This window comes from Rhodospirillales bacterium (assembly GCA_016872535.1).
Lineage (GTDB): Bacteria > Pseudomonadota > Alphaproteobacteria > Rhodospirillales > 2-12-FULL-67-15 > 2-12-FULL-67-15.
The window spans coordinates 1-52734 of sequence record VGZQ01000007.1 but is presented as its reverse complement, the minus strand read 5'-3'; the positions used below and the strand labels follow the sequence as shown (position 1 = coordinate 52734).

The 52734-nt window shown below is 63.6% G+C and carries 63 protein-coding genes and 2 tRNA genes; 5 read left to right on the top strand and 60 right to left on the bottom strand.

The features are described from left to right. Window positions 1-24: 24 nt before the first annotated feature. Window positions 25-852, bottom strand: coding sequence for an aspartate dehydrogenase (locus FJ311_02890; protein ID MBM3950378.1), 828 nt, complete (start codon window positions 850-852; stop codon window positions 25-27). Continuing rightward, window positions 845-1243, bottom strand: coding sequence for a MerR family DNA-binding transcriptional regulator (locus FJ311_02885; protein MBM3950377.1), 399 nt, complete (start codon window positions 1241-1243; stop codon window positions 845-847). The genes FJ311_02890 and FJ311_02885 overlap by 8 nt, the downstream gene beginning before the upstream one ends. A gap of 69 nt (window positions 1244-1312) precedes the next feature. On the opposite strand from FJ311_02885, the gene FJ311_02880 reads away from it, so the two are divergent. Then, on the top strand, window positions 1313-2179 hold the full coding sequence (locus FJ311_02880) for an SGNH/GDSL hydrolase family protein (protein ID MBM3950376.1): 867 nt from the start codon (window positions 1313-1315) through the stop codon (window positions 2177-2179). Here the strand turns inward: FJ311_02880 and FJ311_02875 are convergent. The 4 genes from FJ311_02875 to FJ311_02860 all read right to left on the bottom strand — a co-directional run bounded on the left by FJ311_02875 (window position 2168) and on the right by FJ311_02860 (window position 5897). Next, a complete protein-coding gene (locus FJ311_02875) occupies window positions 2168-2827 on the bottom strand; it encodes an SGNH/GDSL hydrolase family protein (protein MBM3950375.1) in 660 nt (219 codons plus the stop codon). The genes FJ311_02880 and FJ311_02875 overlap by 12 nt on opposite strands. A gap of 137 nt (window positions 2828-2964) precedes the next feature. Beyond that, the gene (locus tag FJ311_02870) at window positions 2965-4146 is read right to left on the bottom strand and encodes an OpgC domain-containing protein (protein ID MBM3950374.1); all 1182 of its coding nucleotides are present in this window, start codon (window positions 4144-4146) and stop codon (window positions 2965-2967) included. Between the two features lie 100 nt (window positions 4147-4246). Beyond that, on the bottom strand, window positions 4247-5668 hold the full coding sequence (gene mgtE / locus FJ311_02865; protein ID MBM3950373.1) for a magnesium transporter: 1422 nt from the start codon (window positions 5666-5668) through the stop codon (window positions 4247-4249). Window positions 5669-5810: 142 nt separating this feature from the next. Beyond that, window positions 5811-5897 (bottom strand) — tRNA-Leu (locus tag FJ311_02860). A gap of 130 nt (window positions 5898-6027) precedes the next feature. Between FJ311_02860 and lipB the strand changes: the two genes are divergently transcribed. The 3 genes from lipB to FJ311_02845 are packed head-to-tail and all read left to right on the top strand — an operon-like array spanning window position 6028 to window position 7389. Continuing rightward, window positions 6028-6711: a lipoyl(octanoyl) transferase LipB gene (gene lipB / locus FJ311_02855; protein MBM3950372.1), complete on the top strand. Its 684-nt coding sequence runs from the start codon at window positions 6028-6030 to the stop codon at window positions 6709-6711. A gap of 22 nt (window positions 6712-6733) precedes the next feature. Beyond that, window positions 6734-7054 carry a type II toxin-antitoxin system RelE/ParE family toxin gene (locus tag FJ311_02850; GenBank protein MBM3950371.1) on the top strand — a complete coding sequence of 107 codons (321 nt, stop codon included), beginning with the start codon at window positions 6734-6736 and terminating at the stop codon, window positions 7052-7054. Continuing rightward, window positions 7051-7389, top strand: coding sequence for a helix-turn-helix transcriptional regulator (locus tag FJ311_02845; protein MBM3950370.1), 339 nt, complete (start codon window positions 7051-7053; stop codon window positions 7387-7389). Before FJ311_02850 ends, FJ311_02845 begins: the two co-directional genes overlap by 4 nt. 306 nt (window positions 7390-7695) lie before the next feature. On the opposite strand, the gene FJ311_02840 is transcribed toward FJ311_02845, so the two are convergent. From FJ311_02840 to FJ311_02820, 5 genes are read right to left on the bottom strand one after another with little or no spacing between them, the layout of a single operon-like run. After that, window positions 7696-8136 (bottom strand): hypothetical protein, encoded by a 441-nt coding sequence (locus FJ311_02840; GenBank protein ID MBM3950369.1) that lies wholly within the window; start codon window positions 8134-8136, stop codon window positions 7696-7698. Window positions 8137-8138: 2 nt separating this feature from the next. Next, entirely contained in the window at window positions 8139-8435 is a 297-nt protein-coding gene (locus tag FJ311_02835; protein MBM3950368.1) for an acylphosphatase, read from the bottom strand. 7 nt (window positions 8436-8442) lie between these two features. Continuing rightward, on the bottom strand, window positions 8443-10428 hold the full coding sequence (locus FJ311_02830; protein ID MBM3950367.1) for an acetyl/propionyl/methylcrotonyl-CoA carboxylase subunit alpha: 1986 nt from the start codon (window positions 10426-10428) through the stop codon (window positions 8443-8445). A 6-nt stretch (window positions 10429-10434) separates the two neighbouring features. Beyond that, window positions 10435-10686 (bottom strand): 2TM domain-containing protein, encoded by a 252-nt coding sequence (locus tag FJ311_02825; GenBank protein ID MBM3950366.1) that lies wholly within the window; start codon window positions 10684-10686, stop codon window positions 10435-10437. Between the two features lie 7 nt (window positions 10687-10693). After that, entirely contained in the window at window positions 10694-12226 is a 1533-nt protein-coding gene (locus FJ311_02820) for an acyl-CoA carboxylase subunit beta (GenBank protein MBM3950365.1), read from the bottom strand. Between the two features lie 402 nt (window positions 12227-12628). Between FJ311_02820 and FJ311_02815 the strand changes: the two genes are divergently transcribed. Beyond that, window positions 12629-13222, top strand: a complete 594-nt coding sequence (locus tag FJ311_02815) for a response regulator (GenBank protein ID MBM3950364.1) — start codon at window positions 12629-12631, stop codon at window positions 13220-13222. Here the strand turns inward: FJ311_02815 and FJ311_02810 are convergent. The 49 genes from FJ311_02810 to FJ311_02570 form a co-directional block, all read right to left on the bottom strand. Continuing rightward, entirely contained in the window at window positions 13219-13932 is a 714-nt protein-coding gene (locus tag FJ311_02810; protein ID MBM3950363.1) for an ATPase, read from the bottom strand. The two genes, FJ311_02815 and FJ311_02810, sit on opposite strands and share 4 nt — an antisense overlap. An 8-nt stretch (window positions 13933-13940) precedes the next feature. Then, complete coding sequence (locus FJ311_02805) at window positions 13941-16019, bottom strand: AsmA family protein (protein MBM3950362.1); 2079 nt, start codon at window positions 16017-16019, stop codon at window positions 13941-13943. Further along, complete coding sequence (locus FJ311_02800) at window positions 16016-16708, bottom strand: HAD-IA family hydrolase (protein ID MBM3950361.1); 693 nt, start codon at window positions 16706-16708, stop codon at window positions 16016-16018. The genes FJ311_02805 and FJ311_02800 overlap by 4 nt, the downstream gene beginning before the upstream one ends. A gap of 40 nt (window positions 16709-16748) precedes the next feature. Next, complete coding sequence (locus FJ311_02795; GenBank protein ID MBM3950360.1) at window positions 16749-17108, bottom strand: hypothetical protein; 360 nt, start codon at window positions 17106-17108, stop codon at window positions 16749-16751. Window positions 17109-17170: 62 nt separating this feature from the next. Further along, the gene (locus FJ311_02790) at window positions 17171-18220 is read right to left on the bottom strand and encodes an RluA family pseudouridine synthase (protein ID MBM3950359.1); all 1050 of its coding nucleotides are present in this window, start codon (window positions 18218-18220) and stop codon (window positions 17171-17173) included. After that, entirely contained in the window at window positions 18217-18609 is a 393-nt protein-coding gene (gene crcB / locus FJ311_02785) for a fluoride efflux transporter CrcB (protein ID MBM3950358.1), read from the bottom strand. The genes FJ311_02790 and crcB overlap by 4 nt, the downstream gene beginning before the upstream one ends. Then, window positions 18609-19907 carry a replication-associated recombination protein A gene (locus FJ311_02780; GenBank protein ID MBM3950357.1) on the bottom strand — a complete coding sequence of 433 codons (1299 nt, stop codon included), beginning with the start codon at window positions 19905-19907 and terminating at the stop codon, window positions 18609-18611. Before FJ311_02780 ends, crcB begins: the two co-directional genes overlap by 1 nt. Then, entirely contained in the window at window positions 19904-21367 is a 1464-nt protein-coding gene (locus FJ311_02775; GenBank protein ID MBM3950356.1) for a Do family serine endopeptidase, read from the bottom strand. The genes FJ311_02780 and FJ311_02775 overlap by 4 nt, the downstream gene beginning before the upstream one ends. Before the next feature lie 173 nt (window positions 21368-21540). After that, window positions 21541-21984 carry a 50S ribosomal protein L17 gene (locus FJ311_02770; GenBank protein MBM3950355.1) on the bottom strand — a complete coding sequence of 148 codons (444 nt, stop codon included), beginning with the start codon at window positions 21982-21984 and terminating at the stop codon, window positions 21541-21543. 24 nt (window positions 21985-22008) lie between these two features. Continuing rightward, window positions 22009-23025 carry a DNA-directed RNA polymerase subunit alpha gene (locus FJ311_02765; GenBank protein ID MBM3950354.1) on the bottom strand — a complete coding sequence of 339 codons (1017 nt, stop codon included), beginning with the start codon at window positions 23023-23025 and terminating at the stop codon, window positions 22009-22011. Window positions 23026-23104: 79 nt separating this feature from the next. After that, on the bottom strand, window positions 23105-23533 hold the full coding sequence (gene rpsK, locus FJ311_02760) for a 30S ribosomal protein S11 (GenBank protein ID MBM3950353.1): 429 nt from the start codon (window positions 23531-23533) through the stop codon (window positions 23105-23107). A gap of 63 nt (window positions 23534-23596) precedes the next feature. Further along, on the bottom strand, window positions 23597-23980 hold the full coding sequence (gene rpsM / locus FJ311_02755; protein ID MBM3950352.1) for a 30S ribosomal protein S13: 384 nt from the start codon (window positions 23978-23980) through the stop codon (window positions 23597-23599). Window positions 23981-24105: 125 nt separating this feature from the next. After that, entirely contained in the window at window positions 24106-24753 is a 648-nt protein-coding gene (locus FJ311_02750; protein MBM3950351.1) for an adenylate kinase, read from the bottom strand. Window positions 24754-24755: 2 nt separating this feature from the next. Beyond that, window positions 24756-26096 (bottom strand): preprotein translocase subunit SecY, encoded by a 1341-nt coding sequence (gene secY / locus FJ311_02745; GenBank protein ID MBM3950350.1) that lies wholly within the window; start codon window positions 26094-26096, stop codon window positions 24756-24758. Between the two features lie 43 nt (window positions 26097-26139). Continuing rightward, entirely contained in the window at window positions 26140-26799 is a 660-nt protein-coding gene (locus FJ311_02740) for a 50S ribosomal protein L15 (GenBank protein MBM3950349.1), read from the bottom strand. Between the two features lie 12 nt (window positions 26800-26811). After that, on the bottom strand, window positions 26812-27009 hold the full coding sequence (gene rpmD, locus FJ311_02735; protein ID MBM3950348.1) for a 50S ribosomal protein L30: 198 nt from the start codon (window positions 27007-27009) through the stop codon (window positions 26812-26814). 30 nt (window positions 27010-27039) lie between these two features. Further along, window positions 27040-27717 (bottom strand): 30S ribosomal protein S5, encoded by a 678-nt coding sequence (locus FJ311_02730; GenBank protein ID MBM3950347.1) that lies wholly within the window; start codon window positions 27715-27717, stop codon window positions 27040-27042. A gap of 31 nt (window positions 27718-27748) precedes the next feature. Beyond that, complete coding sequence (locus FJ311_02725) at window positions 27749-28111, bottom strand: 50S ribosomal protein L18 (GenBank protein ID MBM3950346.1); 363 nt, start codon at window positions 28109-28111, stop codon at window positions 27749-27751. Window positions 28112-28113: 2 nt separating this feature from the next. Further along, window positions 28114-28647 carry a 50S ribosomal protein L6 gene (locus FJ311_02720; GenBank protein MBM3950345.1) on the bottom strand — a complete coding sequence of 178 codons (534 nt, stop codon included), beginning with the start codon at window positions 28645-28647 and terminating at the stop codon, window positions 28114-28116. A 21-nt stretch (window positions 28648-28668) separates the two neighbouring features. After that, a complete protein-coding gene (rpsH, locus tag FJ311_02715; GenBank protein ID MBM3950344.1) occupies window positions 28669-29067 on the bottom strand; it encodes a 30S ribosomal protein S8 in 399 nt (132 codons plus the stop codon). A gap of 14 nt (window positions 29068-29081) precedes the next feature. Beyond that, window positions 29082-29387 carry a 30S ribosomal protein S14 gene (gene rpsN / locus FJ311_02710; GenBank protein MBM3950343.1) on the bottom strand — a complete coding sequence of 102 codons (306 nt, stop codon included), beginning with the start codon at window positions 29385-29387 and terminating at the stop codon, window positions 29082-29084. Between the two features lie 34 nt (window positions 29388-29421). Beyond that, window positions 29422-29964, bottom strand: coding sequence for a 50S ribosomal protein L5 (gene rplE / locus FJ311_02705; GenBank protein ID MBM3950342.1), 543 nt, complete (start codon window positions 29962-29964; stop codon window positions 29422-29424). A 10-nt stretch (window positions 29965-29974) separates the two neighbouring features. Further along, window positions 29975-30289 carry a 50S ribosomal protein L24 gene (locus FJ311_02700; GenBank protein ID MBM3950341.1) on the bottom strand — a complete coding sequence of 105 codons (315 nt, stop codon included), beginning with the start codon at window positions 30287-30289 and terminating at the stop codon, window positions 29975-29977. 29 nt (window positions 30290-30318) lie between these two features. Further along, complete coding sequence (rplN, locus tag FJ311_02695) at window positions 30319-30687, bottom strand: 50S ribosomal protein L14 (protein MBM3950340.1); 369 nt, start codon at window positions 30685-30687, stop codon at window positions 30319-30321. Window positions 30688-30721: 34 nt separating this feature from the next. Next, window positions 30722-30952 (bottom strand): 30S ribosomal protein S17, encoded by a 231-nt coding sequence (gene rpsQ, locus FJ311_02690; GenBank protein ID MBM3950339.1) that lies wholly within the window; start codon window positions 30950-30952, stop codon window positions 30722-30724. 22 nt (window positions 30953-30974) lie between these two features. After that, the gene (locus FJ311_02685; GenBank protein ID MBM3950338.1) at window positions 30975-31226 is read right to left on the bottom strand and encodes a 50S ribosomal protein L29; all 252 of its coding nucleotides are present in this window, start codon (window positions 31224-31226) and stop codon (window positions 30975-30977) included. 4 nt (window positions 31227-31230) lie between these two features. Next, entirely contained in the window at window positions 31231-31650 is a 420-nt protein-coding gene (gene rplP, locus FJ311_02680) for a 50S ribosomal protein L16 (protein ID MBM3950337.1), read from the bottom strand. A gap of 32 nt (window positions 31651-31682) precedes the next feature. Further along, window positions 31683-32360: a 30S ribosomal protein S3 gene (rpsC, locus tag FJ311_02675; GenBank protein MBM3950336.1), complete on the bottom strand. Its 678-nt coding sequence runs from the start codon at window positions 32358-32360 to the stop codon at window positions 31683-31685. A gap of 3 nt (window positions 32361-32363) precedes the next feature. After that, window positions 32364-32825, bottom strand: a complete 462-nt coding sequence (locus FJ311_02670; protein MBM3950335.1) for a 50S ribosomal protein L22 — start codon at window positions 32823-32825, stop codon at window positions 32364-32366. 11 nt (window positions 32826-32836) lie between these two features. Beyond that, window positions 32837-33202: a 30S ribosomal protein S19 gene (rpsS, locus tag FJ311_02665; protein MBM3950334.1), complete on the bottom strand. Its 366-nt coding sequence runs from the start codon at window positions 33200-33202 to the stop codon at window positions 32837-32839. 12 nt (window positions 33203-33214) lie between these two features. Continuing rightward, window positions 33215-34060, bottom strand: coding sequence for a 50S ribosomal protein L2 (gene rplB, locus FJ311_02660; GenBank protein ID MBM3950333.1), 846 nt, complete (start codon window positions 34058-34060; stop codon window positions 33215-33217). A gap of 4 nt (window positions 34061-34064) precedes the next feature. Beyond that, the gene (locus tag FJ311_02655; GenBank protein MBM3950332.1) at window positions 34065-34409 is read right to left on the bottom strand and encodes a 50S ribosomal protein L23; all 345 of its coding nucleotides are present in this window, start codon (window positions 34407-34409) and stop codon (window positions 34065-34067) included. Beyond that, window positions 34406-35026 carry a 50S ribosomal protein L4 gene (gene rplD, locus FJ311_02650; protein ID MBM3950331.1) on the bottom strand — a complete coding sequence of 207 codons (621 nt, stop codon included), beginning with the start codon at window positions 35024-35026 and terminating at the stop codon, window positions 34406-34408. The genes FJ311_02655 and rplD overlap by 4 nt, the downstream gene beginning before the upstream one ends. A gap of 18 nt (window positions 35027-35044) precedes the next feature. After that, the gene (locus tag FJ311_02645) at window positions 35045-35782 is read right to left on the bottom strand and encodes a 50S ribosomal protein L3 (protein ID MBM3950330.1); all 738 of its coding nucleotides are present in this window, start codon (window positions 35780-35782) and stop codon (window positions 35045-35047) included. A gap of 16 nt (window positions 35783-35798) precedes the next feature. Further along, window positions 35799-36107: a 30S ribosomal protein S10 gene (rpsJ, locus tag FJ311_02640; protein ID MBM3950329.1), complete on the bottom strand. Its 309-nt coding sequence runs from the start codon at window positions 36105-36107 to the stop codon at window positions 35799-35801. Window positions 36108-36116: 9 nt separating this feature from the next. After that, a complete protein-coding gene (gene tuf / locus FJ311_02635) occupies window positions 36117-37307 on the bottom strand; it encodes an elongation factor Tu (protein MBM3950328.1) in 1191 nt (396 codons plus the stop codon). A gap of 31 nt (window positions 37308-37338) precedes the next feature. Beyond that, window positions 37339-39420 carry an elongation factor G gene (gene fusA / locus FJ311_02630; GenBank protein ID MBM3950327.1) on the bottom strand — a complete coding sequence of 694 codons (2082 nt, stop codon included), beginning with the start codon at window positions 39418-39420 and terminating at the stop codon, window positions 37339-37341. A 21-nt stretch (window positions 39421-39441) separates the two neighbouring features. Further along, on the bottom strand, window positions 39442-39912 hold the full coding sequence (gene rpsG, locus FJ311_02625) for a 30S ribosomal protein S7 (protein MBM3950326.1): 471 nt from the start codon (window positions 39910-39912) through the stop codon (window positions 39442-39444). Window positions 39913-39923: 11 nt separating this feature from the next. Then, window positions 39924-40295, bottom strand: a complete 372-nt coding sequence (locus FJ311_02620) for a 30S ribosomal protein S12 (GenBank protein MBM3950325.1) — start codon at window positions 40293-40295, stop codon at window positions 39924-39926. A gap of 346 nt (window positions 40296-40641) precedes the next feature. Continuing rightward, entirely contained in the window at window positions 40642-44847 is a 4206-nt protein-coding gene (gene rpoC, locus FJ311_02615) for a DNA-directed RNA polymerase subunit beta' (GenBank protein ID MBM3950324.1), read from the bottom strand. Window positions 44848-44890: 43 nt separating this feature from the next. Beyond that, entirely contained in the window at window positions 44891-49051 is a 4161-nt protein-coding gene (gene rpoB, locus FJ311_02610) for a DNA-directed RNA polymerase subunit beta (GenBank protein ID MBM3950323.1), read from the bottom strand. A gap of 236 nt (window positions 49052-49287) precedes the next feature. Continuing rightward, entirely contained in the window at window positions 49288-49662 is a 375-nt protein-coding gene (locus tag FJ311_02605; protein ID MBM3950322.1) for a 50S ribosomal protein L7/L12, read from the bottom strand. A 45-nt stretch (window positions 49663-49707) separates the two neighbouring features. After that, window positions 49708-50226: a 50S ribosomal protein L10 gene (locus tag FJ311_02600; protein MBM3950321.1), complete on the bottom strand. Its 519-nt coding sequence runs from the start codon at window positions 50224-50226 to the stop codon at window positions 49708-49710. A 355-nt stretch (window positions 50227-50581) separates the two neighbouring features. Then, window positions 50582-51274, bottom strand: coding sequence for a 50S ribosomal protein L1 (locus FJ311_02595; GenBank protein ID MBM3950320.1), 693 nt, complete (start codon window positions 51272-51274; stop codon window positions 50582-50584). Window positions 51275-51278: 4 nt separating this feature from the next. Next, on the bottom strand, window positions 51279-51707 hold the full coding sequence (gene rplK / locus FJ311_02590; GenBank protein MBM3950319.1) for a 50S ribosomal protein L11: 429 nt from the start codon (window positions 51705-51707) through the stop codon (window positions 51279-51281). A gap of 26 nt (window positions 51708-51733) precedes the next feature. After that, window positions 51734-52264, bottom strand: a complete 531-nt coding sequence (gene nusG, locus FJ311_02585; GenBank protein ID MBM3950318.1) for a transcription termination/antitermination protein NusG — start codon at window positions 52262-52264, stop codon at window positions 51734-51736. A 5-nt stretch (window positions 52265-52269) separates the two neighbouring features. After that, window positions 52270-52467, bottom strand: coding sequence for a preprotein translocase subunit SecE (gene secE, locus FJ311_02580; protein MBM3950317.1), 198 nt, complete (start codon window positions 52465-52467; stop codon window positions 52270-52272). Window positions 52468-52526: 59 nt separating this feature from the next. Continuing rightward, window positions 52527-52602: transfer RNA gene (locus tag FJ311_02575), tRNA-Trp, on the bottom strand. A gap of 4 nt (window positions 52603-52606) precedes the next feature. Next, window positions 52607-52734: elongation factor Tu (locus FJ311_02570; GenBank protein MBM3950316.1), on the bottom strand; the 128-nt coding region annotated here is incomplete at its 5' end.

The following is a 52734-nucleotide window of genomic DNA, read 5'->3' as shown; positions in this document are numbered from 1 at the left end:
GCGGATTTGGATTTCATGAACGCCCTAGCTCCCCACCACCATGGGCGCGGTCAACCGGCGCAGCAGCGCGATCACGCTGAGCGCCGTATTCTTCCCGGTCGCGGGATTTTCCTCGGTCGGAATGTTGGCGATGCTCATTTCGAACCGCGTCGAATCGGAATCGACCTTGACCGTGTGGGTATTGCGGTCGATACCGGGATCGGCCCAGATTTCGTAGCGCGTGCGGTCGACCCCGATCCCGGCCAAGCCCAGGGCGACGGCGATATTGACATTGGCCGGAAACATGGCGGCGGCTTCGCGCACCGTTCCTTCGTAAAGCTTGATCGGCCCCGCGAGGCGATCGATATCGATCCCGCGCTCGACCACGAACTTGGCCGAACGCAGGCCCTTCGGCGGCTTGCGGGTGACCATGGTCACCGAATGCACGGTTCCTTCGGCGACCGCCCGCACCGCGTCCAATCCGAGCAGCGCGCCGGTCGGAATCATGATGCGGGCGCCGGTTTCCCTGGCCCGTTCCGCCAAGTCAAGATGACCGAGCAACGACGTGATCGACAGCGGCACGAATATCCGGCCCCGCTCGATCGCCGGCCGGGCGATTTCCAAGAACCGTTCGGGCGGCGCGCACTCGACAATCACGTCGGCCATATCGGCAAGGCGATCGAGCGGCACCACCGGAACCGACGACTTGAATCCGGCCACGGTTCGGCGGGCCTTGGTCTCGTCCCGCGCCGAAACGGCGGCGAGGACGAGTCCGTCGATGCCCCGGTCGAGCGAGCGCGCGACGACGCGGCCGACGGTGCCGAGCCCGGCGATCGCGACCGCGATCGGTGCCTGCGCGGACGGTTTAGCCAACACGGGTTTTTCTCTTGTCCTTTTCGGCCAGCAGGACGAGCGAACGTTGCTCGAAGCCGTCCAATTCCCTGAGCAGCGCGACGATATCCGCCCGCTGGCGCTCCAGAACCTTCTTGCGCTCGCGCAGCTTCTCCACGAACAGCTTGAGTTGCGCCACCTCGGTCGGATCGACGTCGTAGAGATCGAGGATCTGGCGGATATCGGACAGCGAAAATCCGAGCCTTTTCCCGCGCATGATCAGCTTGAGCCGAACCCGGTCGCGGGCGGCATAGACCCGCCGCTGCCCGGCGCGGTGCGGCGCGAGCAATCCGCGGTCCTCGTAAAAACGAATGGTGCGCGTGGTCACGCCGAATTCGCGGGCGAGATCGGCGATGCCGAAAGTATCCGTCATGGGGGGCCGAGTGTACTTGACGTTTACGTAAAGGAAAAGGAAACTTGTCCCTTGCCGACGGATGGATAGATGATAACCCGATCCCAGTGCATGAACAGCCGCGTCCCTGGCTTGCCTAAGTCCCCACCCATTGCCCTTATGGCCATCTCGCGCTTTTCATCCATGACGGCGGTGCTTGCCGCCCTGATTGCCCTAACCGTTGCGGTCGACCCTACGAACGCGACGCCATCGGAGCAAGGCGTATCGCCGCACTGCCGGATTCCCGGCGGCATGATCGACACGCGCCGGCTGCTACCCTTGACGACCGCGAGGCTGGCTACCGGCCAACCCCTCGTGATCGTCGCCGTGGGGTCGTCCTCGACCGCGGGCGCCGGCGCCAGCCACTCCGGCGCCAGCTATCCCGCGCGCTTGCGCGAAGAGCTTGTCCGGCGCTTTCCCGCCGTGCCGATCACCGTCATCAACCGGGGAATCGGCGGCGAAACATCGCGGCAGATGATTGCGCGCTTCGAAAAAGACGTGCTCGCGGCCGAGCCGCATCTCGTGATTTGGCAAACCGGTACCAACGCCGCCTTACGCGAGCAGGATCCGGCCCATTTCCGCCGCGATATCGCGGAGGGACTGAGGCTTCTGCGCCGCGCCGGCGCCGACGTGATCTTGATGGCGCCGCAGTTTGCCCCGCGTTTCAACGATATGCCCGACCGAATGGATTTCATCGACGCGATTCATACCGCCGCTACCGAAGAAGGCGTCGTCCTGTTCCCCCGCCATACGATTATGAAATATTGGATCGATAGCGGCCGTTTCGATTTCAAGACCATGCTGTCGCCGGACGGCTTGCACTTGAACGATCTCAGTTACGACTGCATCGCCCAATTGCTCGCCAATCAGATCGAAAATATCGTCCGGCCGTCCGATATCGCCCGCTCACCGCGGTGAAGTCTCTCCGGCGGCACCTGGGGCGCGGCGCGCGGCGCGTTCGACGATATCGGCCAGCAACTGTCCCAGGCAATCGTGCACTTGGTCGGCGTTGAGTCTCTGTAACGCGCGACTTGGATCGTCGAATTTGGCAATACCTTCCTCAACCCAGTACTTCATGATGTCATGGCGATTGAACAAAATGACATCCCAACTGTCGGCGATCCGCTGCATGTATTCGGCGTAGGGCTCGAAATTGATCATCGCCGCCGCGCGCGGATTGTACTGCGGCTCGATCAATATCACGTCGCTATGGCCCTCGCGAAGCTTGACAATACCCGCGCCGATGGCCTCGCCCATCAGATTGACGTCGAGACCTCGTACCGCTTCGACCGAACCGGTTTGCCAAATCACCACCGTCGGCTTGAGCGGAATCACCTTGGCTTCGATCGCCGCCGCCATGTCGACCGCCGTCCAGCCGCGCTGCGCCAAATTCACCAACGTAACCGGCATGTGTGAATATCGGCGGTTCAGCTCCTCGCGCAGTCTTTCGGGATAAGAACGAAAAGCGGCGGTAACCCCCGCCCCCATGCCGGTCGAAGACATGGTGCCGAGAACGACGATCTTGATCGGTTGGTTTTTCTCGATCGCTTCGGCCACGCGCGGCAAGGGCGAATCCGCGCGAACGAGGTTCTCCGGCACCCGGCACCAGTCGATGCCCGGATCGGATGCCGGCGCCCGATCCGCGGTTATCAAACCAACAAAACCAAGAGTCCAAATCGCAATGAATAGTCTCATAGCCGTCCTCATGTCGAAGAAGTCCTTGGCGCGGCAGTGCGCGCCGCCGCCTCCTGCTTGCGATACCAGGTCAACAGCCCGGCAAATAGAATCATAACCACGATGCCCGTGGCACTGACCGAAATCTGGGCAATCCAAGTGGAATTGAATTCGGTCAGGAAAAAGTGACCCAAAAAAGACAGCAGAGCGCCCAGGCAGAAGATTTGCAGCGAATGCTGTCCGCAAAGGATGACCGGCTTCGATACGGGCCAACGCAGAAACGGGGCGTCGATTCGAACCGCAATCACCACCAAATAAGCCAGACACAGAAAGTGGAACAGTCGCAAAAGGTCAAGATTCGTTTTGTCGATCGGGTAGATCACCTTGGCGAGACCGCGAGGAACCATCGCCGCGAGGGTGGGATTGGACCATGACGCGACCAAAAACAAACTGAACAGCAGGTAAACCGCCGCGAACGCGGCCGAAGGCCCGACCGGCAAGCGCTTGCTCGGACGAAAATCGCGCACACGGCACAAAAAGGCCCCGATCACGAACAGAAACTGCCAGGCGAACGGATTGAAGAACCACACGCCATCCGGATAGCCGGGCAGGTTGACGTTGAAATAATTGGCAAACGCATAAACCGCCGCCGATCCGGCCAGCGTCATCACCGGCCTATGTTTCAGGCTCCATAAGATCGCCGGAAAAATCGCCAGCAACACCACATAGAGCGGCAAGACATCGAGATTGACGGGCTTGAATTTCAGCAATAACGCCTGCATCAACGCCGTGTGCGGCTCGGCCACGAAGGCCGACAATCCCATCTCGTCGGCGAACATCGGGTTGTTGTAGCGCTGCCCGACATAGATCACGTGGCCGATGAACAATGTCACCAGAAAAACGTGCGCGATGTAGATTTGCCAGCACCGCCGGAGCACTTGGGCCGAAGCGAAAAGGAATCCCTTCCGTTCCATCGAGATGCCGTAAGCCAGCATCGCCGAATAGCCGGAAATGAAAATGAAAATTTCGGTCGCGTCGCTGAGGCCAAAATTGCGGACCGTCACCCAACTCGCGACGTTGTTCGGAATATGATCGACGAAAATGAAAAACAGCGCCAGCCCGCGAAAAAAATCGAGACGATAATCGCGCGGCGGCTTGCCGGCGGTCGTGAGCAGGGCCGGATTCGGTCCGGCGGCGGCAGTGGACGACATCGGCGTTGTCGCGTGAATCCTTCCCTTCCCCTCTCCCGCCAATGAATACCAGCCGTCTGGCGAAGCCTCTATGAGACTGGATTCCCCAACCCGCCTGGGTTCAGTTGCCGAGGAGAAGCCAAGCAGCGAGCCCGAGAAAAGCGAAAAAACCGACTACGTCGGTGACCGTGGTCAGGATCACGCCCGAGCCGACCGCCGGATCGATGCCGGCGCGCGCCAGCACCAGCGGAATCGTCGATCCGGCGAGTCCGGCAACCACTAGGTTGACGATCATCGCCATGCCGAGGACAGCACCCAAGGTGGCGCTGTCGAACCACATCCAGGCGACAATGCCGGTGATAACTGCGAACAACACGCCATTGAGGCTCCCGACGACGACTTCCTTGCCGATCACCCGCGCGGCGTTGACCGCCGTCAGCTCCTTGGTGGCCAATGCGCGCACCATCACCGTCAACGTCTGCGTGCCGGCATTGCCGCCCATGGAAGCGACAATCGGCATTAACACCGCCAACGCCACCATCTGCTCGATGGTGGCGTCGAACCAGCCGATGACGATCGAGGCGAGGATCGCGGTCGCCAGATTGACCAGCAGCCACGTAAAGCGCGACCGGGTCGTATCCACCGTGGCGCTGTAGAGATCGGCGCGCCCAACGCCGCCCAACCGGAGAAAATCTTCCTCGTTTTCCTCCTGGATCACGTCCACGACGTCGTCGACGGTAATCGCGCCCACCAGCTTTCCCGCCTCGTCGACCACCGGTGCCGAGACCAGGTCGCGCTGGCGAAACAGGAATGCGACTTCTTCCTGGTCCATGGCTGCCGGAATCAGCTGCATCTCGGTTTCCATGATCTCGGTTACCGGAACCTGCCGCCGTGTCCGCAACAATCGGCTGAGGGGAATGGCGCCGAGAGGTTTGCCTTCTCCGTCCACCACGAAGATGTCGTAGAATACTTCCGGCAAATCCCGTTGCTCGTCGTCAGCGGTGCGCCGGATAAAGTCGATGGTTTCGCCCACGGTCCAATGCGGCGGCACCTCGACCAGCTCGCGCTGCATCAGGCGTCCCGCGCTGTCCTCGGGATAGGCCAGGGCATCGCGGATGACGGCACGCTCTTCGGCGGGAATCGCGGCAAGAACTTTCTTCCGCTCGTCCTCGGGCAACTCCTCGACGACGTTGACGGCATCGTCGCTGTCGAGTTCGCGGACGGCCGCCGCGACATTCTCGAGGCCGAGCTTGGCGATGATGTCGTCGCGGACTTTCTCGTCCAGCTCGTGCAGAATTTCGGGGTCGAAATCGCGCTTGATAATTTCGACCAACGCGCCGCGATCTTCGATCGCAAGCCTTTCGAGCAGATCGGCGACGTCGGCGTAATGCAGCGGCTCGAGGATCCGTTTGACGCGCGGGATATCTTCGGCGGCGATCGCGTCGGCGATCTCCTCCGCGACCCGGTCGAGCGGATAGGCTTCCGGGCTCTCCGGTCCGGCGTCGCCGGGAGGCGCTTCCTGGTCGGGCTCCCGTTCGCTCATGGCCTAATCCTTCGATGAGCGCCTAGTAAAACGGCCCGGCGATAAATAATCGCGCGGGCGAATTGTCGTGCGAACGCGCGCCTAGCCGCGTGACGTGCGTATTAAATTAATGCGCCCCTATCGGGGCGCGGGCCTGGAAATATGGTGCGGTCGAGAAGACTCGAACTTCCACAGGGTTGCCCCCACAGCGACCTCAACGCTGCGCGTCTACCAGTTCCGCCACGACCGCGATATTTCCCCGCAGCGACGTCACACGAGCCTTTTGCTCTTGCGACGAGGCCGCAAATGACCGTTGATAACGCCCGGAAATAGCAAATCCCCTCTGTCCGCGCAAGGCAAGACCCCGGAAACGCCTGCCCATGTCCATGCCGCCTTCGGTCGAATGGCGCGTCTCCGATATTCCGGTCCCCTATCCGGAAGCGCTCGCCTTCATGGAGGCGCGGGTCGCCGACATCGGCCAAGGCCGGGCGCCCGAATGCGTTTGGTTGCTGGAACACCCGCCGCTCTATACCGCCGGCACCAGCGCCGACCCGGCCGAGCTGCTTCAGCCCGATCGCTTCCCCGTATTCCGCGCCGGCCGGGGCGGGCGCTACACCTATCATGGCCCCGGCCAACGGATCGCGTATCTGATGCTCGACCTTAATCGGCGGGGCCGGGACGTGCGCGCCTACGTCTGCCGCATCGAGGACTGGGTCATCGCCGCCCTCGCCCGGTTCGGGGTGCGCGGCTTCCGCCGCCCCGGCTACATCGGCATTTGGGTCGACCTGGCGGCCCACGGCGGCAGGCCGGGCGACGAGGCGAAGATCGCTGCCGTCGGCGTGCGGGTCCGCCGCTGGATCAGCTATCACGGCGTTTCGATCAATGTCGATCCCGACCTCGGCCATTTCGCGGGGATCGTACCGTGCGGCATCGCCGGCGGGCGCGTGACGTCGCTCCTCGATCTCGGCATCACCGCGAGTGCGGCCGACATGGATACCGCCCTGATGGCGACGTTCGCCGACGTGTTCGGAGAGAGCACCCAGTTGCCAGAGTTGCAAAAATAACACAAATGTTATATCAAGGATAATGGCCTGGACGGTCGAAACCCTGAGCGAGGCGGTGGACGACGAAATCGCCACCTTGCCGCCCAAGGTCCAGGCCAAGCTCTTGTGGATCATGGGGCAAATCGAGGCCCGCGGGCTACCGGCGCTTCGTCCGCCGCACATCGACCATCTCGGCGGCGGTCTTTACGAGTTGCGGGCCAAGGGCCAGGAGGGTGTTGGACGGGCACTATTCGTCACCCGGGGGGAACGGGTGGTCATCGTCCACGCCTTCCAGAAGAAAACGCAAAAGACGCCTGCGCGGAACCTCCGCCTGGCGGAACAACGAGCGAAGGAAGCGACATGACGACCTTAAAGCAATTGAAGCGGCGGCTTCTCCGAAACCCGGAAGTAAAAGCTGAATACGAGGCGTTGAAGCTGGAGGAAAAGCTGGCGGCGCGACTCATGCAAATTCGCCGCTCGGCGGGCCTCACCCAAAAGGAGTTGGCGACGCGGATCGGCGCGAAACAAGCCGCCATTGCCCGGATCGAATCAGGCCGGCATGTGCCGGAACTTGCGACCCTCGAAGGCTACGCCCTGGCGACCGGTCGCAAGCTGATCGTCGATTTCGTGCCGCTTAAGACTGAACCGAAAGGCACGGCTGGACGCACCGGGCGGAGAAAAACAGCAGCGGCCGCGTAATGGACGCCGTCCCCTTGCAATGCCGTCATTACCCTTCTCCACGCCGCGCCCAAATCTCAGGGCGCCGATGTTTCCCAGTTGCAAGATAATGACGGTAGTCTTCTATCAACTCTCTTGCCACGTCATCGAGCAATCCGAGCCTTTCCAGGAAAGCTTGAATCTCGTCCGGCCCTGGTCGATCAAAACTGGCAGAGAATTCTTCGATGAAATTATTCCATTCACGCCGTTTTTTAGAATCGAGTCGATTGGCCAACCGATTGCTTAGAATATAACCAACGTAATCAATGACGACCCAGCGACGGTCTGTTAGTGCGATCTCGTCGATGCGTGCCTGAGAGAGGCCAACATCGCGCAGTATTTCGAGAACTTGTTTTTTTGTGCGTCTTTGTCTGCCGGAGTCCCTCTTCCGCCCCAACGGCCGCCACCGACGATCAAGTCAATTAGCAAGGGTCCCATCATTGCAGCGAGGTTTTGCAACTCTTGCAGGGTGGTTTCCGCTCGCCGAACAACTTCGCGGGTCTTTGCCTCGATACCAGATGACGAGGCTTTGAAAGATTCTATATGCTCGAAGTTCCCAATGAGAGCAGCCAGCGTTGCCCCCATTAACGCCGCCGTTAAATATTTCCCCGACCACTGCGGAGATACCAACAGACCAAATAAAAGCGAGAACAACAATGCTGCCGCGATCGCGTTAAATACAATTGATCGCGGAGAAGTGACGATACGATTAATTATTTCCCGCCACATAATCAAACGCTCGATCGCTGGATGAATCCGGCGCCGCCGGGAGGATCGCACGGTTCGACCGCGACATCCTCCACCCGCGCCGCCGGGGGGCCTCGCCGGCACGCGGCGATCATTTCGTCGACCTTGGCGCGCGGCCCCGAAAATACCGCCTCGACCGCGCCTCCGGCGCGGTTGCGCACCCATCCCGCGAGCCCAAGACGGCCGGCTTGTTCCACCGTCCAGGCGCGGAACCACACCCCCTGAACGCGCCCCGTAATCACGACTCGAACGGATAATGTTTCTTCCGACTCGGGCGTCATCTGTACGTCAACGGAACTCCAGAATCACCTGATCGACGGTCAGGCTGTCGCCGGACTTGGCCTTGACTGCGGCAACGGTGCCGTCACGTTCCGCGCGCAGGACGTTTTCCATTTTCATCGCTTCAATGACGGCCAGCTCCTCGCCCGCCTTCACCTCTTGGCCTTCGGAAACGGAGACCTTTACCAACAGGCCGGGCATCGGCGACAGCAGGAATTTCGAGGTGTCGGCGGCCTTCTTGACCGGCATCAGACGCCACAGCGGTCCCACGTGCGGGCCGAACACCAAGGCGTCGGTTTCGGTGCCGGCGTGGGACAGACGGTAGGCAATGCCGCTGCGCTCGACCTGCAGGCAGAGCGGCTCGCCGTCAAAATCGCCTTCGAACAACGGCTCGCCCAGAGTCCAATCGGTGCGGATACGAAAAGGACGGCCGGCGAGTGTGCCCTCGAACCCGTTCGCCGTGCGTGTCACCACGACCGAATGTTCGCTCTCATCGATGCGAACGACCCATTCATTGGCGACGCGACGTTCGTGACCGGGAACCTGGCCGGCGATCCGCGCCGCCCGCTCCTGGTAGGCGTGATGAACAACGGCCGCCGTGGCCACCAGCACGCTAGGACGATCGTGGACCGCGTCCGCGGGATGGAACCCGTTGGGATATTCCTCGGCGATGAAGCCGGTCGACAGTCGCCCTTCCTTGAAACGGGAATGGGCCATCAAGGAAGCGAGGAACGGGATATTGTGGTTGACACCCCGAATGTAGAACTCATCGAGCGCGCGCGCCATGCGCCCGATCGCTTCCGCGCGGTCGCGACCGCGGGTGATCACCTTGGCGATCATCGGGTCGTAATGAATCGAGATTTCGCTGCCCTCGGTGATGCCGGTATCGACCCGGACGTCGTCGTTTTCCCTCGGGGGGCGATAGCGCGTCAGGCGCCCGATCGACGGCAGGAACTTGCGGAACGGGTCTTCGGCGTATACGCGGGATTCCACCGCCCAGCCGGTGAGCTTGATGTCCTTTTGCGAAACCGGCAGACGTTCGCCCGCCGCGACGCGGATCATCATTTCCACCAGATCGAAGCCGGTAACCATCTCCGTCACCGGGTGTTCGACCTGAAGCCGCGTGTTCATTTCCAGAAAATAGAAATTGCGTTCCTGATCGACGATGAATTCGACCGTCCCGGCGGAGGAATAGCCGACCGCTTGGGCCAGCGCGACCGCCTGCTCGCCCATCGCCTTGCGGGTCTTGGCGTCGAGCAAGGGCGACGGCGCCTCCTCGATAACCTTCTGGTGGCGGCGCTGGAGTGAGCATTCGCGCTCGCCCAGATAGACGACATTGCCGTGGGTGTCGCCCATGATCTGAATTTCGATGTGGCGCGGGTTGCGCACGAACTTTTCGACGAACACGCGGCCGTCGCCGAAACTCGATTGCGCCTCGCTGGTGGCGCGGACGAATCCTTCGCGGCATTCGTCGTCGTTGTCGGCCAGGCGCATGCCCTTGCCGCCGCCCCCGGCGGAGGCCTTGAGCATGACCGGATAGCCGATGGCGCGCGCCGCCTGGACCGCCGCGTCGGCGTTCTCGAGCGCGGCGACGTGGCCGGGAACGGTGCTGACCTTGGCCTTGGCCGCCAGCTTCTTCGATTCGATCTTGTCGCCGAGCGCCTCCATGGCTTCGGGCGAAGGCCCGATGAAGGTGATCTTGGCGTCGCGGAGCGCGCGGGCGAACACCGCCTTTTCCGACAAAAAGCCGTAGCCGGGATGGACCGCTTCCGCGCCGGTTTCGCGGACCGCCTTCAGGATGTTGTCGATGACCAAATAGCTTTGGGTCGACGGCGCGGGACCGATCGCCACCGCCTCGTCGGCCATTTCGACGTGCAACGCATTGCGGTCGGGCTCGGAATAGACCGCGACCGTCTTGATGCCGAGGCGCCGCGCGGTCTTGATGACCCGGCAGGCGATCTCGCCGCGATTGGCGATCAAGATCTTCTTGAACATCGTCGGTTATCCGTTGCGGCTCGGCGGCGCTTCGCTTCGGCGCATAAACACATCGAACAAGCCCATGACGTAAGCGGCATGGACGGCCAACACCCCGCCGTAGCCAACCATCGGCCACATGAACCACGGATTCTCCGGCATCGTCGTCATATTGACGACCACGAGGACGAGCATCACCGCAAAATAAACCGTTAAATGCCGGCCGAAGCCGAGCAATCGGGCGCGCGCCGTCTTTTCATTGTCTTGGATATCGCGCATGAGCGGACTACAACGGAATGTTGTCGTGCTTCTTCCAGGGATTTTCGAGGATCTTGTTGCGCAGCATCTTGAGGCTGCGGCACAGGCGGACGCGGGTGTTGCGCGGCATGATCACGTCGTCGATGAACCCGCGATGGCCGGCGATAAACGGGTTGGCGAAGCGCTGGCGGTATTCCTCGGTGCGCGCCGCGATCTTGGCGGCATCGCCGATATCCTGGCGGAAAATGATCTCGACCGCGCCCTTGGGCCCCATTACCGCGATTTCGGCGCTCGGCCAGGCGAAATTGACGTCGCCGCGCAGGTGCTTGCTGCTCATGACGTCGTAGGCGCCGCCGTAGGCCTTGCGGGTGATGACGGTGATCTTGGGTACCGTCGCCTCGGCGAACGCGAACAGCAATTTGGCGCCGTGCTTGATGATGCCGCCGAATTCCTGCGTCGTGCCCGGCAGAAATCCCGGCACGTCGACGAAGGTCAGGATCGGGATGTTGAAACAATCGCAGAAACGCACGAACCGGGCGGCCTTGATCGACGACGCGATGTCGAGGCAGCCGGCCAGCACCATCGGCTGATTGGCGACGATGCCGACGGTCGAGCCTTCCATCCGCCCGAAACCGGTGATGATGTTGCCCGCGTAATTGGGCTGTATTTCGAAGAAATCGCCCTCGTCGAGAACCTTGAGGATCAACTCCTTCATGTCGTAGGGCTTGTTCGGGTTGTCGGGAATCAGGGAGTCGAGCGATTCCTCCACCCGATCCGCGCTGTCGGGGGTGGGTCGCGACGGCGGCTTCTCCTTGTTGCTGCCGGGCAGGAAATCGATAAACCGGCGGAGCGACAACAACGCCTCGATGTCGTTGTCGAAGGCGCGGTCGGCGACGCCGGAACGGGTGGTGTGGGTTTGCGCCCCGCCGAGTTCTTCGTGGGTGACTTCCTCGTGCGTTACCGTCTTCACCACGTCGGGCCCGGTCACGAACATGTAGGAGCTGTCGCGCACCATGAAAATGAAATCGGTCATGGCCGGCGAATAGACCGCGCCGCCGGCGCAGGGTCCCATGATCACCGAGATTTGCGGCACCACGCCCGAAGCCAAGACGTTGCGCTGGAACACTTCGGCGTAGCCGGCGAGCGAAGCGACGCCTTCCTGAATGCGCGCGCCGCCGGAATCGTTCAGTCCGATGACCGGCGCGCCCACCTTCATCGCCTGGTCCATGATCTTGCAGATCTTTTCCGCGTGCGATTCGGACAACGAACCGCCGAAAACGGTGAAATCCTGGCTGAATACGAACACCAGCCGGCCGTTGACGGTGCCGTAGCCGGTCACCACGCCGTCGCCCGGAATGGCTTGGTTGGCCATACCGAAATCGACACAGCGGTGCTCGACGAACATGTCCCATTCCTCGAAGGAGTCGGGGTCGAGCAGGACGTTGATCCGCTCGCGCGCCGTGAGCTTGCCCTTGGCGTGCTGGGTCTCGATGCGCTTTTCGCCGCCGCCCAACCGGGCGAGACGGCGTTTTTCATCGAGCTGACGGATGATGTCGTGCATAAGCGGTTCGCTTGCGAATCGGAGCGTGGAGGTTGAAAGGCGGCCCCGACGGAATGGCTTGGTATCCGCGATGGTGAGCCATCCCTTATAGAAACGCCACGGCAGACCCTTCAAGCCCGCCAAAGAGTTCTTGTTATGCCACCCTTTAGGGTGGGGTTATGCTCCCCGCTAAACTAAGTGTTCAATTCGATCATAAATGGATATACATGCGGCCGAGGGATCGACTACCAAAAAACGGCGTCCATGAGCGCCACGTGGGAGCGTTTCCACGTACAAGAGATGAACTTCGGGGGAATTTTGAATCTGAAGTAAAGCCGTTTCCGTGCGCTCGGCGCGCGGCGGGTGTGGTTGTGTGTCGATTCTTGCTGACGGAGAAACCGGGTGGCGGATTTGGATTTGAATTTGAGCGGAATGTCCATCCTGGTGACGGAACGGCACCAGCAGATGCGCGGGATCGTGTGCGATATCCTGCGTCAGTTCGGCGTTCAAAAGGTCGCGCCGGCAGCCGCGGTTTCCGATGCCTTCGGCTATTTCGCCGAACACGGCGCCGACCTGATCATCTCCGATTGGTCTCCCGAGGTGGACGCGCTCGATTTCGTTCGGCGCGTGCGCCACGATCCGTTGAGTAAGGACTTCTACGCGCCTTTTATCGTCATTACCGCGTTTTGCGACTCGCAACGGGTTTATCTCGCCCGCGATGCCGGTATTCACGAATTCCTCGCCAAACCCTTTGCCGCGCAGCATCTTTTCTTCCGCATCCGCTCCATCATCGAACAACCGCGGCTGTTCATCCGTCTCGCCGACTTTTTTGGCCCGGATCGTCGCCGCCGTCGGATGGTATGGAACGGACCTGAAAGGCGCGAGCACGCAAATCGGACCAACACCGACCGGCGAACGAAGAACATTCCGGTCCACCCGGATCGACGCGGTCTCAAGGTGGTCGATTCCCGCCAGGAACAGCGAAGCTCGATCACGTCGAAAGATCGAGCCGCTTAACTCGTTTTTTCCCGCGCCAACCGTGCAAACCGCCCCGCCGCCGCCAAATCGGCGGCGATCGCGTCGCGCCGGCCGAGCGCTTCCCGATCTTCCCCCCAGCGCTCGTTTTGCCAAGTTTCGTCGAGAACGGCGAGCGCAAAAGCCTCCCCGCCGTCGATGCGCCCCTCGACCAGGGCGAGCGCCAGCACGAGAGATCCTCCGGCCGCGACGGCCACACCGGCGGCGGCGAGCGTCCATTCGTCGAGCGCGCCAACGGCGTCGTCCAACGCGGCCATGGCTTCGGGCGGTTGCCGGACCGGCATGACCCCGGTGCCCACCGCGAGGCGCGCCCCGTAACGTTCCGCCGCCCATGCAAGCCACGGCCCCCACGATGTTTCTTGCCGGCGCACCAAGTCGGCCGGCGCGTCGGCCCGTTGGCACAGCAGATCATTTCGCCCATAAGCCGCCACGGCGGAGCGGAACGAATTCCGATCTTCCCGCGCCCGGTCGATGGCGGTGTTGGCGATCCCGGTGAGCGGCATGGTAGCCGGCGCGATCACGCTCCCTTGCGAGGCCCATTCATCTCCGACCGCCTGGGCCAGCGCTTCGGTCGGCAAAATAAGCGGCCGTCCGAGCGGCGTCCGCACCGGCCGGTCGTCCAGGGCAATCGCGAAGCCCTGAGACGCCGTTCGCACGCCAACGGCCGCGTAAAATCGATCGCGCTTGCGCATGATCACGCTCAACGTCCGAGGATGCCCTTCAGGCCACGACCTATACCTTCGCCGAGCCCCCGCACCGCGTCGCCGATACCTTGCTTCTTCTCCTCGGCGGCCGGCTTCGGCTCCGCCGCCGCCGGCGCCGATGGCGAAGGTGCCGGCGCGAGGCCGAGCGCCACTTGGCACGGTGAAGGGTCGGTCTTCGCGCGCTCGCCGGTCAGCACCCCGGTAATGGTCGAAAGTCCCCCTGACACCACGCCGGTAACGGCGCCGGTCACGGCGCCGACCGTCCCGGTCACCGCGGCGAGGGGATCCAAGCCATACGTCGGTTCGGCGAATGTGCCCTCGATCCGCACCCGCCCGACCAGATTGCCGAGCCCGATACCGAACCCCTCGCGCGCCTCGGGCTTGAACGCGAAATTCAACGTCTCGGCGCCGAGATCGGCGCGTCCGCCTCCCGCGACGGTCATCTTGCCGGTCTCGATCGCAATCCCGTCGCGCGCCTCGGCCACGCCGCCGGCGATCTTGAATCGTGCCACCGCGCATCTGAGCGCGGTGAACTCGTCGGATTTGGCGAAAGGGTTGAACGCGGTCAAAATCTGGGTGACGGCATCGCCGCCCGCCAGATCGATATACTTGTTGCCGATCCGCCCCGGCCCGAGAACGATCTTGGCGTCGCCTTCGAGGCTCGCCATCAGCGCGCGCACCGAGTTGCCCGCGCCGCGCAGATCGACCGTCGCCTCGGCCTTGCTGTCCCAGACGGTCTCGGCCATGCCGAGATCGGCCAGCAAGCGGCCCCAGTCCACGTTGTCGCCCGCAAGGCGCAACGCCATCCGGATCGGGGCGCGCGCACCGTCGATCGACGCGTCCGCCTTGATCCGGCCGCCCGCCGCAACCAACGCGATCGGTAGCGCCAAACGACCGTCTTTCAACGTCAGATGCGCGTCCACCTCGCGCACCGTCAATCCGTTCGGCAATACGGCCGTCTCGACCCGATGCTTGACGTCCGCGTTGACGATGCGCAAGGCGTCCAACGGCAAGGGATCGTCCGGAAACACGCGGCCGCCCTTCGCGGATGGCTTCTCGGCCTTCGCGCCCGGGGGCAGCCACGCCTTGAGATCGACCCGCCGGGAATGCAGCGTGGCGGTAACGTCCGCCACGGGTGGCGCGAACGCGATGCGCGCCGATCCGGCAAAATCGCTTTGTCCAATGCCAGCCTCCAGATTTTCGATCGCGTAGGTGCGCCCCTGGCCCTTGATCCGAAACGCGGCCTTGAGCGGCCCGACCGCGGGCATATTTTGTCCCGGGGGCAGAAGGGCGGAAACGGAGTCGCCCGCAAGCGTGGCCTTGAAATCGAACTCCTTCGGTGCGCGCGGGTTCACAACGTGGCCGTCGACGGCCGCTTTCACCCCGGCGATTTCGATCTCCAGCCGAACGGGATAACGGGCATTTGCCTCCATCAGCGACTTGAGGGCGCCGATCCGCCCCGTGGCCGAAACCGCCCGTCCGTCGTGCGCCGCCTTAAGGGTCACGGCGATCGGACTTTCGGCATCCTTGCTTTCCAGGGCGAACGCCTCGACCGTCAGATTCATTGCGGTTCCGTCGCGCGCGTCGCGATAATCGATCCGCACGTCGCGGATGTCCACTTTGTCGAACACCGGCAGCGATCGGCTGTCGCCGGCGGGCCGGGCCGACGGCGGCCCGGCGGGCGCGATATCCCAGTTGGCGCGGCCCTGGCCGTCGATCTCGAACAGAGCGTCGAGGCCGCTCAGCACCATCCGATTCACGCGCACCTCGCCCCGGAGCAACGGCAACAGCTGGACTTCTGCCGCCAGGCGCTTGAGGACGATCATGTCCTTGCGCGAGCCCCAAGGGGCGTTGGCGAACGTCACGCCTTCGACCGCGAGCGCCGGATTGAGCGACACTTCCACCTTGAGCGGCCCCGCGATCACCAGTTCGCGCCCGGTCGCGGCCTTGACCTGGTCGGCGATCAAGCCGCGGTAGTTATCGAAATCCATGGACTTCAGAACCGCGACCCCGGCGACGATCACGGCGACGGCGAGCACAACGAAACCGCCCAGTATTTTTCCTAGGGTTTTCATGTCGCTTCCCCCATCAACGCCGCGAGGGCAGCCGGCAGCTCGGCAAAACGGGAGACGATGCAGTCGGCGCCGGCGGCGCGCAACTCATCGGCATGGTGATACCCCCACGCCACGCCTACCGCCCTGGTGCGGGCGGCGCGCGCCATCGTCATGTCGAAGGTGGTATCGCCGATCATCACCGTCGCCGACGGATCGGCACCCGTTTCGGCCATCGCCTTATGCAACATTTCGGGGTGCGGCTTGCCCGCGGCCCGGTCCGCCGTCTGCAAGGTGGCGAATCGATCGGCCAGCACATGGCGCTCCAGCGTCGCCATCAGGCCGCGATGGGACTTGCCGGTGGCGACGCCGAGCAGCCAGCCCGTCACGTTGAGACACTCGATGGCTTCGCGCGCGCCGGGATAGAGAGGATCTTGCACCAAATCCCTTGCGCGCAAATCGCGGAACACGGCGATGTAGTCGGCGTGGACGCGCTCGATGGTGCCGTCGGATTCGGTGGGCAATAGAGCGCGAATGGCTTCGAGCAAATGAAGGCCAACCACCCGGCGGATTTTCTCGGCTGACGGTTCCGCCAGCTCCTGGGCGGCACACGCCGCACGCATCGCCGCGACAATGGAATGCTGGCTGTCGACCAGAGTACCGTCGCAATCGAACACCGCGAGGCGAAGGGGTGGTGGTACGGTCACGGCCACCTCCTCGCGTTGCGCCAATCGGGCGCGACGAAACGCGACCTTACTCGCAGTGAATGACGGCGTCGAACATAAATTCGCGCTTGTACCAATCCGGATTGATCCACAATCCGACCCCGATTGTGTCTGGCGCTTCCCGGGCCCGAAATACGATGCGCTGGCCGACCGTCATGCGCAACTGGCGCTGCGAGATCACGGCGTGATTGTCGGCACGAAGGAGGAATATGGTTGCCATTCCCGGCCATCGTTCGCCCTTGTTGACGATTTCGAACTGAGCATCCGTGCTTTCGCACTTGGCGACGATATCGAGATTGAGTTCGGAACCCTGCGCCATCACCGGTTCGGCCGCCAGAAGTACGTTTCCACTCAACGCCAACGCCCAAAGAAATCGATACGCCGTCATCGTCAGCTACACCCCTGGCTGCATTGTTGGAGTCGTATATAGCTAGAGGTGTATATAGTTCTTTACGCATCCACCGCAACCCCATGTTCGGGCGTCCTAAAATGGGATTTTTCCGGCCGCAGGATTTTTCCGTCGCCGAATGGCCTATTTTCATTCGCCGAATCGAACCCGAGGAATCGCCAAGTCGCGGCCATGTGTTCGGGCAGCGGCGCGGCGACTTCGATCGTCCCCGAACGCGGATGGGGTATGCGGATCGCCCGAGCGTGCAAATGCAGCTTGGGCGAGATACTACTCCCGCTCAGAAACGCGCCTTTCCCGCCGTACTTGCCGTCACCCAAGATAGGCGTGCCGAGGGCGGCGGCATGCACCCGCAACTGGTGGGTGCGGCCGGTTTCAGGCTCCAACACCAGCCAAGCGGCGCGTTTGCCCGCACGGTCGACGACGCGATAACGCGTCACGGCGCGCTGGCCATCTTCGTTCTCCACCGCCACCCGTTCGCCTTTCGGGCCACCCTCCTTGGCGAGCGGCGCGTCGATGCGGCCTTCGGACGGATGGGGCACGCCCGCGACCGCCGCCCAATACACTTTCCGCGCGTCGCGCCCGCGAAAGGCGGCCGCAAGCTTGGCCGCCGCCTGGGCCGTACGCGCCAGCACCAGAACGCCGCTGGTGTCGCGGTCGAGACGATGCACCAAGCGCGGCCGCTCGCCCCCGAAGCGAAGCGCATCCAGCATCGCGTCCAGATGCCGATGGGTGCCGGTTCCGCCCTGCACGGCGAGACCGGCGGGCTTGTCGATCACGATCACGTCGTCGTCCTTGTAGAGCACCCGCGCGGCGAGCATCCGTGCATCCGCCGCGGCAACCGGCTTTTCCGGCGCCGCACGATTCGACGGCCGACCTAGCGGCGGCACGCGGACCGTTTGTCCCGCCACCAGCCTAAAGCCGGATTTCACCCGCCCGCCGTCGACCCGTACCTGGCCGGTGCGCAGGAGTTTTTCCAGCCGCCCGTGGGTCAGCTCCGGGTAATGGCGGCGGAACCAGCGATCCAGGCGCAGCCCGTCCTCGTCAGCAGCGACCCGCACGGTGGCAACAGTGGTGGGCGGACGCGCGTTCATGGCAAAAGTTGCCTCAACAAAGCCATGCCGGCGAAGAACGCCAGAATGGTCAACAGCACGGACGCCGCGACATAAAGGGCCGCGGGCATCAACCGCCCCTGCACCATCAGCAGGTTGACATCGAGAGTGAAAGCGGAAAACGTGGTGAACGCGCCGAGAAATCCGACCGTCAGAAACGCCCGCATCTCCGGGCTTGCCGACCAGGCAAGCGCGAAGGCTTCCGTCAGCGCCCCCATGACGAAACACCCGATCGTATTGACCGCGAGCGTCGCCCAGGGAAAGCCCGTGCCGAGCCAATGGCCGACCGCGCCCATCAGGGCATGGCGCGCGACCGCGCCTGCCGCCCCGCCGACGGCGATGGAAACAATCATCTGGATCGACATGGCCATTATCCCTTCGTGGTCGCTACGCGCCGCTCGCGCAGCTTGTCCCAGTATTCGAGGCGCTTGGCGATCTCGCGCTCGAAGCCGCGCTCGGTCGGCTCGTAAAACCGCCGCCGCGCCATGCCGTCCGGGAAATAGTTTTGGCCGGAAAAAGCCTCCGGTGCGTCGTGGTCGTATTCGTAACCCTTACCGTAGCCGAGATCGCGCATGAGGCGCGTCGGCGCGTTGAGGATGTGCATGGGCGGCATCAGCGAGCCAGTTTCCTCTGCCGCGCGCTTGGCCACCCCTTCGGCCACGTAGAGCGCATTCGACTTGGGCGCGGTGCCGAGATAGATGACGCATTGCACGAGACCGATTTCCCCTTCCGGGCTGCCCAGGCGTTCGTAAGTGTCCCAAGCGGCGAGCGCCTGATGGACCGCCTCGGGATCGGCAAGGCCGACGTCCTCGACCGCGAAACGGAGCAACCGGCGGGCGATGTAGCGCGGGTCCTCGCCCCCCGCCAGCATGCGCGCGAGCCAATAGAGGGCGGCGTCGGTGTCGGAACCGCGCAGCGACTTATGCAGGGCGCTGATGAGGTTGTAATGGCCTTCCTGACCCTTGTCGTAGAGCGGCCGGCGGCGCTGAACGAAGGCCGCGAGCCCGGCGGCATCGAGCGCGGTTTTGGGCGGGGCTTCGGCCAACGCCTCCGCCATGTTGAAGAGATAGCGACCATCCCCATCGGCCATGGCGCGGAGCGCCGCTCGGCCGTCCCCGGTCAAGGGTAACGGCCCCACGATCTTCTCCGCCCGCGCAATCAGGGCTTCGAGCGCCGCGTCGTCCAGGCGCTTCAACACCAGCACCTGGCAGCGCGAGAGCAGGGCCGCAACCAACTCGAACGATGGGTTCTCGGTGGTCGCGCCGACCAGGGTCACGGTGCCGTCCTCGACGTAGGGCAGAAAACCGTCCTGCTGGGCGCGGTTGAAACGGTGAATTTCGTCGATGAACAGCAGCGTCCCCTGCCCCGCCTGGCGGCGCTTGCGGGCCGCGTCGAACACCCGGCGGAGATCGGCGACGCCCGAGAACACGGCCGAAAGCGGCTCGAAGTGCAGCGAGGTGTGCTCGGCGAGCAAGCGGGCGATGGTGGTCTTGCCCGAACCGGGCGGTCCCCACAGGATGATCGAGCCGAGCTTGCCCGCGCGCACCATCCGCCCGATCGGTCCCTCGGGGCCGAGCAGATGGTCCTGGCCGACCACTTCGGCGAGCGACGCGGGCCGGAGCCGATCGGCAAGCGGCCGCGGGGCCTGGGCTTCGAACAAGGTGCTCATCGCCCGATCACCACCGACAGGCGCTGGCCGCCGCGGTCGAGGCCGATCGCCCAGCGTTCCGCCGGACGCTCCAGCACCTGGACCAATTCGCGCACCGTTTCCACCTTGCGACCGTTCAACTCGCGCAGCGCGTCGCCAGGACGGAAGCCGAAACGCGCCGCCGGCGAGCCGCCGCGGATTTGAAGAACGTAAACCCCGGCGGGAAAGCGCTCGCCGCCGAGTTCCTCGGCCAGCGCCGGGGACATGTTGGCGACCACCGCGCCAGCCAACGGGTGCGCCCCGGACAGCGCGGTGAGATCGCGCGGCGGATCCTCGACCGGCGCTTCGAGAGGTGCGCGCGCCTCGACGCTTGCGCCCTTGCGCCACAGCTTGAAGGTCGCGGTATCGCCGAGCGCGAGGGTGGCGATGCGGTAGCGAAGCGCGTTGTCGTCTTCGATCTCGCGGCCGTTTACAGACAGGATCACGTCGCCGGGACGGATGCCGGCCTTGGCCGCCGGGCTCTTGGGATGGACAGATTCGACCACCGCGCCCACGGGTCGGGGCAGCTTCAACTGGGAAGCGTCGTCGGGACCGACGGCGCGAGTGACGGCGCCGAGCCAAGGCCGGACCAACCGCCCGTCCCCCTTGGCGAAGCCGGCGATCACGGCGCGCACCATGGTCGAGGGAATTGCGAATCCGATGCCGTGCGAACCGCCCGAGCGGGAAAAGATGGCGGTGTTGATCCCGACCACGCGCCCGTCCATGGCCACCAGGGCGCCGCCGGAATTGCCGGGATTGATGGCGGCGTCGGTCTGAATAAAGGAGTTGAGATCGGATACGCCGACGTTGGTGCGCGCGAGCGCGGAAACGATACCGCTGGTCACGGTCTGGCCGACCCCGAACGGATTGCCGATGGCGAGCACGATGTCGCCGACCTCGAGCGCGTCCGAATCGCCAAGCTCCAGGTGCGGCAACGGCTCGCCCGCCTCGACGCGCAGGATGGCGATGTCGGTGCGCTCGTCGCGTCCGATCACCTGGGCCGGGAACTGGCGGCGGTCCGCCAATACGACCACGATCTGTTCGGCGCCCTCGATCACGTGGGCGTTGGTGACGACCAGTCCCTCGGGCCGCAGGATCACGCCCGAACCGAGGGAGTTCTGGGTCTGCTCGCGCTGGCTTTCGAAGCCGGGGAACGCCTCGCCGAAGAAGCGACGGAAGAAGGGATCGTCGAACAGGGTCGGGCCACGCCGGGTCCGCACCACTTTGCTGGTGTAGATGTTGACCACCGCCGGGGCCGCCTTGCGTACCAGGGGCGCGAAGGACGCGTGCATTTCGGCGCGGGTTTGCGGCACGCGCGTGTCCTGAGCCGCAAGCGGCGCGACCAGGCCGGTCGCCAAGGCCATCGCCAAAACGACCAGGATCGATGCGCGCGGCTGAAGCATCATGGCGAGAGCCTCGTCGACCTTTGGGGTCCGGAGCATGGCAGTATATAGGCGCGCCGAAGCCCCTTTCGGCACGGTGAAAATTGTCTAACCCATTGATTCGTTTAATATATATTATTTACCGATCATCGTCAAAAGCATAAGGCGGCCCGTTAGCGACGGGCCGCCCACGCTAAAATCGGTATTGATGCGCGCGGGGCGCGCGCGCCGCGTCAGGCCGCGGCGGATGCTTCGGCCTTGGCCGCTTCCTCGGCCGCCTTCTTGGTGCGTGCGCGGTCGGCGGCGCCCTTGGCGGCACGGTCGCGGTCGACCAACTCGATAAAAGCCATCGCCGCCGCGTCGCCGTAGCGGAAGCCCGCCTTGAGCACGCGGGTGTAGCCCCCCCGACGCGTCTTGTAGCGGGTGGCGAGCGGCCCGAACAGCTTCTGCACCACTTCGTTGTCGCGCAGGATCGCCGCCGCCTGGCGCCGAGCAGCGAGCGTGCCCTTCTTGCCGAGCGTCACCAGCCGTTCGGCGAAGCGCTTCAGTTCCTTGGCCTTGGGCAGCGTGGTCGAAATCTGCTCGTGACGAAACAGCGCCGTCGCGAGGTCGCGCAGCACCGCATGGCGATGCTGCGTCTTCATGTTCAGTTTGCGGCCTCGATTGGCGTGACGCATGGGCGGAATTCCCTTTCGGCGATCTCAGTACGGCTCTTCCAGCTTTTTGGCCAGTTCCTCGATGTTCTCGGGCGGCCAATTGGGAATCTGCATGCCGAGATGCAGCCCCATGTGGGCGAGCACTTCCTTGATTTCGTTAAGCGACTTGCGCCCGAAATTCGGAGTGCGGAGCATTTCCGCCTCCGACTTCTGGACCAGATCGCCGATGTAAATGATGTTGTCGTTCTTGAGGCAGTTGGCCGAACGAACCGACAGTTCCAATTCCTCGACTTTTTTCAGCAGGTTGCGGCTGAACGGCAGGTCTTCGCGCGCATCCACCGCGGTGGCGAGTTTCGGTTCCTCGAAATTGATGAAGAGCTGCATCTGGTCGGTGACGATGCGCGCCGCGAGCGCGACCGCGTCCTCGGGGCTGACAGTGCCATTGGTGGTGACGTCGAGCGTGAGCTTGTCGTAATCGGTGTACTGGCCGTGGCGAGTAGCGTCGACCTTATAGGCCACTTTCCGCACCGGCGAAAACACGGCATCCACCGGAATGCGCCCGATCGGCGAATCTTCCGGACGGCTCTGATTGGCGGGAACGTAGCCTTTGCCCGACTCGACCATCAGTTCCATGTTCAGCGTCGCTTTCTTGTCGAGGGCGCAGATGACGAGATCGGGATTGAGGATTTCGATATCGCCGCCCGCCGAAATCATGCCAGCGGTGACTTCGCACGGTCCTTCGGCCGTCAGCGTCATGCGTTTCGGCCCGTCGCCGTGCATCTTGATGGCAAGCATCTTGATATTAAGGACGATGTCGGTCACGTCCTCGCGCACGCCGGGGATGGTCGAGAATTCATGCAGCACGCCGTCGATCTGGATCGAGGTGACCGCCGCGCCCTGGAGCGAGGACAGCAGCACCCGCCGGAGCGCGTTGCCGAGCGTCAGGCCGAACCCGTGCTCGAGCGGCTCGGCGATGATGGTCGCACGCCGTTTCGGATCGTCGCTCGCGTGGATTTCGAGCTTGGACGGCTTGATCAGCTTTTCCCAATTTTTCTGAATCACGGATCGATCCTCTTGTTCGCTATGACTGGCGGCAAGGCGCGCCGCGCGCCGAGCACGATCGAAAGACGACGTCGGACGCCTAGACCCGTCGACGCTTGCGCGGCCGGCAACCGTTGTGCGGTATCGGCGTCACATCGCGGATGGCGGTAATGGTGAAGCCGACGTTTTGCAGGGCGCGCAGCGCGGATTCGCGCCCCGAGCCCGGACCTTTGACTTCGACCTCGAGCGTTTTCATCCCGTGTTCGAGCGCCTTGCGCCCGGCCGCCTCGCCCGCCACCTGGGCGGCGTAGGGCGTCGACTTGCGCGAGCCCTTGAAGCCCGAGCTGCCGGCCGACGCCCAGGCGATGGCGTTGCCCTGCGCGTCGGTGATGGTGATCATCGTGTTGTTGAAGCTGGCGTTCACGTGCGCGATGCCGGAGACGATGTTCTTGCGCTCCTTGCGCCGCGCGCGCGTTGCCGGTTTGGCTTCGGCGGCAGCCTGGGCGGGAGCGGATGCGGTTTTGGCCATGATCGTTCCTTGCGAGTGACTTCGAGCGACGGTCGAACGGAGGCTAGTCCGGAGAGGGACGGATCAGCCCTTGGTAACTTTCTTCTTGCCGGCGATGGCAATGCGCACGGGGCCCTTGCGGGTGCGCGCGTTGGTGTGGGTTCGCTGGCCGCGCACCGGCAGGCCGCGGCGATGGCGCAAGCCCCGATAGCAGCCGAGATCCATCAGGCGCTTGATGTTGGTCGCCACCTCGCGGCGGAGGTCGCCTTCGACCGTGTAGTCGCGGTCGATGACCTCGCGGATGCGGAGAATCTCTTCTTCGGTCAGCTGATTGACCCGACGGTTGGCGGGGATGCCGACCTCGCCGCAGATCTTCTTCGACAGCACCGGGCCGATACCGTAGATATACGTGAGGGCGACCTCGACCCTTTTGGCGGTCGGAATGTTCACGCCAGCGATTCGCGCCAAGGCCGGTTCTCCTTAAGTATCTGGAAATAAAAGATAATCTCTCCGCGAGGGCGGAAAGAGGCGCGGATTATACGCGTGGATTGCGACCTGTCAACCATTCCTACCCTGTTTCCTACCCCTCTCCCCTAACCCAGGATCGCCGCGATTTGGCGGGTCACTTCCGGGATCGGGGCCATGCCGTCGACCCCCTTGAGGTTGCCCTTTTTCCGGTAGTGGTCGGCGATCGGAGCGGTCTGGGCGTGGTAAGCCTTGAGCCGCGAGCGGACGGTATCGGCGTTGTCGTCGGCACGGCGGGTGAACTCCTTTCCGCCGCACTTGTCGCAAACCCCCTTGGTCTTGGGCATCTGCAGGGTGTCGTGGTAACCGGCCCCGCATTTGGCGCAGGCGTAGCGCCCGGTGATGCGGCTGACCATGGCCTCGTCGTCGACGCGCATTTCGATCACGTGGTCGATCTTGAGCCCCGCCTTCTTGAGCATGGCGTCCAACGCCTCGGCCTGCGGGATGGTGCGCGGGAAGCCGTCGAGAATGAAGCCGTTCTTGCAATCCGGCTTGGCGATCCGGCCTTCGATCATCTTCACGATCAGGTCGTCGGGGACCAGCTCGCCCTTTTCCATGATCGCCTTCGCCTTGCGGCCGAGTTCGGAGCCGGCCGCGACCTCGGCACGCAGCATGTCGCCGGTCGACAGCTGAACGATCTTATGCTTGTCCTGGACGATCTTGGCCTGGGTGCCCTTGCCGGCGCCCGGCGGCCCGAGAAGAATCAGATTCGGCATGGTTACTTCTTTCCCCGCAGCTTGGCTTTCTTGATCAAGCCTTCGTACTGGTGGGCAAGCAGGTGGGACTGTATCTGCCCGACCGTATCGAGCGTCACCGTGACCACGATTAGCAGGCTGGTGCCGCCGAAATAGAACGGCACCGAATACTTGGCGATCAGGAATTCCGGCAACAGCGACACCGCCACCAGGTAGATGGCGCCGATCACCGTGAGGCGCGTCAGCACGCGATCAAGATATTCCGACGTGTTGACGCCGGGACGGATACCGGGGATGAAGCCGCCGTATTTCTTGAGATTGTCGGCGGTATCGACCGGATTGAAGACGACCGCGGTGTAGAAAAAGGCGAAGAACGCGATCAGAAGCGCGTAGATGATCAGATAGAGCGGCTGGCCATGGCCGAGATAGGCGGCGACCGTAGTCAACCACTCCGGTCCCTGCCCGGCCTGGAAGCTGATGAGCGTCAGCGGCATCAACAGGATCGAGCTCGCGAAAATCGGCGGGATCACGCCCGAGGTATTGATCTTGAGCGGCAGATGCGAGCTTTCGCCGCCGAACAGCTTGTTACCCATCTGGCGCTTCGGGTACTGGACGATGATGCGCCGCTGCGCCCGCTCGACGAAAACGATCAGAAAGATGACGGCGATCGCCATCACCAGGAAAAAAATGATGAGCGGCGTCGCCAGCGCGCCGGTGCGGCCCAGTTCGAGGGTTCCGGCCAGCGCCTGCGGCAGGTTGGCGACGATGCCGCTGAAGATGATGAGCGAGATGCCGTTGCCGATGCCGCGTTCGGTGATCTGTTCGCCGAGCCACATCAGGAACATGGTGCCGCCGGTCAGAGTCACCACCACGGAAAAGCGGAAGAAGTATCCGGGATCCGGCACCGCCGGGCCGACGCTGGAGGTCATGCCCTCGATGCCGGTGGCGACGCCGTAGGACTGCACCACCGTGATCAGCACGGTCAGGTAGCGTGTGTATTGGTTGATCTTCTTGCGGCCGACTTCGCCTTCCTTCTTGAGGGCCTCGATCTGGGGAGAAACCGCGGCCATCAGCTGCATGATGATCGCCGCGGAGATGTACGGCATGATGTTGAGGGCGAACACGGTCATCCGCCCGAGCGCGCCGCCGGCGAACATGTCGATCATGCCGAGAATGCCGCCCGCGTTCTGGCGGAAGATGTCCTGCATCACCGCCGGATCGATTCCCGGCAGCGGCACGTAGGTGCCGAACCGATAGACGATCAGGGCGCCGAGCGTGAACCAGATCCGCTTCTTCAGTTCGGTCGCCTTGGCGAACGCCCCGAAGTTGAGGTTGGCGGCAAGCTGTTCGGCGGCGGAGGCCATGGTCCGACTCCGTTACTCCGGTGACGTGACGCGATCCGACCGCTCAACCCTTTTCGGGTTTGGTCTTGTCGGATTTGGGTGCGATCTTGACTTCGGCCTTGGCCGGCTTTTCGGCCTTGGGCTTCGACTTGGCTTCGGCCGCCTTGGCCTCGGCCGCGGCGGCGGCCTTGGCTCGGTCGGCTTTGGCCTGGGCCTCGGCCGCGTCGCGCTTGATCTTCTTGCCGCGGGTCGGCCGTTCGGGTTTGGACGGCGGGAACGCGACCTGGCCGCCGGCCTTGGCGATCTGGGCAAGAGCCCCTTTCGACGCCGCCGTGACGGAAAACTTGATCGGCGCCTTGAGTTCGCCCTTGGCCAGCAGCTTGACGCCGTCGCGTTCGCGCCGGATCACGCCGGCGGCAATCATCGCCGCGCCGTCGACGACCGTATCCGACTTGAGGCGGCCGGCATCGACCGCGCGCTGCACCTGGCCGAGATTGACCTCGACCAACTCGCGGCGGAAGGGATTGTTGAAGCCGCGCTTCGGCAGGCGGCGGTAGAGCGGCATCTGGCCGCCCTCGAACGACAGCACGGAGACGCCGCTGCGCGCGGTCTGGCCCTTGCCGCCGCGGCCGCCGGTCTTACCCTTGCCCGAGCCGATGCCGCGCCCGATGCGCTTGCGCACCTGCGTCGCGCCGAAATTGTCGCGGATTTCGTTCAATTTCATGGTCGCCGTCCTTTATTTTGCCGTGTCGACCGTCACCAAGTGTTTCACCTTGGCGATCATGCCGCGCACCGATGGCGTATCCTCGAGTTCGCGGGTGCGATGCAGCTTGCCGAGACCGAGGCCGACCAAGGTCGCCTGCTGGTCTTTGGTGCGCTTGCCGGCGCTGCGCACTTGCGTCACGCGCACGCGGTTCTTGGATTTTGCGTTCATCGCCGCGGTCCCTCGCTCGTCGGTTCTTTATCAGTCTTTGTCGCCGGGGCCGGCTTCACCGCGCCGGCCGACCAAATCGCCGACCTTCTTGCCGCGCCGGGAGGCGACCACGCGCGGCGACATCATACCCTTGAGGGCGGCGAAGGTCGCCTTGACCATGTTGTGCGGATTGGCGGTGCCGACCGACTTGGCGACCACGTCGTGAACGCCCATGGTTTCGAACACCGCGCGCATCGGGCCACCGGCGATGATGCCGGTGCCGGGATCGGCCGCGCGCAACACGACGCGTCCGGCGCCGTAATGCCCGACCAGATCGTGATGCAGGGTGCGCCGATCGCGCAGCGGCACCCGGATCATGGCGCGCTTGGCCTGATCGGTCGCCTTGCGGATCGCTTCCGGCACTTCGCGCGCCTTGCCGGTGCCGTAGCCGACACGGCCCTTGCCGTCGCCGACCACCACCAGCGCGGCGAAGGCGAAGCGGCGGCCGCCCTTCACCACCTTGGCGACGCGGTTGATGCTGACCAGCCGGTCGACGAGATCGGATTCTTCGCGCGATTGGCCTTCGCGCGACTCGCGGCTTTCGCGGCCCTCGCGCCCTTCGCCGCGCCCGCGCCCACGGCCGCGGCCGCCGGCCCGCCCGCGCCCGCGCGGACGTTCCGTGCTTTCGCTGGCCTCTTCCGTCTCCGCCATTGCCTGGATATCCGCCATCGCTTGCGACTCCTCCTGAAATTCCGTTCGGCTAGAACGACAAGCCGCCGGCGCGGGCCGCGTCGGCCAGCGCCTTGATTCGGCCGTGGTAGCGGTAGCCGCCGCGATCGAACACCACGTTCTTGATTCCGGCCTTCAGCGCGCGCTCGGCGATCAGCTTGCCGATCTCGCCCGCCGCGGCGACGTTGGCGCCTTTCTTGAGGCGCGCGCGCGATTCCTTTTCCAGCGTCGATGCCGCCGCCAGCGTAACGCCCTTATGGTCGTCGATGACCTGGGCGTAGATGTGCCGGCCGGAGCGGAAGATCGACAAGCGCGGACGGCGGCCACCGCTCCGCGCGATATACCGGCGGATCCGCTTCTTGCGCCGACCGAATAGAACTTTCGATTTGGCCATGGCTACTTCTTCTTGCCTTCCTTGCGGAGAATCGTTTCGTTCGCGTACTTGATTCCCTTGCCCTTGTAGGGTTCGGGTGGACGGAAGTCGCGGATGTTCGCCGCCACCTGCCCGACCAGGCGCCGGTCCGATCCGGCGATCGTGATCTGGGTCTGCTCCGGGCACGCGATCTTGATGCCGGCCGGAATCGGGTAACGGACCTCGTGGCTGTAGCCGAGTTGCAAGACCAGGTCCTTGCCCTGAACGGCGGCGCGGAAGCCGACACCGCTGATATCGAGCTTTTCCGAATACCCGGTCGTTACGCCCTCGATCATGTTGCGGATGCTAGCGCGCGCCGTGCCCCACATCCGACGCGCCTGATGGGATTCGGAGGCCGGCTTGACGACGATTCCGTCGCCCTCGCGCGCGAGCACGACATCGCGGCCGTAGTCGGCCGTAAGCTCGCCGAGCTTGCCCTTGGCGGTAACCCGGGTTCCGGCCAACTCGACCGTAACTCCGGCGGGCACCTTGACGGGATTTTTTCCGACGCGGGACATGATTGCGTTCCTTGGATCTTCTTAGAACACGCGGCAGAGCACTTCGCCGCCGACGTTGGCGGCACGCGCTTCCGCATCCGACATCACGCCGCGCGGCGTGGACAGGATCGAGATGCCGAGGCCGTTGTAGACCTTGCTCAGTTCCTTGATCTTGGAATAGACCCGACGGCCGGGACGCGACACGCGCGAAATTTCGCGGATCACCGGGTCGCCCTCGTGGTACTTGAGTTCGATCCGGATTTCGCCGACGCCGGGGCGAACTTCGGTCACCTCGAAGTCGCGGATGAATCCCTCGCGCTTCAGGACATCGAGCACGTCGCTGCGGAAGCGCGACGCCGGCACGGTCACCTCGCTCAGGCGTGCGTGCTGGCCGTTGCGGATCCGCGCGATCATATCGCCGATGGGATCGGTCATCGCCATATCCGGGGTCTCCCTTACCAGCTCGACTTGATCATGCCGGGGATCTGTCCCGACGAGCCGAGCTCGCGAATCGCCATGCGGCACAACTTAAATTTCCGGTAGTTGCCGCGCGGGCGCCCGGTCAGCTCGCAACGCAGGCGAAACCGACTCGGCGAAGAATTGCGCGGCAGCTGCGCCAGCTTGAGCCGCGCGGCGAACCGTTCCTCCGGCGACAGCGACTTGTCGCTGGCCAGGGCTTTCAGCTTGGCGCGGCGAGCGGCATGTTTTTTCGCCAGCCGGCGGCGCTTTTCGTTCCTCTCGATGGCACTTTTCTTAGCCATACTGTATCGCTCCTGAGTTGCCGATCGTTCCCAATCAGGACGCAAAAGGCAGGTCGAAGCCCTTGAGCAGGGCCTTGGCCTCCGCGTCCGTCTTGGCGGTGGTGCAAATCACGATGTCCATGCCCCGGGTCTTCTCCATCTGGTCGAAGTCGATCTCGGGAAACACGGTCTGTTCCTTGAGGCCGATGGTGTAGTTGCCGCGGCCGTCGAAGCTCTTGCCCGAAAGCCCACGGAAGTCCTTGACGCGCGGCAGAGCGACGTTGACCAGCCGGTCGAGAAATTCGTACATGCGCTCGCGCCGGAGCGTGACCATGCAACCGACCGGCACGCCCTTGCGCAGCTTGAAAGTGGCGATCGACTTGCGCGACGTCGTGACGACGGGCTTCTGTCCGGAGATCGCCGTCAATTCTTTGACTGCGCCTTCGATCTTCTTCTTGTCCTGGGAGGCTTCGCCGACGCCCATGTTGATGACGATCTTGCTCAGCTTCGGCACCTGCATCGGGCTCGTGTAGCCGAACTCCTTGGCCAGCGCCGGAGCGACCGTCTTGACGTAATGTTCCTGCAACCGTGCCGTCATGGCGCCTTCCTCACTTGTCGATCACTTCGCCCGACTTGCGGGCAAAACGCACTTTTTGGCCGTCCTTCAGAATCTTGTAGCCGACGCGGGTCGCCTTGCCGGATTTGGGATCGACCAGCGCGAGATTGGAGACGTGGATCGTCCCCTCTTTTTCGACGATTCCGCCTTGGGGATTGGCCTGGGTCGGCCGGGTGTGACGCTTGACGCGATGCACGCCTTGGACGACCGCGCGCAGTTCGCGCGGATACATCTTGAGCACCTCGCCGACCTTGCCCTTATCGCGACCGGCAATGACGACGACCCGGTCGCCCTTCTTGATCTTCAGCTTCATGACCATGACTCGAATGCCTTACCTCACAACACTTCCGGCGCGAGCGAGACGATCTTCATGTACTTTTTCGCTCGCAGCTCGCGGGTGACCGGCCCGAAGATTCGGGTGCCGATCGGTTCGCCCTGCTTATCGACCAGCACGGCGGCGTTGCGATCGAACCGGATCACCGAACCGTCGGCGCGGCGGATGTCCTTGGTCGTGCGAACGATCACCGCCTGCACGACCTCGCCCTTCTTGACCCGGCCGCGCGGAATCGCGTCTTTAACCGATACGACGATTACATCGCCGATGGTGGCGTAGCGCCGCTTCGATCCGCCGAGCACCTTGATGCACTGCACGCGGCGCGCGCCGGAATTGTCCGCTACTTCCAAATTCGTTTCGACTTGAATCATCGGTTTACCTTTCGCGCGCCCGGAAGTTCGGATGTCACTCCGCGATCACTTCCCAACACTTGTTCTTCGAAATCGGGCGACATTCGCGGATCGTCACCACGTCGCCGATCTTGTGCTTGTTCGTTTCGTCGTGCGCGGCGTATTTCTTGGACCGACGAATGATCTTTTTGTACATCGGGTGCGTGAAGCGGCGCTCGACGCGCACCACCACCGTCTTGTCCATCTTGTCGCTGACGACGACGCCGCTCAGAACCCGCCTGGGCATTGCACGCTATCTCCTGTCTTTCCTACGCCGATTTGGCCTTGGCCTTCGGTTTCTTCGCCGGAGCGGCTTTGACCGGCGCCGCTTGGCCGAGTTTCCGTTGAGTCAACTGGGTCTTGATGCGCGCGATGTCGCGACGGATGGCGCGCACGCGTGCCGTGTTCTCGAGCTGGCCGCTCGCGCGTTGGAAACGCAGGTTGAACGCCTCCTTGCGCAAGCCGACCAGAGATTCCTTCAACTGATCGTCGCTCATGGTCCGGATTTCGGCGGGCTTCATCGGTTCAGGCCCCTTTCAGCGCGCGGGTCACGAGCCGGGTCTTGATCGGCAGCTTGGCGGCGGCGAGCGCGAAAGCTTGCTCCGCTACGTCGCGCGACACGCCGTCGACCTCGAACAGGATGCGGCCCGGCTTGACCCGGCATACCCAGAATTCCGGGCTGCCCTTGCCGCTGCCCATGCGCACTTCGGCCGGCTTCTTCGACACCGGCACGTCGGGAAACACGCGTACCCACACGCGCCCGGTGCGGCTCATGCGGCGGGTCAGGGCCCGGCGCGCGGCCTCGATCTGGCGGGCGGTGACCCGCTCGGGCTCGAGCGCCTTGAGGCCGTATTCGCCAAAGTTCAGGCTGAACCCGCCCTTGGCCTTGCCGTGGATGCGGCCCTTGTGCGCCTTGCGGTATTTGACATTGAGCGGAGATTGCATGAGACGATCCGTATTGGTTGTTCGGTTCCCGTTCAGCGCGCCGGCTGTTGCTCGATGGCAAGCTTGTCGAGCGCCATCGGGTCATGAGCCATGATCTCGCCCTTGTAGATCCAAACCTTGACGCCGCAGGTGCCATAGGAGGTCTTGGCCGTCGCGGTGCCGAAATCGATGTTGGCGCGCAGCGTATGCAGCGGCACCCGGCCCTCGCGGTACCACACCAGGCGCGCGATTTCCGCGCCGCCGAGCCGCCCGGAGCAGTTGACGCGGATGCCTTCGGCACCGAGACGCTGTGCCGATTGTACCGCCCGCTTGACCGCGCGGCGGATCGACACGCGCCGTTCCATCTGCTGGGCGATGTTTTCGGCCACCAGGCGAGCGTCGATTTCCGGCTTGCGGATTTCGACAATGTTCAAGTGGACTTCGGAGCCGGTCATCTTCTGGACCTCGGCCTTGAGCTTCTCGATGTCGGCGCCCTTGCGGCCGATCACGATCCCGGGCCGCGCGGTATGGATGGTCACCCGCGCCTTTTTCGCCGGACGTTCGATGACGATCCGCGACACGCCCGCCTGCGCGAGCCGCTCCGTCAACAGCTTGCGAATGCGCAAATCCTCATGCAGCAGGTTGCCGTAGTCGTTCTCGGCGAACCACCGGGAATCCCAGGTCCGGTTAATGCCGAGCCTGAGCCCGACCGGATTGACCTTTTGGCCCATGCGTTACGCCCTTTCCTTTTTCGCCGCGCGCTTGCCCTTGGCTGCGGCCTTATCCTCGGATTTGCCTTCGGCCTTGGCCTCCGGCTCGGGTTTGGCCTCGCGCTCGCGCACGACCAAACGCAGATTACTGAATGGTTTTTCGATGCCTGCCGAGCGACCGCGACCGCGCGCGTGGAAGCGGCGCATGACCAGGCCGCGACCGACCGAAACCTCGGACACGTAAAGTTTGTCGACGTCGAGCTGGTGATTGTTTTCGGCGTTGGCGATCGCGGACTGAAGCACCTTCTTCACGTCCTGGGCGATGCGGCGGCGGGAAAAACGGAGTTCCGCCAGCGCCTGCTCGCAACTTTTGCCGCGGATCAGGCCAGCGACTAGGCCGAGCTTGCGCGGGCTGACGCGCAGGTTGCTGATCTTGGCGATCGCCTCGTTGTCGGCGAGACGGCGGGGCGCGGACGGTTTGCTCATGGCCTAACCTCTCAGCCCTTCTTCGCCGGGGCCGGCGCGGCGGCCGGTGCGGGAGCGGGCGCGGCCGGAGCCGGGGCACTCGGGGCGCCCGGCGCACCGCCCACCGCCAGCTTTTTGTCGGCAGTGCCGTGACCGTGGAACGAACGGGTCGGCGAAAATTCGCCAAACTTGTGGCCGATCATGTCCTCGGTCACCATCACCGGAATGAATTTGTTGCCGTTGTAGACGCCGAAGGTCAGCCCGACAAACTGGGGTAGGATGGTGGAACGGCGCGACCAAGTCTTGATCACCGCGTTGCGCCCCGACGCGCGCGCTTCGTCGGCCTTCTTGAGTAGATAGCCGTCCACGAACGGACCTTTCCAAACAGAGCGCGCCACCTTCGTCTCTCCTTACTGCTGCTGTTGCTGCTTCTTGGCGTGGCGGCTGCGCATGATGAAGCGCGCCGTCCGCTTGTTGGTACGGGTCTTGTAACCCTTGGTCGGCTGGCCCCACGGGCTGACCGGATGGCGCCCGCCCGAGGTCCGCCCTTCGCCGCCGCCGAGCGGATGGTCGATCGGGTTCATGGCAACGCCGCGCACGTGCGGTCGCCAACCCTTCCACCGGTTGCGCCCGGCCTTGCCGATGTTGACGTTCTGATGGTCCGGGTTCGATACCGCACCAATCGAGGCCATGCATTCGGCGCGCACCATGCGCAACTCGCCGGAGTTGAGGCGGATCTGGGCCCAGCCCTGGTCCTTGCCCACCAACTGGACGTAGGAGCCAGCCGAACGGGCGATCTGGCCGCCCTTGCCGATCTTCATCTCCACGTTGTGAACGACGGTGCCGACCGGAATGTTCTGCAACGGCATGGCGTTGCCGGGCTTGATATCGACGTTCTGTCCGGCCACCACCTTGTCGCCCGCGCGTAAGCGCTGCGGGGCCAGGATGTAGGCCTTTTCGCCGTCGGCATAGCGCACCAACGCGATGAAGGCGGAACGGTTCGGGTCATATTCGAGTCGCTCGACGGTGCCTTCGACGTCGAATTTCCGGCGCTTGAAGTCGATCAGACGATAGCGCTTCTTGTGCCCGCCGCCGTGATGACGGGTCGTGATGCGCCCGAGATTGTTGCGCCCGCCGGTGGACACCAAGCCCTCGGTCAGATTCTTTTCCGGCTTGCCCTTCCATAGGCCGGAGCGGTCGATCGCGACCAGCGCGCGGCGGCCAGCGGATGTCGGCCGATAGGATTTCAACGGCATAACGTCACACTCCCGTCGTCACGTCGATGGACTGACCTTCGGCCAACGTCACGATCGCCTTTTTGACGTCGCTCTGTCGGCCGGGACGACCGCGAAACCGCTTCAGCTTACCCTTGCGCCGAAGCGTGTTGACCGATTCGACCTTGACCTTGAACAGCTTTTCGACCGCGGCCTTGATCTCCGGCTTGGTCGCGTCCAGCGGCACACGGAACGTGACCTGATTAAAGCTCGAAATCTGGGTCGCCTTTTCGGTGATGACCGGCGAACGGATCACGGAGTACATCCGCTCCTCCGTCAGCTTGAATTCCGGCTTTTCCCGCGCGGGCGCGGCGGCTTTCTTGGCGTTCATCGCAGGCGCTCCACCAGCTTGTCGACCGCGGCACGGGTCAGTACCAGGGTGTCGCGGCGTAGAATGTCGTAGACGTTGGTGCCCTGGCTGGGCAGCACGTCGATCCCGGCGATGTTGGCCGCCGCGCGCTTGAAATTTTCGTCGATCGCCGGGGCGTCGATCACCAGGGCGCTGTTCCAGCCGAGTTTGGCGACACGTTTGGCCAAGTCCTTAGTTTTGGGATTGGCCATCTTGGCGTCCTCGAGGATCACCAGCTTGCCGTCGGCGCGCTTGGCCGACAGCGCGCAGCGCAGCGCCAGGGCGCGCACCTTCTTCGGCAGCTTGGTCGCGTGGCTGCGCACCACCGGCCCGAACACCACGGCACCGCCGCGCATCTGCGGCGCGCGGCGCGTGCCTTGGCGGGCGCGGCCGGTGCCTTTCTGCGCGAACGGCTTGCGGGTCGTACCCTGAACCTCGCCGCGGTGCTTGACCGCGTGGGTGCCGGCGCGGCGCTTATTGAGCTGCCAATTGACCATGCGCGCGATGATGTCGGCGCGTACCTCGACGCCGAACACGGCGTCGTCGAGGTCTATGTCGCCGACCTTCTTGGCATCGAGCGTGGTGACGTCCCACTTCATGATCGTCGAGTCCTCGTTCTATTCTTTCGCCGCCTCGGGCGCCGCGTCCGCCGGAGCGGCCGCTTCGGCTCCGCCCTTGAGGCCGGCCGGCCTGGGCGCGTCCTTAGGGATCGGCAGCTTGGCCGAATCCTTGATCAGCACGTAGCTCCCTTCCGCACCGGGAACCGCGCCCTTGACCATGATCAGGCCGCGTTCGGCGTCGGTGTTCACGACCAGAAGCTTCTGCTGCGTCCGCCGCCGGTCGCCCATGTGTCCGGCCATCTTCTTGCCCTTGAACACGCGGCCGGGGTCTTGGCGGTTGCCGGTCGAGCCGTGGCTGCGATGGCTGATGGAGACGCCGTGGCTGGCGCGTAGACCCTTGAAGTTCCAGCGCTTGATGACGCCGGCGAAGCCCTTGCCGATGGTGGTGCCGACGATGTCGACCCGTTGCCCCGGCACGAAATGCCCGGCCGACAGTTCGGCGCCGATATCAATCAGGTTTTCCGGCGCGACGCGGAACTCGACCAGGCGATCCTTCGGCTCCAGCTTCGCCTTGGCGAAATGGCCGCGCTCGGCCTTGGTCCGGTTCTTGGCCTTAGCCTGCCCGATGCCGAGCTGGACCGCCGAATAGCCGTCCTTATCCTCGGTACGGCGGGCGACCACCTGGACGTTGTCCACGTGCAGGACCGTGACCGGCACATGGCTGCCGTCATCGCCGAACAGGCGGGTCATGCCCACCTTGCGTGCGATCAGTCCGGTTCGTTGTTGCGGGCGCATCTTGATCGTTCCGTTGTTACAGCTTGATCTCCACGTCCACGCCGGCGGCGAGATCGAGCTTCATCAGCGCGTCCACCGTTTGCGGGGTCGGGTCGACGATGTCGAGCACCCGCTTGTGGGTGCGGATTTCGTATTGCTCGCGCGATTTCTTGTCGATGTGCGGCGAACGGTTGACGGTGAAGCGCTCGATCCGGGTCGGCAGCGGAATCGGCCCGCGCACCTGTGCGCCGGTTCGTTGCGCGGTGCCGACGATTTCGCGCGCGGACTGGTCCAGCACGCGATGATCGAACGCCTTGAGGCGGATGCGGATGTTCTGGCTTTCCATGATACCCGATTACTCGATAATTTTGGCGACGACGCCGGCGCCGACAGTCTTGCCGCCCTCGCGGATGGCGAAGCGCAAACCCTCGTCCATCGCGATCGGCGAGATCAGCGTCACGTCCATCCGGATGTTGTCCCCCGGCATCACCATCTCCGTTCCCGACGGCAGCGTGATCGTCCCCGTCACGTCCGTCGTCCGGAAGTAAAACTGCGGCCGGTAGTTGGCGAAGAACGGCGTGTGACGCCCGCCCTCCTCCTTGGTCAAAATGTACGCCTCGCAGTGGAACTTCGTGTGCGGCGTGATCGAACCCGGCTTCGCCAGAACCTGGCCGCGCTCCACTTCCTCCCGCTTGGTGCCCCGCAGCAGAACCCCGATGTTGTCCCCCGCTTCCCCCTGGTCCAGGAGCTTGCGGAACATCTCCACGCCCGTGCACACCGTCTTCTGCGTCGGCTTGATCCCCACGATCTCGATTTCCTCGCCGACCTTGATGATCCCCCGCTCCACACGGCCCGTCACCACCGTGCCGCGCCCCGAAATCGAAAACACGTCCTCGATCGGCATCAGGAACGGCTTGTCCTTCGGACGCTCCGGCTGCGGTATGCTCGCGTCGATCGCCTCCATCAGCTTCATGATCGCCTGCTCGCCGATCTCCGGCTTCTTGTCCTCCAGCGCGCACAGCGCCGAGCCGCGCACGATCGGTATCTTGTCCCCCGGGAACTTGTACTTGGAGAGCAGCTCGCGAACCTCCATCTCCACCAGGTCCAGCAGCTCCGGGTCGTCCACCATGTCCACCTTGTTCATGAACACCACGATCGCCGGTACCCCCACCTGGCGCGCCAGCAGTATGTGCTCGCGCGTCTGCGGCATCGGACCGTCGGAGGCCGACACCACCAAAATCGCCCCGTCCATCTGCGCCGCCCCGGTGATCATGTTCTTGATGTAGTCCGCGTGCCCAGGGCAATCCACGTGCGCGTAATGCCGCTTGTCCGTCTCATACTCCACGTGCGCCGTCGAAATCGTAATCCCACGCGCCTTCTCCTCCGGCGCCTTGTCGATCTGGTCGTACGCCGTGAACTGCGCCATCCCCTTCTTCGCCAGCACCTTCGTGATCGCCGCCGTCAACGACGTCTTGCCGTGATCCACGTGCCCAATCGTCCCCACGTTGCAGTGCGGCTTCGTTCGCGCAAATTTCTCTTTCGCCATGGCTGAAGTGCTCCGGTTGCAATAGGCGGGGTCAACCCGCGAGTTTGGCCTGAATTTCGTCGGACACGTTGCGCGGCACTTCGGCGTAGTGGTCGAAGTGCATGGTGAATTGGGCTCGGCCCTGGCTCATGGAGCGAAGGGTGTTGACGTAACCGAACATGTTGGCGAGCGGAACCTGGGCATTGACGATACGCGCGTTGCCGCGCTGATCCATGCCGGTGACATGGCCGCGCCGGCTGTTGAGGTCGCCGATGATGTCGCCCATGTATTCGTCGGGGGTGACCACTTCGACCCGCATGACCGGCTCCAAGAGTTTCGGCCCAGCCTTCTGCATCCCTTCGCGGAACGCGGCGCGCGCGGCGATTTCGAACGCGAGCGCGCTCGAGTCCACGTCGTGGTAGGCGCCGTCATAGAGAGTGCACTTAAGGTCGGTAACCGGGAAGCCGGCGAGGATGCCGGTGTCGATCGCGCTGTTGAGGCCCTTCTGCACGCCGGGGATGTATTCTTTCGGCACGTTGCCACCGACCACATCGTTTTCGAACTGGTAGCCGGACCCCGGGGGAAGCGGCTCGAAACGGATTTTAACCCGCGCGTACTGGCCCGAGCCGCCGGATTGCTTTTTGTGGGTGTAATCGACCTCGGCGGCGCGGGAAATGGTTTCGCGGTAGGCGACCTGGGGTGCGCCGACGTTGGCCTCGACCTTGAACTCGCGCTTCATGCGGTCGACGATGATTTCCAGGTGCAGCTCGCCCATGCCCTTGATCACGGTCTGGCCGCTTTCCGGATCGGACGAGACGCGGAACGAAGGGTCTTCGGCGGCGAGGCGCATCAGCGCGACGCCCATCTTTTCCTGGTCGCTCTTGGTTTTCGGCTCGACCGCGACCTCGATGACCGGGTCGGGGAATTCCATCCGTTCGAGCACGATCGGCTGGCTCGAATCGCAAAGCGTATCGCCGGTGGTGGTGTCCTTGAGCCCGGCCAGGGCGACGATGTCGCCGGCGTTGGCCTCCTTAATTTCCTCGCGCGTGTTCGCGTGCATCAGCAGCATGCGGCCGACACGTTCACGCTTGTCCTTGACGGTGTTGAGGATCTGGGTGCCGCTCTCGATGCGGCCGGAATAGATGCGGATGAAAGTAAGCGAGCCGACGAACGGATCGTTCATGATCTTAAAGGCAAGCGCCGCGAACGGTTCGGTATCGCTCACCTTGCGCAACAGGACGTCCTCGCTGCCGGGCTTGGTGCCCTCGACCGGCGGCATGTCGATCGGCGACGGCAGGTAATCGACCACGGCGTCCAGCATCGGTTGGACGCCCTTGTTCTTGAAGGCCGCGCCGCACAGCACCGCGACGGTCGGCTTCGGCGAAATGGTGGCGAGACGGATACACTTCTTAAGAGTGTCCACGTCCGGCTCGCGCCCCTCGAGATAGGACTCCATCGCCTTGTCGTCGAATTCGACCGCAGCCTCGACCAACTTGGTCCGCCATTCCTTGGCCTGATCGAGCATGTTGGCGGGAATGTCCTTTTCGTCGAACTTGGCGCCGAGAGATTCGTCCTGCCAGATAAGGGCCTTCATTTTGAGAAGATCGACGATACCGACGAAGTCGGCTTCGAGGCCGACCGGCAACTGGGTGACGATAGGCGTGGCGCCGAGGCGATCGCGGATCATGTCGACGCAACGAAAGAAGTTGGCACCGATGCGATCCATCTTGTTGACGAAACAGATGCGCGGCACCTTGTACTTGTCGGCCTGGCGCCAGACGGTTTCCGACTGCGGCTCGACGCCGGCGACGCCGTCGAACACGGCCACCGCGCCGTCGAGCACGCGCAGGCTGCGCTCGACCTCGATGGTGAAGTCGACGTGGCCGGGCGTGTCGATGATGTTGATGCGGTGATCGCGCCAGAAGCAGGTGGTCGCGGCCGAGGTGATGGTAATGCCGCGTTCCTGTTCCTGTTCCATCCAGTCCATCGTCGCGGTGCCTTCGTGCACCTCGCCGATCTTGTAGGACTTGCCGGTGTAATAAAGGATGCGCTCGGTCGTGGTCGTCTTGCCGGCATCGATGTGGGCCATGATGCCGATGTTGCGGTAGCGCTCGAGCGGAGTGGTACGGGCCATGGAACGTTCTCGCGCGCGGGGTTACCAGCGGTAATGGGAAAAGGCCCGGTTGGCGTCCGCCATCCGGTGCGTATCTTCGCGCTTCTTGACCGACGCACCGCGGTTGGAGGCCGCGTCCATCAGCTCGGCGGCGAGCCGGTCGGTCATAGTCTTTTCCGAGCGGCCACGCGCCATTTCGATGATCCAGCGAATCGCGAGTGCCTGGCGGCGCTCGGCGCGGACTTCGACCGGAACCTGATAGGTGGCGCCGCCGACGCGGCGCGAGCGGACTTCCACCGAGGGCTTCACGTTGTCGACCGCGTCGTGGAAGGCCTTAAGCGGGTTTTGCCCGGTTTTCTTTTCGATCATCGCCAGGGCGCCGTAGAGAATGTGCTCGGCGGCGGATTTCTTGCCCTGGTACATCAGGCTATTGGTGAACTTGGCGATCACGAGATCGCCGAACTTCGGATCGGGGAGAACTTCGCGCTTTTCGGCGCTGTGGCGGCGGGACATCGGCTAAACCCTCACTTCGGTCGCTTGGCGCCGTATTTCGATCGGCGCTGGCGGCGGGCAACGATGCCCTGGGTGTCGAGAATGCCGCGGATGATGTGGTAGCGGACGCCGGGCAGGTCCTTCACGCGGCCGCCGCGAATCATGACCACCGAGTGTTCCTGCAGATTATGGCCTTCGCCGGGAATGTAGCTGGTCACTTCGAAGCCGTTGGTCAGGCGCACGCGCGCGACCTTGCGCAGCGCCGAGTTCGGCTTCTTCGGCGTCGTGGTGTAGACGCGGGTGCATACGCCGCGTCGCTGCGGGCTGCCTGCGAGCGCCGGCACCTTGTTGCGCGCCGGCGCGGTGCGGCGCGCGCGGCGAATCAGTTGGTTGATCGTCGGCATGCGTTCGTGGTCCTTAAACTCGCATCCATTTCGTTTCCAGGTCGCGACGGCGACGGTCGCAAAAATCTCGCCCACAGAAAATTTTCGGCAAAACAAACACCTCCTGGGCGGCGCGCGTTGCCGCCCGGAGGGGCTTTTCATGCCCGGATTTTCACGTCTCAACAGGAGGCCTGCGTCTAGACCGCACCGGGTCTACCACCAGCGCCCCGTCAAGGCGGCGGCATACTATGCAGGACCCCCCACCCCGTCAAGGGCCGGGCTGCGGAAATTCGGCCTTTTTTCGGCCTCCGCCACCCATCCGCTCCGATGTCGTCGCGGCCTTGCCGGCGTCGGTTTTCCGCCCTCCTTATTCCGCGGCCGGTCCGGGCGCGGAACCGGCGGATTCCCCGCCCGCCGCCGCGGGCGCCGGCTCGGCCGCCGCCTTTTCCGCCGCCAGCTTGGCCGCCACCTCCCGATCCCGATCAAGAGCGATCCGGCGCACCCGATTGAGCACCGAGCCGGTGCCCGCCGGGATCGGGCGGCCGACAATGACGTTTTCCTTGAGGCCAACCAGGCGATCGATCCGGCCGGCAACGGCCGCCTCGGTCAACACCCGGGTCGTTTCCTGGAACGAGGCCGCCGAGATGAAGGAGTGCGTCTGCAAGCTCGCCTTGGTGATGCCCTGAAGCACCGGGATCGCCTGGGCCGGCTTGCCGCCTTCGGCCACGGCCTTGGCGTTGACCTGGTCGAACTCCTCGCGATCGGCCAGCTCGCCGATCAAGAACGACGTGTCGCCGTGGTCCGTGATCTCGACCTTCTGCAACATCTGGCGGACGATCACCTCGATGTGCTTGTCGTTGATCTTCACGCCCTGGAGCCGGTAGACGGCCTGAATCTCGTTGATCAGGTAAGTCGCCAGCGCCTCGACCCCGAGCACGCGCAGAATGTCGTGCGGCACGGGGTTACCATCGACTAGGCGGTCGCCGATCTGAACGTAATCCCCTTCCTGGACCGCGATGTGCTTGCCGCGGGGAATGAGGTATTCCTGCGGCTTCCTGTCGGTGTCGGTCGGCACGACGACGATCCGGCGCTTCGCCTTGTAGTCCTTGCCGAACTCGATACGGCCCTCGCTTTCCGCAATGATTGCGAAGTCCTTCGGACGGCGGGCTTCGAACAACTCCGCGACGCGCGGCAGGCCGCCGGTGATATCGCGGGTCTTCGCCGATTCGCCGCGCGGCATGCGCGCCAGCACGTCGCCGGCGTGAACGGTCTGCCCGTTTTCGACCGACAGAATGGCGTCGACCATCAGAAAGTAACGCGCTTCCTGTCCGTTGGGGAGCAGCACCGGATTGCCTTGCGCATCGTTGAGGACGATACGCGGCCTAAGATCGACGCCCTTGGGCTGTTGCTTCCAGTCCGCCACGACCTTCTTGGCGATGCCGGTCGCCTCGTCCATGCGCTCGATCATCGAAATGCCATCGACCAAATCGACGTGCGAAACCACGCCGTCCCGTTCGGTGATGATCGGCAGCGTATAGGGGTCCCATTCCGCCAGCCTGAGGCCGCGCGTGACGCTTTGCTTGTCTTCGACCAGCAGCTTGGCGCCGTAGGGAATCCGATGGCGCGCCCGTTCGCGGTTTTGGCTGTCGATCAGCCGCAATTCCGCGTTCCGGCTCATGATCACCTGCTCGCCGCGACTGTTGGTGACGCGGTTGCAGTTGCGCAGATGAACGATCGCGTCGGCCGAAGCCTCGACCTTCGATTCTTCGGCCCCGCGCTGAACCGCGCCGCCGATATGGAACGTCCGCATGGTGAGCTGCGTGCCCGGCTCGCCGATCGACTGCGCGGCGATCACGCCGATCGCCTCGCCGACGTTGACCTTGGTTCCGCGCGCGAGGTCGCGGCCGTAGCAGGTCGCGCACACGCCCTTTTCGCTTTCGCAGGTGAGTACCGAACGGATCTTGATCGATTCGACACCCGCCTTCTCGATCACGACCAACTGGTCTTCCTCGATCATCTGTCCGGCGGCCACCAGGACGGCGTTCGACGCCGGATCGAGCACGTCTTCCGCCACGCAGCGGCCGAGCACCTGTTCGGTGAGCGGCGAAACCACCTCGCCGCCTTCGACGACGCCGCGCACCGTGATACCGCGGCGCGTGCCGCAGTCGTCGCCGGTGATGATGCAGTCCTGGGCGACATCGACCAGGCGGCGAGTCAAGTAGCCGGAGTTGGCGGTCTTGAGCGCCGTGTCGGCCAATCCCTTGCGCGCGCCGTGAGTCGAGGTGAAGTACTCGAGCACCGTCAACCCTTCCTTGAAGTTGGAGATGATCGGCGTCTCGATGATTTCTCCCGACGGCTTGGCCATCAGGCCGCGCATGCCGGCAAGCTGCTTCATCTGCGCCGCCGAGCCGCGCGCGCCCGAATGCGCCATCATGTAGATGGAGTTGACCGGCTGGCCCGGCTTGACGTTGGAGATGCGCTTCATCATCTCGTCGGCGATGCGGTCGGTGCAGTGCGACCAGGCGTCCACCACCTTGTTGTACTTTTCGCCGCGGGTGATGAGACCGTCCATGTACTGCTGTTCGAACTCCTTGACCCTGGCCTCGGTCTCGGCCACCAGCTGGGTCTTGTTTTCCGGCACCACCATGTCGTCCTTGCCGAACGAAATGCCGGCACGGCAAGCATAACTGAAACCGAGCCGCATCATGCGGTCGGCGAAGATGACCGTCTCCTTCTGGCCGCAGTGGCGGTAGACCGCGTCGATGACCGTGGTGATGTCCTTCTTGGTCAACACGCGGTTGATCAGGTCGAAGCTGATGTTGCGGTTGCGCGGCAGGATTTCGGACAGAATCATCCGGCCTGGCGTGGTTTTCATCAGAGCGGTGGCCGGCCGTCCTTCGCCATCGACCCCGCGGAAGCGGGCGGTGATCTTGGCGTGCAGCGACACGGCCTTGGCCTGCAGCGCCTGCTCGATTTCGCCGATGTCGACGAACTTCATGCCCTCGCCCTTTTCGCCCTCGCGCTCGAGGGTCAGGTAGTAGAGGCCGAGCACGATATCCTGCGACGGAACGATGATCGGCTTGCCGTTGGCGGGGCTGAGGATGTTGTTGGTGGACATCATCAGCACGCGCGCCTCGAGTTGCGCTTCCAGCGACAACGGCACATGCACCGCCATCTGGTCGCCGTCGAAGTCGGCGTTGAACGCCGCGCACACCAGCGGGTGCAGCTGAATCGCCTTGCCTTCGATCAGCACCGGTTCGAACGCCTGAATACCGAGGCGGTGCAGTGTCGGCGCGCGGTTGAGCAGGACGGGATGCTCGCGGATCACTTCTTCGAGGATCTCCCACACTTCCGGCCGCTCTTTTTCCAGCATGCGCTTGGCGGCCTTGATGGTGGCCGCCATGCCGTACTGCTCGAGCTTGGAGTAAATGAACGGCTTGAAGAGTTCGAGCGCCATCTTCTTCGGCAGGCCGCATTGATGCAGCATCAGTTCGGGGCCGACCACGATCACCGAACGCCCCGAGTAGTCGACACGCTTGCCGAGCAGGTTCTGGCGGAAGCGCCCCTGCTTGCCCTTGAGCATGTCGGACAGCGACTTGAGCGGGCGCTTGTTGGCGCCGGTGATGGCGCGGCCGCGCCGGCCGTTGTCGAACAGGGCGTCGACCGCTTCCTGCAGCATCCGCTTTTCGTTACGGACGATGATTTCGGGCGCGCGCAGTTCGATCAGGCGCTTCAGACGGTTGTTGCGGTTGATGACCCGGCGGTAGAGGTCGTTAAGATCGGACGTGGCGAAACGGCCGCCGTCGAGCGGCACCAACGGGCGCAGTTCGGGCGGGATGACCGGGATCACCTCGAGGATCATCCACTCCGGGCGCGAGCCCGATTCGATAAACGACTCGACCAGTTTGAGCCGCTTCACCAGCTTTTTGCGTTTGGCCTCGGAGGTGGTCTCCTTCAGCTCGACGCGCATCTTGGTCCGCTCTTCCTCGAGGTTGATGACCTTGAGCATGTTGCGGATCGCCTCGGCGCCGATGCCGACGGTGAAGGAGTCCTCGCCGTACTCGTCGAGGGCTTTTTGCAGTTCCTCGTCGTTGAGCAGTTGGCGCAGCTTGAGCGGGGTCAGGCCGGGCTCGACCACCACGAAGTTCTCGAAATAGAGAATCCGCTCGAGATCCTTGAGCGTCATGTCGAGCAGCAGGCCGATACGCGACGGCAGCGACTTCATGAACCAAATGTGCGCGACCGGGCTCGCCAGTTCGATGTGGCCCATGCGTTCGCGCCGGACCTTCTGCAGGGTTACTTCGACGCCGCATTTTTCGCAGACGATGCCCTTGTACTTCATACGCTTGTACTTGCCGCACAAGCACTCGTAGTCCTTGGTCGGGCCGAAGATGCGCGCGCAGAACAGGCCGTCGCGCTCCGGCTTGAAGGTCCGATAGTTGATAGTCTCCGGCTTCTTGATTTCGCCGAACGACCAGGACCGGATGTGGTCCGGGCTGGCGATCAAGATACGGATGTGGTCGAACAATTGCGGCGCGGGTTGCGTGCCGAAGACCTTGGCCATTTCGTTCATTGGACTTTTCTCCTCGATTCCGTCGCGACGGAACGAACAGGTGTTAATGCAGCTCGACGTTCAAGCCGAGGGCTTGCAGTTCCTTGACCAGCACGTTGAACGATTCGGGAATGCCGGCTTCGAACGAATCGTCGCCCTGGACGATTGCCTCGTAGACCTTGGTGCGGCCGGAAACGTCGTCCGACTTGACCGTAAGCATTTCCTGGAGCGTGTAGGACGCGCCGTAGGCTTCGAGCGCCCAGACTTCCATTTCGCCGAAGCGCTGGCCGCCGAACTGCGCCTTGCCGCCAAGCGGCTGCTGGGTGACGAGGCTGTAGGGGCCGATCGAGCGGGCGTGGATCTTGTCGTCCACCAAATGGTGCAGCTTCATCATGTAGATGTAGCCGACCGTCACCTTGCGCTCGAACGGTTCGCCGGTACGACCGTCGACCAAAATCACCTGGCCGGTTGAATCGAGGCCAGCCGTTTCAAGCATGGCGACGATATCTTTTTCCTGCGCCCCGTCGAACACGGGCGAGGCGACGGGGATACCGTGGCTCAGGTTGCGGCCCAGTTCCATGACCTCCGAATCGCTCAGGTCCTGGACATCCTCCTTGTAGGATTTCGGCCCGTAGATTTCCTTCAGGCGCGAACGCAGCTTTTGCGCGTCGGCGGACTTGCCGCTGGCCGCCCCCATCAATTCGCCGATCTGGCGCCCGAGCCCGGCGCACGCCCACCCGAGGTGGGTTTCTAGGATCTGCCCGACATTCATGCGCGACGGCACGCCAAGCGGGTTCAGCACGATGTCGACCGGGCGACCGTCTTCGAGGTACGGCATGTCCTCGACCGGAACCACCTTGGACACTACGCCCTTGTTGCCGTGGCGGCCGGCCATCTTGTCGCCGGGTTGCAGCTTGCGTTTCACGGCAATGAAGACCTTGATCATCTTCATCACACCCGGCGGCAGATCGTCGCCACGCTGGAGCTTCTCGACCTTGTTCTCGAAGCGAGCCTGCAGGCGAGCGATGCTTTCCTCGAACTGCCCCTTGAGGGCTTCGATGTCCTGCATCACCTTGTCGTTGCCGACGACGATCTGGGCCATCTGCCCAGCCGTCAGGTTTTCGAGCAATTCGTCGGTCACCTTGGAGGCGTCGCCGATCGCCTTGGGTCCGCTTTCGATCTTGCGCCCGATCAGCAGGTCCTTGAGACGCTGCTGGAAGCTGCGTTCAAGGATGGCGCGTTCGTCGTCGCGGTCTTTGGCCAGGCGTTCGATTTCGGCCCGTTCGATCGCCAAGGCGCGCTCGTCTTTTTCCACGCCCCGGCGCGAAAAGACGCGTACTTCAACCACCGTTCCCGACACGCCCGGCGGCACGCGCAACGACGTATCGCGCACGTCGGAAGCCTTTTCGCCGAAGATGGCGCGCAAGAGCTTTTCTTCCGGCGTCATCGGGCTTTCGCCCTTCGGCGTCACCTTGCCGACCATGATGTCGCCCGGCTTCAATTCGGCGCCGATGTAGACGATACCGGCTTCATCGAGGTTCTTGAGGGCTTCCTCGCCGACGTTCGGAATATCGCGGGTGATGTCTTCCTGGCCGAGCTTGGTATCGCGGGCCATGACCTCGAATTCCTCGATGTGGATCGAGGTGAAGACGTCGTCCGACACGATCCGTTCCGAAATCAGGATCGAGTCTTCGAAGTTGTATCCGTGCCACGGCATGAAGGCGACCAGCACGTTGCGTCCGAGCGCCAGATCGCCGAGTTCGGTCGAGGGACCGTCGGCGATGGTGTCGCCCGCCTCCACCTTGTCGCCGACCTTGACCAGCGGCTTCTGGTGCAGACAGGTGCTTTGGTTGGAGCGCTGGAACTTAAGCAGATTGTAGATGTCGACGCCCGGGGCCGAGGTCGACGTTTCCCCGGTCGCGCGCACGACGATACGGGTGGCGTCGACCTGGTCGATCACGCCGGACCGGCGCGCGACGATGGTGGCACCCGAGTCGCGGGCAACGGTCGCTTCCATGCCGGTACCGACCAGCGGCGCCTCGGACTGGATCAGCGGCACCGCTTGGCGCTGCATGTTCGAGCCCATCAGGGCGCGGTTGGCGTCGTCGTTTTCCAGGAACGGAATCAAGGCGGTCGCCACCGACACAAGTTGCTTCGGCGACACGTCCATGTATTCGATGTCCTCGGGACGGGTCAGAAGGAAGTCCCCGCCCTTGCGGCAACTTACTAGTTCGTGGGTGAAGCGGCCGCGTTCGTCGAGTTCGGCGTTGGCCTGGGCGATGGTGTAGCGCCCTTCTTCCATTGCCGAGAGATAGGCGACGTTGTCGGTCACCCGCCCCTTGTCCACCTTGCGGTAGGGCGTTTCGATGAACCCGTACTTGTTGACCCGGGCGTAAGTGGCGAGCGAGTTGATCAGGCCGATGTTCGGGCCTTCTGGCGTTTCGATCGGGCAGATCCGGCCGTAGTGGGTCGGATGCACGTCGCGCACCTCGAAGCCGGCACGCTCGCGTGTCAGGCCGCCCGGCCCGAGTGCCGATAGGCGCCGCTTGTGCGTCACTTCGGACAGCGGGTTAGTCTGATCCATGAACTGACTGAGCTGCGAGGACCCGAAGAATTCGCGCACTGCCGCGGCGGCGGGTTTGGCGTTGATCAGGTCGTGCGGCATTACGGTGTCGATATCGACCGAACTCATGCGTTCGCGGATCGCGCGCTCCATCCGCAACAGGCCGATGCGGTACTGGTTTTCCATCAGTTCGCCGACCGAACGGACGCGCCGGTTGCCGAGATGGTCGATGTCGTCGATTTCGCCCCGACCGTCCTTGAGCTCGACCAGGGTCTTGACCACCGCCAGCATGTCTTCCTTGCGCAGCACGCGGAGCGTGTCTTCGGTCTGGAATCCGAGGCGCGCGTTCAGCTTGGCGCGGCCGACCGCCGACAAGTCGTAGCGCTCGCCGTCGAAGAACAGGCCTTGAAACAGGGCCTCGGCCGTTTCCAGCGTCGGCGGTTCGCCCGGGCGCATGACCCGGTAGATGTCGATCAGCGCTTCGTCGCGGGTGGAATTCTTGTCCACCTTGAGGGTGTTGCGGATATAGGGCCCGACATTGACGTGATCGATCGCCAGCGTCGGGATTTCATCCACGCCGGCGGCATTGAGCGCTTCCATCACCTGCAAAGTGATTTCGTCGCCCGCCTCCGCGTAGATTTCGCCGGTCTTGCTGTTGACCAGATCGCAGGCGACGTAGCGCCCGATCAACTCTTCGTCCGGCACCACGATTTCTTCCAGGCCTTTTTCCTCGAGTTGGCGCAGCAGGCGCGGAGTCAGCTTGGCGCCCGCCTCGGCCACGGTGCGGCCGGTCTTGGCGTTGACCATGTCGCGCACGAGCTTGATGTTCTTCAACCGCTCGGGAACGAACGGCGTGTGCCAGCCCTTCTTCGCCCGCGTGAACACGGTGCGGTCGTAGAAATAGGCGAGAATATCGTCGGCGGACATGCCGCGGATTTCGTGCGGTTCGACCGTGCGGCCCTCGTTCTGGCGCTTGGCGCGGAGCTTCGCCGTGCGTTCGTCCTCGAACGCCATCAGCAGTGTCGTCACCGGCAGCTTGCGGCGGCGGTCGATGCGGACGTAGACCAAATCCTTGGCGTCGAATTCGAAGTCGAGCCACGAACCGCGATAAGGAATCACCCGCGCCGCGAACAGGAACTTGCCCGACGAATGGGTCTTGCCCTTGTCGTGATCGAAAAACACGCCCGGGCTGCGATGCATCTGGGACACGATCACGCGCTCGGTGCCGTTGATGACGAAGGTACCGTTGGCCGTCATCAGGGGCATGTCGCCCATGTAGACGTCCTGCTCCTTGATGTCGCGGATCGAGCGCGACTTGGTTTCCTCGTCCACGTCCCAGACCACGAGGCGCAGCGTCACCTTGAGTGGGGCGGCGAACGTCATGCCGCGCTGCTGGCATTCCTCGACGTCGTACTTGGGCGCTTCGAACTCGTATTTGACGAATTCGAGGGTGCCGCGCTCGGAAAAGTCCTTGATCGGGAACACGGACTTGAACACGGCTTGCAGACCGGATTCGGCGCGTTGTCCGGCCGGGACGTCGCGCTGCAGAAACTGTTCGTAGGAGCTTTTCTGCACCTCGATCAGGTTCGGCATCTCCACGGCCGCTGCCAGGCGGCCGAAGTACTTGCGAACGCGCTTACGTCCGGTGAACGAACTGGTCATGTGTCCTGGTCCTCGTGTCGTCAATTCAGCCCGACGCGATCATTTCCCGCGCCCGACCGGATCGCCTAAATCCGGTCGGGCGACGGAATGTCCGTCGGGCGATGCGGGGCCTTGCGGCCCCTCGCTTCGGCAACGCATCCGCTTTCCCGGCCGGAGGCGGCGGCCCTGCGGGCGAATGCGCGGTATCGCCGGCCGGAGCGACGCCGCGCTCCGGCCGATAGGAACGTCAACGACGTCTACTTCAGCTCGACCTTAGCGCCGGCCGCTTCGAGCTTCTTCTTGAGTTCTTCGGCCTCGGCTTTCTTGAGGCCTTCCTTCACCGGTTTCGGTGCGCCTTCGACCAGATCCTTGGCTTCCTTGAGGCCGAGATTGGTGATGGCGCGGACTTCCTTGATGACGTTGATCTTCTGCGCGCCGCCATCGACGAGGACGACCGTGAATTCGGTCTTTTCCTCCACCGGAGCGGCGGCGGCCGCGCCGGGCGCGGCGGCGACGGCGACCGGTGCCGCCGCGCTGACGCCCCATTTCTCTTCCAGCATCTTGGAGAGTTGGGCGGCTTCCATCACGGTGAGCTTGGAGAGGTCTTCGACGATCTGATCGAGGTTAGCCATGGTCGTATGCTCCTTGGGTGTTGACGGTTCTGTGGGGGATGCGGTTCACGCCGCTTCGCTCTTGGTCGCGTAAGCGTTGCAGACACGGGCGAGTTGCCCGGCCGGCGCCTGGAGAACTCTCGCGATCTTGGTCGCCGGCGCGCAAATCAGGCCGATGATCGTGCCGCGGAGTTCGTCGAGCGACGGCAGCGACGCCAGCGCCTTGACGCCGTTCGCGGCGAGTTTTTCCTCGCCGAGAGCGCCGCCGACGATGACGAGCTTCTCGTTGCCCTTGGCATAAGTCACGGCCACCTTGGCCGCCGCCACCGGGTCCTTGGAATACGCGATCGCCGTCGGACCGGTGAACAGAGCTTCGATGCCCTTGAACTTGGTGCCGTCCAGAGCGCGACGGGTGAGCCGGTTTTTCGTGACTCGCAGCCCGGCGCCGGCCGCCCGCATCTTGGCTCTGAGATCGCCCATCTCGCTGACGGTCATGCCCGAATAATGGGTGACCACGACGAGATTGGCGCCGGCGAGCGTCTGATGGAGCGAGGCGACGAGCTGTTCTTTTTCCGTTCGGTTCACTGTCGTCTCCATATCCCTCCCCCGCGCATCCCGAAGATCCGCGAGGGGCGTTGGACACTTGGTCCCGGCGGCGACGGTATGCCGTCGCCGAAACCGCTCATTCCTGTCCAGCGCCACAGATCAATCCGCCCTCCCCGAAGCATCCGGGAAATGCGGGTGGTGCACTGTCTCGGCAGGCGGGAAGCCCCTTTAAGCCGTCGGCGAAGGTTGCCCCCTCGCATTCGGCGCCTACGGTCTTGGACAGGTCGGTCGCCGGCGTTACCGCCGGCTTCCTCCCCGCCGGGAGCGGTTGAGCGCCCCCGGCGGAATTCGAAAATCCTCAATCCTTCCTCGGTTTGTCGCGCGCAACACCGCCTCAGGCGTTCAACGACGAAACGTTGATCTTCACGCCCGGCCCCATGGTCGAGCTGAGCGAAACCTTCTTCATATAAGTGCCCTTTGCGCCCGAGGGCTTGGCCTTGGCGATCGCGTCGATGAACGCCGCCGCGTTGGCAACCAACGCTTCCTCGGAAAAGCTCGCCTTGCCGATGCCGGCATGAACGATACCCGCCTTTTCGACGCGGAATTCGAGCTGACCGGCCTTGGCCGCCTTGACCGCATTCGTGACATCCATGGTCACGGTGCCGAGCTTGGGATTCGGCATCAGGCCGCGTGGGCCCAACACCTTGCCGAGCTTGCCGACCACGCCCATCATGTCCGGCGTCGCGATGCAGCGGTCGAAATTCATTTCGCCCTTGTTGATCGCTTCGGCGAGGTCGTCGCCGCCGACCAGTTCCGCGCCGGCGGCCTTGGCTTCGTCGGCCTTGGCGCCCTTGGCGAAAACCGCAACGCGCAGCGACTTGCCGGTGCCGTGCGGCAGCGTGACGACACCGCGCACGTTCTGATCCGACTGTTTCGGATCGACGCCAAGGTTGATCGCCATCTCGATCGTTTCGTCGAATTTCGCGTTGGCATTGCCCTTGATCAGACGCACCGCATCCTTGAGATCGTACGACATGTTCCGGTTGATGCCGGCGTAAGCCTTGGTCAATCGCTTGCCCGTCGCCATGACGTCACTCCTTCACTTCGATGCCCATGGAGCGGGCCGAGCCAGCGATCATGCGGCAGGCCGCGTCCAGGTCGTTGGCATTGAGGTCGGCCATCTTCGCCTGCGCGATTTCGCGTACCTGGGCCATAGTCACCTTGCCGACCGTGTCGGTTCCCGGGGTCTTCGATCCGCTCTCCAGCTTGGCCGCCTTCTTCAGGAAATAGCTCGCGGGCGGAGTCTTGGTCACGAACGTGAACGAGCGGTCCGAATAGGCGGTGATGACTACCGGGATCGGCATGCCCGGCTCCATCTTTTGCGTGCGCGCGTTGAACTGCTTGCAGAATTCCATGATGTTGAGCCCGGCTTGGCCGAGCGCCGGGCCGATCGGCGGCGAGGGATTCGCCTGTCCGGCCGGAACCTGCAGCTTGATGCTGCCCGTGACTTTCTTCGCCATTGTCGTTCCTAACGGTTCTTAAAACGTCAAAGCTTCTCGACCTGGGAGTATTCCAATTCGACCGGCGTCGGCCGGCCGAAGATCGATACCGCGACCTTGAGCCGCGAGCGTTCCTCGTCCACGTCCTCGACCAATCCATTGAAGGAATTGAACGGGCCGTCGCAGACGCGGACCTGTTCGCCGATCTCGAAGCGGATCGACGGGCGCGGCCGCTCGATGCCTTCCTTGACCTGGGCCTGGATACGGCTCGCCTCGGTTTCGGAAATCGCCGTCGGCCGCCCGCGACCACCGAGGAATCCGGTGACTTTCGGCGTGTTCTTGACCAGGTGCCAGGTTTCGTCGGTCATCTCCATCTTCACCAGCACGTAGCCGGGAAAGAACTTGCGCTCGGAATTGATCTTCGAGCCGCGGCGCATTTCCACCACTTCCTCGGTCGGAACCAGGACCTGTTGGATCTGCTCGGACATGCCGGCCTGCTTGGCCTGCTCCGCGATCGACTGAGCGACCTTCTTCTCGAAACCCGAATAGACGTGAATGACGTACCACTGCGCGGCCATGACGCTCAGGCTCCGATCCCGAACAACAGCTTCATGAGATGGGACAGAATCCAGTCGACCGACAGGAAGAACAGCGCCGCGAGAATCACCATCACAAACACCAAGCCGGTCGAAATGGCGGTTTCGCGTCGGGTCGGCCAAGTGACCTTGGCGCCTTCCTGACGCACCTCCTGAAAAAACTGACCGATGTTCGGCTTGTTCATGTCCGTTACGCTTGTCTGTACCACCGGGCGCCGAATCGAACCGCCCGGCGCCGGAAAGATGGCAGGGGCAGCAGGATTCGAACCCGCGACCTACGGTTTTGGAGACCGTCGCTCTACCAACTGAGCTATACCCCTAGGCCTACTCGATAATTTTGGCGACGACGCCGGCGCCGACAGTCTTGCCGCCCTCGCGGATGGCGAAGCGCAAACCCTCGTCCATCGCGATCGGCGAGATCAGCGTCACGTCCATCCGGATGTTGTCCCCCG

Coding starts and splice junctions, on each gene's coding strand:
- FJ311_02880 (MBM3950376.1), top strand. CDS start 1,313: ATGATAACCCGATCCCAGTGCATGAACAGCCGCGTCCCTGGCTTGCCT.
- FJ311_02835 (MBM3950368.1), bottom strand. CDS start 8,435: ATGACGCCCGAGTCGGAAGAAACATTATCCGTTCGAGTCGTGATTACG.
- crcB (MBM3950358.1), bottom strand. CDS start 18,609: ATGGCCATGTCGATCCAGATGATTGTTTCCATCGCCGTCGGCGGGGCG.
- FJ311_02825 (MBM3950366.1), bottom strand. CDS start 10,686: ATGCGCGATATCCAAGACAATGAAAAGACGGCGCGCGCCCGATTGCTC.
- rpoB (MBM3950323.1), bottom strand. CDS start 49,051: ATGACCAGTTCGTTCACCGGACGTAAGCGCGTTCGCAAGTACTTCGGC.
- FJ311_02845 (MBM3950370.1), top strand. CDS start 7,051: ATGACGACCTTAAAGCAATTGAAGCGGCGGCTTCTCCGAAACCCGGAA.
- rplK (MBM3950319.1), bottom strand. CDS start 51,707: ATGGCGAAGAAAGTCACGGGCAGCATCAAGCTGCAGGTTCCGGCCGGA.
- rplP (MBM3950337.1), bottom strand. CDS start 31,650: ATGCAATCTCCGCTCAATGTCAAATACCGCAAGGCGCACAAGGGCCGC.
- FJ311_02725 (MBM3950346.1), bottom strand. CDS start 28,111: ATGGCCAAATCGAAAGTTCTATTCGGTCGGCGCAAGAAGCGGATCCGC.
- FJ311_02780 (MBM3950357.1), bottom strand. CDS start 19,907: ATGAGCACCTTGTTCGAAGCCCAGGCCCCGCGGCCGCTTGCCGATCGG.
- FJ311_02750 (MBM3950351.1), bottom strand. CDS start 24,753: ATGCCGAATCTGATTCTTCTCGGGCCGCCGGGCGCCGGCAAGGGCACC.
- secE (MBM3950317.1), bottom strand. CDS start 52,467: ATGAACAAGCCGAACATCGGTCAGTTTTTTCAGGAGGTGCGTCAGGAA.
- mgtE (MBM3950373.1), bottom strand. CDS start 5,668: ATGAGCGAACGGGAGCCCGACCAGGAAGCGCCTCCCGGCGACGCCGGA.
- rpsK (MBM3950353.1), bottom strand. CDS start 23,533: ATGGCCAAAACCGCATCCGCTCCCGCCCAGGCTGCCGCCGAAGCCAAA.
- FJ311_02830 (MBM3950367.1), bottom strand. CDS start 10,428: ATGTTCAAGAAGATCTTGATCGCCAATCGCGGCGAGATCGCCTGCCGG.
- FJ311_02810 (MBM3950363.1), bottom strand. CDS start 13,932: ATGCGCAAGCGCGATCGATTTTACGCGGCCGTTGGCGTGCGAACGGCG.
- rplE (MBM3950342.1), bottom strand. CDS start 29,964: ATGACGGCACGGTTGCAGGAACATTACGTCAAGACGGTCGCTCCGGCG.
- FJ311_02740 (MBM3950349.1), bottom strand. CDS start 26,799: ATGAAATTGAACGAAATCCGCGACAATTTCGGCGCGACGCAGGTGCGC.
- rpsC (MBM3950336.1), bottom strand. CDS start 32,360: ATGGGCCAAAAGGTCAATCCGGTCGGGCTCAGGCTCGGCATTAACCGG.
- FJ311_02840 (MBM3950369.1), bottom strand. CDS start 8,136: ATGTGGCGGGAAATAATTAATCGTATCGTCACTTCTCCGCGATCAATT.
- rpsG (MBM3950326.1), bottom strand. CDS start 39,912: ATGTCCCGCCGCCACAGCGCCGAAAAGCGCGAAGTTCTCCCCGATCCG.
- FJ311_02775 (MBM3950356.1), bottom strand. CDS start 21,367: ATGCTCCGGACCCCAAAGGTCGACGAGGCTCTCGCCATGATGCTTCAG.
- FJ311_02790 (MBM3950359.1), bottom strand. CDS start 18,220: ATGAACGCGCGTCCGCCCACCACTGTTGCCACCGTGCGGGTCGCTGCT.
- FJ311_02645 (MBM3950330.1), bottom strand. CDS start 35,782: ATGCGCCCGCAACAACGAACCGGACTGATCGCACGCAAGGTGGGCATG.
- FJ311_02795 (MBM3950360.1), bottom strand. CDS start 17,108: ATGACGGCGTATCGATTTCTTTGGGCGTTGGCGTTGAGTGGAAACGTA.
- rplB (MBM3950333.1), bottom strand. CDS start 34,060: ATGCCGTTGAAATCCTATCGGCCGACATCCGCTGGCCGCCGCGCGCTG.
- FJ311_02885 (MBM3950377.1), bottom strand. CDS start 1,243: ATGACGGATACTTTCGGCATCGCCGATCTCGCCCGCGAATTCGGCGTG.
- FJ311_02620 (MBM3950325.1), bottom strand. CDS start 40,295: ATGCCGACGATCAACCAACTGATTCGCCGCGCGCGCCGCACCGCGCCG.
- fusA (MBM3950327.1), bottom strand. CDS start 39,420: ATGGCCCGTACCACTCCGCTCGAGCGCTACCGCAACATCGGCATCATG.
- rpsQ (MBM3950339.1), bottom strand. CDS start 30,952: ATGCCCAGGCGGGTTCTGAGCGGCGTCGTCGTCAGCGACAAGATGGAC.
- FJ311_02805 (MBM3950362.1), bottom strand. CDS start 16,019: ATGAAAACCCTAGGAAAAATACTGGGCGGTTTCGTTGTGCTCGCCGTC.
- FJ311_02655 (MBM3950332.1), bottom strand. CDS start 34,409: ATGAACGCCAAGAAAGCCGCCGCGCCCGCGCGGGAAAAGCCGGAATTC.
- lipB (MBM3950372.1), top strand. CDS start 6,028: ATGTCCATGCCGCCTTCGGTCGAATGGCGCGTCTCCGATATTCCGGTC.
- FJ311_02595 (MBM3950320.1), bottom strand. CDS start 51,274: ATGGCGACGGGCAAGCGATTGACCAAGGCTTACGCCGGCATCAACCGG.
- nusG (MBM3950318.1), bottom strand. CDS start 52,264: ATGGCCGCGCAGTGGTACGTCATTCACGTCTATTCGGGTTTCGAGAAG.
- FJ311_02605 (MBM3950322.1), bottom strand. CDS start 49,662: ATGGCTAACCTCGATCAGATCGTCGAAGACCTCTCCAAGCTCACCGTG.
- FJ311_02870 (MBM3950374.1), bottom strand. CDS start 4,146: ATGTCGTCCACTGCCGCCGCCGGACCGAATCCGGCCCTGCTCACGACC.
- rpsJ (MBM3950329.1), bottom strand. CDS start 36,107: ATGGAAAGCCAGAACATCCGCATCCGCCTCAAGGCGTTCGATCATCGC.
- FJ311_02670 (MBM3950335.1), bottom strand. CDS start 32,825: ATGAGCAAACCGTCCGCGCCCCGCCGTCTCGCCGACAACGAGGCGATC.
- rplD (MBM3950331.1), bottom strand. CDS start 35,026: ATGAAGTGGGACGTCACCACGCTCGATGCCAAGAAGGTCGGCGACATA.
- rpoC (MBM3950324.1), bottom strand. CDS start 44,847: ATGAACGAAATGGCCAAGGTCTTCGGCACGCAACCCGCGCCGCAATTG.
- rplN (MBM3950340.1), bottom strand. CDS start 30,687: ATGATTCAAGTCGAAACGAATTTGGAAGTAGCGGACAATTCCGGCGCG.
- rpmD (MBM3950348.1), bottom strand. CDS start 27,009: ATGAACGCAAAATCCAAGAACCGCGTGCGCGTGACGCAAGTGCGCAGC.
- tuf (MBM3950328.1), bottom strand. CDS start 37,307: ATGGCGAAAGAGAAATTTGCGCGAACGAAGCCGCACTGCAACGTGGGG.
- FJ311_02685 (MBM3950338.1), bottom strand. CDS start 31,226: ATGAAGCCCGCCGAAATCCGGACCATGAGCGACGATCAGTTGAAGGAA.
- FJ311_02720 (MBM3950345.1), bottom strand. CDS start 28,647: ATGTCCCGCGTCGGAAAAAATCCCGTCAAGGTGCCCGCCGGAGTTACG.
- FJ311_02770 (MBM3950355.1), bottom strand. CDS start 21,984: ATGCGTCACGCCAATCGAGGCCGCAAACTGAACATGAAGACGCAGCAT.
- FJ311_02850 (MBM3950371.1), top strand. CDS start 6,734: ATGGCCTGGACGGTCGAAACCCTGAGCGAGGCGGTGGACGACGAAATC.
- rpsN (MBM3950343.1), bottom strand. CDS start 29,387: ATGGCTAAGAAAAGTGCCATCGAGAGGAACGAAAAGCGCCGCCGGCTG.
- rpsH (MBM3950344.1), bottom strand. CDS start 29,067: ATGGCGATGACCGATCCCATCGGCGATATGATCGCGCGGATCCGCAAC.
- FJ311_02820 (MBM3950365.1), bottom strand. CDS start 12,226: ATGCACGACATCATCCGTCAGCTCGATGAAAAACGCCGTCTCGCCCGG.
- secY (MBM3950350.1), bottom strand. CDS start 26,096: ATGGCCTCCGCCGCCGAACAGCTTGCCGCCAACCTCAACTTCGGGGCG.
- FJ311_02730 (MBM3950347.1), bottom strand. CDS start 27,717: ATGGCGGATATCCAGGCAATGGCGGAGACGGAAGAGGCCAGCGAAAGC.